Here is a 56580-nt window from a genome sequence, read left to right on the forward strand (position 1 = left end):
AAAAGCCGCCGAGCTGGGCCTGGAAACCGGCTCTAGCTATGCCGCCAACTCCGGCTGCGGTGCCGAATAATGCTTTGCTTTACCCCTACGCCCTCCTACTCTGCAAGAAAGTGGTCCTCATGTCTAGAATTCTGCTCCTAGCTCTACTCCTGCTCACGCAAGTTGCCGCGGCCCAAAACGTGGAGTTTGACAAAGACAATTTCCGGTCCGACAAAGACGGGCTGAAGGAAGCCCAGCGGGAAATCAAAACCGGCGACGAGTGGTACGATATGGACCCGCCCCGCTACGAGCAGGCCCTGCCCCACTACCTACTGGCCCAGAAGTTCAACCCCAACAACGCCCGCCTCAACCTGCGCATCGGCGACTGTTATCTGCACTCGGGCTACAAGCCCCGCGCCCTGCCCTACCTCCAGAAAGCCTACCAGCTCAATGCCGACATTGACCCGCGCATTCATTACCTGCTGGGTCAGGGCCTGCACCTGAATGCGAAGTGGAACGAGGCCATTGCCGAGTACAAAGCCGCTCAGCCTGCCACTGCCGGTAAGAATACCGCCCAGCTCACGGCGGCTATTACCAAGAAAATAAAGGAGTGCGAAAACGGGCAGAAGCTGGAGAAAAACCCTTCCCGCGTCTTTATCGACAACATCGGCGCCGCCATCAACTCGCCTTACGCTGACTATGGCGCCGTCATTTCGGCCGATGAATCCGTGATTCTCTTCACCTCGCGCCGCGACAACTCGACGGGCAAGGAGCGGGACCCCGAAACCGGCGGCTTCTTCGAGGATATCTACCAGAGCACGCGCACGGCCAACGGCTGGTCGGCGGCCCGCAACCTGGGCAAGCCCGTCAACAACGAAGGCCACGACGCCACGGTCGGCCTCGCGCCCGACGGGCAGCGCATGCTGGTGTACGTGGAAGACAACGGCGGCGACCTGCAGGAAGCCGAGCTGCGCGGGGCCGCCTGGAAGAAGCCCGAGAAAATGGGCCCGCGCATCAACAGCAAGTACCACGAATCGTCGGCGGCCTACACGCCCGACGGCCGCAGCCTGTATTTCGTGAGCGACAAACAGGGCGGCCTCGGCAACCGCGACATTTACAAAGTGGAGATTGAGGGACGCGGCCCGGCCGTGAATCTGGGTTCCACCATCAACACGCCCTACGGCGAGGAAGGCGTGTTTCTGCACCCCGACGGCAAAACGATGTACTTCAGCTCGGAAGGCCACAACTCGATGGGCGGCTACGACATCTTTAAGTCGGTGTTCGAAAACGGCAAGTGGAGTCAGCCCGAAAACCTGGGCTGGCCCATCAACACCCCCGACGATGATGTGTTCTTCGTGATTTCGGCCTCGGGCCGCCACGGCTACTATTCCTCCTTCCGCGACGACGGGCTGGGCAGCAAAGACATCTACCAGATTACGTTCCTGGGAGCTGAAAAGCCGCCGGTATTGTCGCAGGAAGACCAGCTGCTGGCTTCCCGCGCCCAGCCGGTGAAAGAAGCGTCGCTGGCGCCACCGGTGCCCATTGCCACGGCCCAGGTAACCATTCTGAAGGGCGTGGTGACCGATGAGGCCAGCAAGCTTCCCCTGGAGGCTACCATCGATGTGGTCGACAACTCGCGCAACGAGCTGATTGCTTCCTTTCGGGCCAATGCCCAATCGGGCCGCTACCTGGTGTCGCTGCCTTCGGGCGTGAACTACGGCATCGTGGTGCGGCAGGAAGGCTACCTGTTTCACTCCGAAAACTTCGACCTGCCCGCCGGTGCGGCTTACTCGGAAGTGGTGAAGGACATTGCCCTGAAGAAGCTGAATGTGGGCGTGAAAGTGGTGCTGAACAATATTTTCTTTGACTTCGACAAGGCCAGCCTCCGCAAGGAAAGCACCGCCGAGCTGGAGCGTCTGCAGAAGCTGCTGGTCGAAACGCCCGCCCTGCGCCTCGAAATTTCGGGCCACACCGATAACGTGGGCAAAGCCGAATACAACAAGGATTTGAGCCAGCGCCGCGCCAAAGCCGTAGTAGACTACCTAGTGGCCAAAGGCGTAGACAAGGGCCGACTGACCTTCGCCGGTTACGGCGACTCGCAACCGGTAGCCACCAATAACACTAAAGGTGGCCGCCAGCTAAACCGCCGCACCGAATTCAAAGTAATTGGCAAATAAACTCGCCAATTGAGGTGCTTCTGGTGCCTGCTACCTTTTCACTATGCCGTTTTCCACCGACAAACTTCCGCCCTTCGAGCCTGCCTTGCGCGTATTGGTGGCCGATGACAACGAGCTGAACCAGCTTGTGGTCTGCCGGGCGCTGGAAGACTGGAACGTGGAAGTGGCCCTGGCCGACAATGGGCGCCAGGCCGTTGAGCTAGCCACGGCCCAGACCTTCGACGCTATTCTGATGGACGTGCAAATGCCGGAAATGGACGGCTACGAGGCTACCCGGCGGCTGCGCAGCTACCCGCCACTGCTCCGGCTGCCCATCATTGGCCTCACGGCTTCCGCCTCGGCCGAAGATCAGGCTTTGGCCTTAGCCGCCGGTATGAATGCCACGCTGGCCAAGCCTTTCGACCCGGCCTTGCTGCACGCCAGCCTGGCTCATTACACCCGTCTTTCGGCGCAAGCCGCCACCCAGCAGCGGGAAACTACTGATCCGGATGCGCCCATCGATGGCCGGATTGAGCCCGACTGGAGCATCCTGGAAGAACTAGCCTCCGGCAACGAAGCTTTTATTGCGCAAATAATTACCACCTTTCTGCAGCAGACGCCCGCGCTCTACCAGGAGCTGGTCCTGTCCTCCACCGATTCCGGCTCAGCTGTTCAGGCCCGGGTGGCCCACAAGCTGAAAGGGCAGGTTGTTTATTTCGGGGTGCCAGCGCTGCAGGTACAGCTCGAACAGCTCGAAAGGCCAGGCACTTCTCTCAGCGCCGCCAGCTCGCAGCAGTTAGTAGACAGTATTGGAAAGCATCTTTCATTGTTATATCCTCAGCTCGAGTCTCGTTTACAGCAGCATTCCTCCTAGAAAGCTGCCTTAAAAGACATATATTCTAGTTCTCCGGTCTTCTTATACCTTTGGCCTTATGCCAGCACCCACCTCCTCCCTGCGTTGTCTCGTTGTCGACGACGATCCGCTATCCGTTCAGATTGTTACGAACTGCATTGCCAATACTCCTTTCCTGACGGCGGTCGGCACTTACGATAACGCCCTGGCCGCGTCCGAGCAGCTGCGTGCCCAGCCCGTCGACCTGCTGTTTCTCGACGTTGAGATGCCGCTCATGTCCGGGCTCGATCTGCTCAGCACCCTGCAGAATCCGCCCCTGGTTATCCTCATTACGAGCAGCAAGGAATACGCCGTTGAAGCTTTCGAGTACGACGTAGTCGATTACTTGGTAAAGCCCATCAGCTACGCACGGTTTCTGAAAGCGGCCCAGAAAGCCCTCGAGCTGTTTGAGGATGCTACCGAATCTACTGCGCCTAGTACCGCCAACGCCGCCAGCACCGACCCCGATTTCACCTTCGTCAAGGTCGATACCAAGCTGGTTAAGGTGCTTTTCAACGATGTTTGCTACGTGGAAGCCCTTGGCGACTATGTCCACATTGTAATGCCCCACAGCAAGCTCATCGTCTACAGCACCATGAAGGCTGTCGAGGAGAAATTTCCCGGCGCCATGTTTGTGCGGGCTCACCGCTCTTTTATCGTCAATCTGAAGCGCGTGCAGGCCATCGAGGATAACACCATTACCATTGATAACAAGCAGATTCCCATCGGCCAGACCTACCTGCGGGAAGTTTTGCAGCGGCTAAACAAGTTTTAGCCCTTGGTATTCGCTCCCGCCGCCTTCTAAAGCGAATCAGTACCCGGTTACTGTGGGATACCTGGCTCCTGCGGCATCCGTATTATGATCAGCCACTTGTTGCCCTCGCAGCCGTTATCGGCGCTTAGAGGTGATAAGTGGCTGTTTCATTGCTGCCTATACATCCACACTAGGCAGCAGTCAACATATTACGCAGGAGCTACACTATTCTTTCTTCTGATACTGCAATATTTTTCCAGTCATACTGCATTATATCAATATTGTTTTGTTTCTTTGTGAGCATACATACACGCCTACTCTTCTGCTCCCCTTCTTCATGAAGAAACTTTCCTTCTTCTTTGTTGCTGCCGTCTTGGGTAGCGTCTTATCTGCCACCGCACAACAAGTCCCTGATCTGCGGACTCAGGCCGTCGAAAATACGCGCAAGCTTGCCCAGCAGATTGCCCTCGACGATGCGCGCACTACTCAAGTAAAACGGGCCACTTACGAACGGCTTGTTCAGGAAAACGACCTCAAGCAGATGTACAGCATCGACCCGGCTATGCTGCAAAGCAAGATGGCCGTGGTAGATAAGGAATATGCCGAAAAGCTCAAAGGCATGCTGACTGAGGCGCAGTATCAGCGGTACGTAGCCCTCACGACTGTCTCAGCACCAGTGCCAGTACCAGCTACTACCGCCGTTGCCGTTGCGCCACCAGCAACTCCCGTAGCGGCTGTGGCAGCCCGGCCAGTATCGGCTCCCAAAGCCCCAGCTAAGAAGGTAGTCGTACCGAAGCCCAAGACTGTTTCTGGCACGCCGGCCAAAAAAGCATTGCCTAAAGCACACGCCAGCACGGCGGTGGGCAGCCGCTCCTAGGCCGATATCCGGGCCCGACGCGCTTGTTCTTCGGCTTTGTTGCTGGCCACATTAGCCCGCAGCATATCCAGCGTCATGCCCCATAAGGCCTCGTATGGGATAATCTCGATTTCGGCATAGGCCTCCCCCGGCTGAGGGGCATCGTGCAGCCGGTTCAGCAAAGGCTGGCCTTTCTTGCTGCAGGCCTCCGGATCGAAGTTTTCCTTTACCGTCAGCACCAACAAGCGAAAAAACAGCTGGCTACGCAGCGTAGCCGACTCTCGTAAGTGGCGTTGCTCGTATTTGCGCAGGCTCTCAAGGCGGGCCAGCAGGTTTTCTACATCCTGGCGCCGCAAGAAGTTTAAGTACTGCAATATCAGAATAGCCACATTATAGCCCTGCTTGTCTCGGCTGTAGTCCGGTACGGTTTGCACAAACTGGTTGAAGTGCCGCAGCGTTAGGGGCGAATTCTCCGGCTGCAAAAAGTAGATATACGCTTTATATAAGTCCCAGCGCTGCCGGGCTGCCGCCCGCTGCTTGCGGAAGTAGGGATTTTTGTGGGCCATTTCCAGCAGTTGCTGCGCTTGGCTATACTGCCCGGCGTGCAAGGCCAGTAGTACGTAGTTTTCCATGAAAAAAAACCAGTTGCCGGAAGAAGGGTGAAAATCCTTCAGATATCCTTCCGACAGCTGTAGACCTTTGCTGGCCTGCTTGCTATGCAGGTAGGCATACGCCGTCATGTAGTTATTGAAACGGCTGTCAAACCGGCGCCGATTAATTTTTCCTTTTGCCCACAGCTTTTCGGTCGTGGTAGTCACTTTGATTATCTCCTCGTAATTACCCGTAAACTCCAGCAGGGTAAGCTGCGTCAGGTACAAGTAGTTGAACGTGATGTAGCTCTGGGCTTTTTCATGCAGCTGCTGCAGTTGCGCCAAGTAGCCCGGCAGTTCGTTCAATAAGGCACGCCTGGCACGCACCGTGTGCGCCTGGGCCATTTTGCTGCTCCAGTATATCTGTCCGGCTTCATCCTCCAACGCCATCAAATGCTGTAGTTGCTTTAGCTGCTTGCTTACGGATCTGTAGCGGGCGGGCTGGCGCAAATCCACATACAGCTTGCTGAGCAGGCGGGTGGCCATTACCGCATACTCCGTAAACTCTCCCTCGATAGCCTGCCGCAGGCACTTGCGCAAGAGCTGCTCGGCCAGCATGTACTCTCCTTCGCGGTACAGAATAGTGACCTGGTGGTATAACCCTATACACTGCAATTCGTATCTTCTCGACACCAAGTGACGCGGATCCGACTGTTCCAGGAAGTACAGATGATTCAGAAGCTTTTGCTGCACCCGCGACTTTAGCTTGCGAAAAGACGTGTTGCTTGTGGTCGAAACCTTTCCGTACAGCGCTTTGGTTAGCTGCAACTGAGTACTATCTGGCTCGTTTTCAAGCAGCCGAATAAGCTTCAGGTCTTTGTTAAATGCCTTTTTAGCGGAAAAATCAAACAACGGTGACTCCTTGACGCGGCGGTCTGTCACAATTTTGGCCAGATTACTGAGTTTTTCCATGTCTAAATCGGCGTTGATACCTTGCACTTAGCATATGCAAGTTGAAAAAAGGAGAATAAAACCTGTCACAAATTGACAAATTATTTCCTTTATTTCTTGGCTCTAACCGTTGCACCTTTGTGATTGGGTAAATCTATCTTGTGGGAGTTCAAAAAGTCACAATTGGAATACATTCACAACGCTTGAGTGCTCACGATATATCACAATGCGCTGCAACAATGATCTAGCGCTTAATCAATAGCTTAAAAATTCAATTTACTATAAATTTAATCAAAGTCACTTTTGTCGAATATCTTTCCTTTACGCAGGCTTATATGTGAAGCAACTTTGTGTCATTCCAACTCCCGAACGACTCAACATCTCAAAGCGCCATGTTAGAACTCATCGCCATTGCTCTGCTTCAGCTCGCCAGCTTCACAAATGCTCCTGAAGCTAACGACACCCGCGCCAACACCGATAAAACGGTTATTGTCGCAACACCTTCTGAAGCCGAACAAGGCGGCGGCGGCTGGGGCGGCGACTAAGCGACTCGCACCTGCGGCCTGTGGCGTTCGGCTTCCTGTAGAATGTTAATTAACTTGCCCGGCACGCGTATCCGAGCAGTAACCTCTTCATGAAGCACCTTGTACTTGGAATTCTGGCTGTGATGAGCGGCGCATTTTGCGCCTGCTCATCCCGCCAGGAAGTAAATAAGTCGGCCATTCGTATTCGCTGGGAGCGGGACCCCGAAAATCTGGATCCTCTGGTACTGCCCAACGAAAACGCGCTTGAAGCTGCCAACCTACTCTATTCCAGTCTCCTGTCTGTCGACCCCAGCAAGCAGCAGTTTACTCCCTGCTTAGCTGAAGCGTTGCCCACGGTAGAGCAAACAGACTCGCTTACTCTGCTTACATACCGCATCCGCCCCGAAGCAGTATGGGATAATGGCCAGCCCGTGCTGGCACAGGATGTGGCATTTACCTTGAAGGTGATGAACTGCCCCGGGCTCCCCACGGAGAGCAATCAGGCGCAGTGGGGCTTTATCCGGGATATCCGCCTGGATTCTACTGATTCCCGTCGCTTCACGCTTGTTTGTTCGGGTCGGTCGCCGGAATACGCATGGTCTTCTGGCGATTATATTATTCTACCAGAATATCCGCTGGATCCTAAGGGCCAACTGCGCCCTTTCTCACTCACCGCGCTACGCGCCGATACTGCCGCAGATCAACATCATGCGGCTATTGGCGCTTTTGTGCGTCGGTACAAGCAGGCACAGCTTGACCACCACCCGGAGCGCCTGCCCGGCTGTGGCCCTTATACCCTAGAAGCCTGGGAAACCAATCGTTTTATTTCCTTTAAGCGCAAGCCCAAGTGGTGGGCCGATCAGCTTCGGTCGGAATTGTTGCCCCTACAGGCTCACCCGGCAAAGCTGAATTACCAGATTATTCCGGATGCGGCCACGGCTGTGTTGGCTCTGCGTCGTGGGGATCTGGAAGTGTATCCGGGAATGCCCGCCAAAGAGTTTCAGCGTCTTCGGCAAGACAAGGACAACGGCGCCACGCTGCAGTTCTACACAGCCGATTCGTATAAAATGATAACGGCTTGCTTTAACATCAGACGCCCGGCTTTACAGGACAAAATGACGCGGCAGGCTCTATCCCATCTGTTCAACGTTCCGGCTTTAATCCAAGCCACTCAGCAGGGCTTGGCCTTTCCCAGCGTCGGGTTGATACGGCCAAACTCGGGCCCAGGCTATAATGATAGCCTGCCCCTACCCACCTATGACCCTAATACGGCCCTTGCCTTGCTGCAAAAAGCGGGTTGGCAACGCCAGACGGATGGCGGATGGCTGCGCCGCGCCGCTACCGGAGCGCCAGAGCGTCTTCGTCTCACGATTAGCTACCGCACCACCGACCCGGCCTTTGAAACCATAGCCCTGCAACTGCGCAGCGCGGCGGCACAGCTGGGCATTCCAGTGCAGCCGCAGCCCCTGGAGTCGTCACTGTTTCGGGAAAAGCTACGCGCCGGCACAGTCGACATGTATCTGTTTACGATTACCGGCAACCCGTTTGTCTACAATTTTGCCCCCATTCTGCACACCAAAAGCATAGGCACGGGTAACCATACCGGATTTGGAACTGCCGCCAGCGACCAGCTGATTGAGGCCATTGCCGCCGAGAAGCAGGAGGCACGTCAGGTGCAGCTGCTGCGCCGCTTCCAACGCCTGTTGCACGACGAAAAGCCGCTAACGGTACTGTTCTTTTTACGCTCCCGCGTGGCGGCTTCTGCTCAGCTTACGAATTTGCAGGTAACTGGGCTGCGGCCAGGCTACATGGCCACGGCTATACAGGCCAAACCAGCCGCGCAGTAGGGCATGAGGCGGTTTCTGTTAGCTCGTCTGGCCCGCGCAGTACCGGCAGCCTGGGGAATAATTTCCATCATTTTTCTGCTCAGCCGGTCGTTATCGGCCACTCAGACCGTTTCGGAAGAGCTGCAAAGCAGCATTGCGGGCCATACCGCCACGCCTAAGCAAATCCGAACTACGGAGCGCCTGATTCGCAGACGCCTAGGCCTTGATTTGCCCCTGTTTTACGTGACGCCGGCCGCGCAGTCTACCTCGGGAGCTTTGGCTTGGCGCTGGCAGTGGCAGGGGTTTCAGAACCAGTACCACCGCTGGCTCCTTGGCGTGTTGCGGGGCGACTTGGGCTACTCTTTTCGGGATGGGCGGCCCGTGACAACCCAGCTCCGGCTGGCCCTGGGCGCGACCCTGCCACTTACGGCCGCTGCTTTTCTGGTTACCAGCGTCTTGGCCCGGTGGCTGACTCTGTTTCTTGCCAACCACCGCGGGCTTCGTACGGCCCTGTTATCGGCCTTGCACGTCCTGCACGCGCTGCCCCTCTTTGTTATTGCCCTGCTGCTGCTGCTGCTGCTGGCCAACCCCGACGCGCTGTCCTGGTTCCCGGCCTATGGTTTAGCTGACTTTGGTGATAACACCTCCTGGAGCATACAGGTATTGCAGTATCTGCACCACTTGGCGCTTCCCTTGTTCAGCTTGGTGTTGGTGAGTCTTCCTTCGTTGGTCGTGCAGCTCGACTATGCTCTTGCCCGCGAGCTGCAAGCCGACTATGTAGTGACTGCCCGTGCCAAGGGTCTTCCCCAGCGGCTGGTTGTCCGCCATCATGCGTTGCGCAATGCCCTTTTGCCCGCCATTACTTATTTAACTGATCTGCTGCCCGCGCTGGTAGCTGGTGCTGTTGTGGTGGAGCTGATTTTTGCGCTGCCGGGCATGGGCCGCCTGCTGGCTGAAGCGGCAGCGGCCCGGGATTTCCCCATTCTGCTGGGGGCGGTACTACTCATTGCCGGAACCCGCTTAGGCGCGCAAATTCTGGCTGACTGGCTCTATTACCAGGCTGACCCACGAATTCGGCTGGAGGTGTGAAGCAGCTAAGCCGATACGTTTCTCTGGTGTGGCTGTTGGTGCTACTGCTGCTAAGTGTATGCGCGGAAATCCTGCCCCTACCCTACGCCCCCGATACACCTGACCTGGACGCCATTGCTGCTGCTCCCTTTTCCGGCGCGCATTGGCTGGGCACCGACTCGGCGGGCCGTGACGTATTGGCCGGGCTGATTTTTGGCGCGCGTACGGCCCTCCTGATTAGTCTGCCGGCTACGATAGTATCAGCCTTGCTGGGCACATTCCTTGGCAGTATAGCTGGCTACTGGGGCAACCAACGTCTACGGCTGTCAGCTGTAGTCATGGTTACTCTGGGTCTCCTGGGGCTAGCGGTAGCGGTACTGAATGCCAGCCTGGGAGTATATCTCAGCATAGGCGCCGTGGCATTCGGCGGGCTGGTAGTGGTGAGGCGAATTTCCGGAAAATTGTCTACCACCCACCCGGTGCCGCTGGACGCCGCGGTGCTGCTGCTGATTGCCCTGTTGACGGCAATTCCCCGCCTCGTGCTGGTGTTGGCTTTAGCCGCTGTTCAGCCCCCTTCTGCGCCTATGCTGCTGATAACCTTGGCCCTGATTTACTGGCCCTCGACGGCGCAGCTGGCCCGGGCCGAAATGCAGCGCATCCGCCAGCTGCCCTACATGGAAGCAGCACGGGCGCTGGGGCTACGCGACTGGCAGCTTATTCTGCGCCATGCACTACCGGCAGTATGGAAGGTCGTAGGGGCGGCGCTGCCGCTCAGCGTAGCAACACTTATCGGGCTGGAAACCACCCTTTCTTTCTTGGGAGTAGGCCTACCGCCCCAAACGGCCAGCTGGGGACGCACGCTAGCCAGTGCCCGGCAGGAGCCCACTGCCTGGTGGCTCATTGTGATGCCCGGCACCGTACTCGTGTGTACGATGCTGGCCCTTCGCCAACTTGCCTTGACTTCAATCAAAAAAGAGAAACGCGGCGAATAGATCTGTCACAAATGAGGCACTATTCGGCGCTTATCCTTTTCATTGTGCAGCAGTACCGTACCAGGCCAACTGCTTATATAGCGGCATTTAAAAAGCAATAGGAGAATTTACTGGCAGGAACAGTAGATAAATTATGCCCTATTCCCTCTGCGTCTTCTCCAATTATCAAGGCTCATTACACTGTCACAATTACGCTTAAATCATCCTTTACAGCAGCTGATTCCTGCCCTAATATTGTCATATAGAAACAGCCAGCCATACCAGTGCACTGCTTCTTACCGACTGTTGGCCGTCTCGCAATGAAGGCTACTCAGTCACAATAGCTGAAATTTTTCCGTCGTAGTCCGGCGCAAAATAATAGAGAATGGGTGCAACCGCTACTCTGCTCGTAGCGGCAAAACCCGAAGGTTGTTGCAATAGGTGTGTAAAAAAACCGCTGGCTTTGCCAACGGTTTTTTTGCGTTTAGGCTCCGTTAAAAGTACTGTTTCTCTAGCTCCTAGCCCTCCGTTTGGCGGGCTAAGAGCGCTATACCATCCTGAAACGTGTGGGGCTGGTAGCCAAGCTGCTGCTGCGCTTTGGTGATGATAAAGCCGGTGCGCAAAGGCCGCCGCGCCGGCTGCGAAAAGCTATTGGCATCAACCCGGCTAATCAGCTCCCGATTCAGCCCAAAGAAGTCGGCTACCTGCAGCGCCATCTGGTAGGGTGTGAGCAATTCACTGCTGCTGATGTGGAAGATGCCCGTAGCGTGCTGCCGGGCCACCAGCCAGCAACCCTGCGCCAGATCTTCCGCCAGCGTAGGCGTCCGGAACTGGTCGTCGACAACCTTAATTGGGGTATTGGCTCGCAGCGAGTCGCGCACCCAGAGCACAATGTTTGTACGGCCGTAGTCGTGGGCGGTGCCATACACCAGCACGGTGCGCACAATGGCCCACGGGGCCGGGCTGGCCTGCACTAGCTTTTCAGCAGCCAGCTTGCTTTCGCCATAAAAATTGACTGGGCTGGGAATGGCATCTTCCGCCAGCGGCCCTTCTTCCCCACTGAAAATAAAATCGGTGCTGACGTGCGTCAGATGAATATCTAGCTGCTCACAGGCTTCCAGCAAGTGCTCCACGGCCGTCACATTGTGCAGCCAGCAGGCTTCCCGATTCAGTTCGCACTCATCCACGTTGGTCATGGCTGCGGTATGAATCAGGTGGGTGGGGCGCTCCGCCCGTAGCACCGCCTGCACCTGGGCACGGTCCGTCACGTCAAGGGGCACGAAACGCACCGCCGGATACAGCTCAGCCAGCTTATTAGCGCCCCGTGACGTGGCAATCAGCTCGACGCCGGGCTGCGTCTGGAGCAGGGCCACCAGCTTCTGCCCCAGCAGCCCGTTGGAGCCGGTAATTAGGATTCGGTTGATCATGACAAGGACAGCAGCTTACTCGTATTTGTAGCCGTAGAGCTCCGTGATTTTTTTCTTTTTCAGCTTCTCGACTTTCATCGTCATTTTGATGTCCGTCGTCGGCCGGTCGCGCATGTCCTTGGGTTGAGCGGCAATTTTATCGATGATGTCCAGGCCGCTGATTACCTGCCCAAACACCGTGTAGCCCCCGTTGAGGTGGGGGGTGCCGTCATGGTTTTGCACGATATAAAACTGGGTGCTGCTGCTGGCTTTCGTGGGATTCACGAAGTCGCCCTGCCGGGCCGCGGCCAGAGCGCCGTATTTGTGCGAGAATTCGGGGCGAATTTCGGCGGGAATGGTTTTGTCGTTGTCCGGTCCCAGGCCGTCGTTAGCCGGATTTGAATCTTTAGAGTTGCCGTCGCCGCCCTGAATCATGAAATTCGGGATGACGCGGTGGAAAGTGGTGCCGTTGTAAAAGCCAGTTCCCGCCAGCTTCAGGAAGTTTTCCTTGTGCAGGGGCGTCGCATCGAATAACAGCACGCGGATGTCACCGAGGGAAGTACTGATGGTAACGACCTGGTCTTTCTTACTTTTTTTGGGCGCTTTGGCCGCGTTGGCCACCGGAGCCAGGAAGCAAATCAACAGCCAGCAGAGCGCCGCAGCGCGGAAAAGGGACTTCATAGCGAAAGGAAAGTGAGGAATGGAAAGGCAAAACTACGTGGTTTCGGATGGCTGGGCTACACCAGCGGCGCCGAGACAACCGGACTAGCGGAATTTTGCGCGCCCAGCCCGGCGAATCTGCGAAATATCCGTATTGTGCGCCAAGCTCGTCTTTAACTTTTCCCTATGCCCGTTTCTTACTCTGCTTCTCCGCCGCCGCACTGGTTTCCCAAGCTGCTTCTGCTGGCGTATATCATTCTGTTCAGCGTCCTGGCCATCAACCCGGCTGAGCGGGGCACCTGGGTGGCCGAAAACGCGCCCATTATGGTCATTGCCGCGGCCCTAACGGTTCTGTACGTGCGCGGCGTGCGGTTTTCCAACCTGGCCTACCTGCTGATGAGCGTGCTGCTGTTCATGCACACTATCGGCGGCCACTACACCTTCGAGAAGGTACCGTTTGCGTGGTTTAATGAGCTGTTTGGCTTCAAGCGCAACATGTATGACCGGGTGGCGCACGTCAGCGTCGGGTTCTACGCCTTCGCCATTCTGGAGCTGATTGACCGGTATCAGGTTATCCGCAACCGGACCGTGGCCTACCTGTTTCCGCTGTGCGTAATTGGTACCGTGGCCATGGCCTATGAAATCCTCGAGTGGGTGTATGCCGAAACGGCGGGCGGCGACGCCGGGGCCGCTTTTCTGGGTAGTCAGGGCGACATCTGGGACGCGCAAAAGGATATGCTAGCCGACACGGGCGGTGCCATCTTCGCCCTGCTGCTCTACTGGCTACGGGAGCGTTTTGCAACTCCGCAGCCTCCGGCTCAGACTATTTAAGCCACAAAAAAGGCCGGAAGCAGTTCCGGCCTTTTTTGTGGCTTAAATTCGCGCACTATCTAGCTCTCAGCACGCTGGCTGCGAATGTCATCGAGAATCTGGCGGCCGCCCCGGCCGAGGATCCGCTCGGCCAGCTCGATGCCCATGGCTTCTACCTGCTGCGCATCCGTGGCCGTCAGGGTTTCTTCCAGATACTGCTCCCCATCGAGGCTGATCAGGCCGCCGTGCAGCTGCACCGCGCCTTCCGTAGTGAAGGTTGCCAGGGCAAAGGAGGGAATGCTGCAGCCGCCTTCCATCGTGCGCAGGAAGGCGCGCTCGGCCAGCAGGCAGGTGTGCGTGGGCTCGTGGTTCAGGCTGCGCTGCAGAAGTTCTTTCAGGGCCGGCTCCAGACTACGGGCGCACTCGATGGCAACGCTGCCCTGCCCGGTGGCGGGCACAAACTGGGTTTCGGGCAGCACATGGCGAATCAGCTGGTCGTACTCCATGCGGTGCACGCCGGCGTAGGCCAGCACCAGGGCGTGGTACTGGCCTTCCTCCAGCTTGCGCAGGCGGGTTTGCAGGTTGCCGCGGGCTTCGGCCGTGGTGGCGTGCGGGTAGTGTCGGCGCAGCATGGCCTTGCGGCGGGTGCTGCTGGTACCCAGAATCAGGTCGGGGCGGCTTAAGTCGAGGTCAGGATCGAAACTGACGATGACGTCGTTAACCTTCTCGCGCTCCATGAAAGCCAGTAGCTCCAGATCCTCGGGAATAGTGCTCTGCACGTCCTTGGCACTGTGCACGGCAATGTCGATGGCGCCGGTGCGCAGACTTTCCTCCAGTTCTTCGGTAAACACGCCCTTGGCCCCGATTTTATCCAGGGAGCGGTCCAGCACTACGTCACCTTTGGTCGTGATGATGACAATTTCGGTGGCCAGCTGGGCTAGCTTCAGACAAGCAGCTACGTGGTGGGCTTGCCAGAGCGCCAGTCGGCTGCCCCGGGTACCAATACGAATAGGTCGGTTGAAATCCATGAACAAGAGAAAAACGGCAATCGGGAAAGGCAGCCAATCAAACCACAAAATTTACTTTTGAATTCCTGTGAATTCGAGCGTCCGGCTGCGCATTATTGATCCGGCAAAGGTACACCCGTCGGCTGCCTCACGGTGGCTATAGCATGATTAGCACCTAATATATCAAATTAGCAAACTGTATTTTCTGCGTTTACAGGCTTTAGGCTGGTATTTTCAGCAGCTCAGCAATCCGCAGAGACGTATCCACGAAGACCATCCGGGGGTTGGCGTTGCGCTCAATGTGGTAGTGCGCGTCGTTGAACTCCTGGCTGAGCGCGTCGGCGTTGGCGCGGTGCACGAAGCGGCTGAAGCCCGAGACGAACTGCTGCTCGGCGGCCGGCAGGTGGGGCACAAACTGCGCGTCGATGCCGAAGAGCAGCACCTTGCGCAGAATGCCGAGGCCAAATTGCAGAAACTCCTTCTGATTTTCGCGGCCCATCTTCTGAAACTCGTCGGTCTTGGCCAGAATCAGGTCGACTTTGTAGCCGTAGCACTGGCGCATCCACTCCACAAAAAAAGTGAAGTAGTCGTTGTCAGCAGCGGCTTCGCGGGACGCTAGGGCCGCGCCGAGGTTGCCTTCCGCGAGCTGGGCAATCTGGCGGGCCTTCACTTCGGGCACCTGGTGCTGGTCGCGCAGAAACGTGGTGATTTCCGTTTCGGAATAGGGCCGCACCACCACGGGCTGCACCCGGCTGATGATGGTGGGCAGCAGCTGCTCGGGCGAGAAGCTTACCAGCAGAAAAATGGTGGCGGGCGGCGGCTCTTCCAGCAGCTTGAGCACGGCATTGGCCGCAGCTGGGTGCATCAGCTCGGGCAGCCAGATAATGACGACTTTGAACTGCGCCTCGAAGGCCTTGAGCGACACGAGCTTCAGCAGCTGCACGCTTTCTTCTTTCGAGATGCTGCCCTGCTTATTGTCGGCCCCGATGTGCTGCATCCAGTCGTTGAGACCCTGGTAGGGGTTTTCGAGCACGAAGCTGCGCCAGTCGGCCGCAAATTTGCTGCTAATGGCATCCTTGTTCACAACCTTGGTGGTGGTGACGGGCAGGATGAAGTTCAGGTCGGGGTGAATCAGCTTGTCGTTTTTCTGACAGGCCGGACACTGCCCGCACGAATCCTGGGCCTCGGGGCCGCGCTGCTCGCAGTTCAGAAAGGTGGCGTAGGCCAGGGCCAGAGCCAGAGCCGCCGAGCCTTCGGCCCCGCGAAACAGCTGGGCGTGGGCCACGTGCTGCCGGTGCACGGTTTGCACCAGCACCCGCTTGACATCAGTCTGGCCGGGTATGTCGGAGAAGCGCATGAATTGGTTAGTTACTCAGGCAGTGGTTCTTTCAGCAGCTTTAGCCTCGCTGCTGCAAGTCTGGAGACTTGCCGTGTGCGGCGGCCGAAGCCTTGGCCGGCTATACCAGCCAAGGCTTCGGCCAGCAAAATTACCGGCCGCTACTCCGCCGCCGGGGCCGGGGCATCTTTGCCCACGACTTTTTCCCAGATCCGGTCTTTGGCCGTCTGCTCAAACACGTGCTGCATGATGGCCTGCTCGGTGGCGTCGTAGTCGAGGTGGCGGCGGGCCATGACGCGCTCGGCTACTTCTGCCACTTTAGGCAGCTTGAAGGTTTCGAAGCCCGCGGCCCCACCCCAGCTGAAGGACGGAATAAAGGTGCGCGGGAAGCCGGCGCCGAAGATGTTGGCCCCGACCCCGACGACCGTGCCCGTGTTGAACATCGTGTTGATGCCGCACTTGCTATGGTCGCCCATCATCAGGCCGCAGAACTGCTGGCCGGTATTCACGAAGCGGCCCGCGCTGTGGCTCCAGATTTTCACCGGGGCGTAGTTGTTTTTCAGGTTTGAGGTGTTCGTGTCAGCCCCCAGGTTGCACCATTCGCCAATCACGGAGTTGCCCAGATAACCGTCGTGGCCCTTATTGGAGTAGCCCAGCAGGATGGAGTTGCCGACCTCACCGCCTACTTTGCTGTGTGGCCCCACGGTGTTGTCGCCGCGCATTTTGGCCCCGGCGTTGATGTGCGAGCCTTCACACAAGGCCAGTGGGCCTTTAATGATAGCGCCTTCGTGCACCTGCGAGTTTTTTCCCAGGTAAATCGGTCCGTCCTCGGCGTTGAGAATAGCCGCCCGAATCTTGACGCCTTCCTCGATAAAGATGTTTTCGGGGGCATACACGATGGTATGCGCATCGCCAATGGGCTGCGAGGTGCGGCCCTTGGTCAGGAGGGTAAAGTCGCGGCGAATTTCCGGCCCGTTCTGCATAAACAGGTGCCATACTTCGCGCAGGGCAATAACAGGCTCGGCTACTTCCCGCGTGTTGGTGAAGCCATCCTGAATCAGCTCGGCAATGCGGGCGGCATCGGCCAGATGGGCAGCCACCAGCAGTTCACCGTCCATCAGGGCCTCGCCGGGCTGCAGGGCCTGCACCTGCTTGGCGAGCAGCTCGTCGGGGCACACCGCACCGTTGATAACCAGAGCCGCACCACCCACCGGACCCGCCGGATACTTGGCCTGCAGGTACTGCTCGGTCAGGTAATGCACGGGCTGCTGCAGGCGGTGCTGCCACTTTTCCGCAATTGTCAGGATGCCGCAGCGCAGGGCCGCTACCGGGCGCGTGAAGGTGAAGGGCAGCAGATTGGGCCGGATGGCAGGGTCGTCGAAGAGCAGAACAGTCATGCGAGGCAGAAAATAAATGGCGGAAAACGGAGGCCGGAATTCGAAGCGGCAAGTTAGGGCCTTGGTCGTAGAACGCCTGCCTGCGGGCACAATTTTGCGGCTTCGTCCTGCCCAGGGGCCAACAAAAAACTCCTTCCGGCGGGGCCGAAAGGAGTTTTGTATAAGCTAGTAAGCAGCAGGCATCCGCTTGCGGCCACCGGCCAGAGCTAAGCTTTCTTCTGGTAGCGGTTGCGGAATTTCTCAACGCGGCCAGCGGTGTCGATAAACACGTTTTTGCCGGTGTAGAAAGGGTGCGAAGCGCTGCTAACTTCCACCTTGATAACGGGGTAAGTCTTGCCGTCCTCCATCGTGATGGTCTCGTTGGAGTTCATCGTCGAGCGGGTGATGAATTTAAAGTCGCTCGACGTGTCCTGGAACACAACTTGGCGATACTCGGGGTGGATGTCTTTTTTCATGGTCGTGATGCCGTTTAAACCTTCTGGCCCTGCCGATTTTGCGGAAGGGACTGCAAAAGTACACGTTAGCTCCGGATTTTAAAAATACCGGCCGTCTTTTCTAGATTTCGCTGTACTACCCGCCGATAGAACTGGAAAATGTTTATTTTTGGTTTCTGCCTGCCCAGTGCTTATTCCGCCCCTGTTGTGCTTCCTATGACCCGTACGGCTACTCTATTCAGTATTTTATGCTTGTTGATAGGGACGCTGGCCTACGGTGCGACTATTACGCTTTTTCAGGCCACGTTTGATGGCAGCAACGTGCGCGTGGAGTGGGAAGTGACCAGCGAAACCGGCGTGCAGACCTACGACCTGTGGCGCAAGGCCAACAACGAGCCTTCGTTCACGCACATGACCACGGTGCAGCCCAGCAGCCAGCGCCGCTACCTCTACCTCGACTCCAACGTGTACCGCGGTACCAATGGCGCGGGCCCCTTCACCTACCGTCTGACGGTGCGTACCTCCGCCGGCGACCAGAACTACACAACCGTCCTGAACACGACGCCCAGCGCCGTGCAGCGCTCCTGGGGCAGTATCAAATCGATGTTCCGCTAGCCGTGCGCAGGTGACATAGTGAGATGGTGCGCTAATCAGACCGGCCCCAAGCCGGTTTTTTTGTGTCCGTATCTTTGGCCGGCGGCTCACGCCAAGACCTTGCAGCTTCACCTTTCACTCTTGCACCGCATGCGAATCTGTTTTGCTACCAACAATGAGCACAAGCTCACCGAAGTCCGGGCCCTGCTGCCGGCCAGCATCGAGCTGGTAAGCCTGCGCGACATTGGCTGCCACGAGGAGCTGCCCGAAACCCAGGACACCCTGGCCGGCAATGCCCGCCAGAAAGCGGAGTACGTGTGGCAGCACTACCAGACCTCCTGCTTCGCCGACGACACCGGGCTGGAAGTGGCCGCGCTGGGCGGGGAGCCGGGCGTGTACTCGGCCCGCTACGCCGGCCCCCAACGCTCGGCCGCCGACAACGTGGCCAAGCTGCTGCGGGAGCTGAACGGCAAAGCTGACCGCCAGGCCGACTTCCGGACGGTTATCGCGCTGGTCCTGCCCGGTGGGGTAGTGCACGAGTTTGCCGGCGCCGTGGCGGGCCAGATAACGCAGGACGTGCGCGGCGTGGATGGCTTCGGCTACGACCCGGTTTTTCAGCCCGAAGGCCATACAGTAACCTTCGCGGAAATGACGCTGGCCGAGAAAAACACGCTGAGTCACCGGGCGCGGGCCGTAGGCAAGCTGGTAGACTTTCTGCAGGCGCTGGACGGCGAAAAAGTAACAAAAGCGTAATTATTCGGGCCTGCTACGGCCGAAAAACGCCGTGGCCCAAGTCATTTTGTTACTTTTGCAGGGTTGGCCCTGTCGGTACGGGCCATTTCCCACCCCCATGCAACATCCTTTTATCGTCGGTATTACGGGCGGCAGCGCCTCGGGCAAAACCACCTTTCTGCGCCGCCTGCTGGCCTCGTTTCCTGAAGAAGATATCTGCCTGATTTCGCAGGACAACTACTACCACCCGCGCGAAAGCCAGCAGATTGATGTAAACGGCGTCACCAATTTCGACCTGCCCGCCTCCATCGACTCGGCGGCTTACGCGGCCGACGTGCTGCAGATCAGCCAGGGCAAGGAAGTGCGCCGCCAGGAGTACACCTTCAACAACCCCAACGTGACGCCCGCCGAGCTGGTCTTCCGGCCCGCTCCCATCGTCGTGGTGGAAGGCATCTTCGTGTTTTACTTCGAGGAAGTAGCCAAGCTGCTTGACCTGAAAGTCTACATCGATGCCCGGGAGCATGTGAAGCTGCAGCGCCGCATCGTGCGCGACCGGGACGAGCGGGGCTACGACCTAGAGGACGTGCTCTACCGCTATACCAACCACGTAGCGCCTACTTACGAGAAGTATATCAAGCCTTTCAAGCAGGACGCCGACATTGTGATTCCCAACAACCGGCACTTCGACCGGGGCCTGGAGGTGCTGGTTTCTTTTCTGCAAACCAAGGTAGCCGCCGCCAAAAAATAGCACTTCGCCGTTGACCATATCAGCCTTGGCTGGCTCCAGAACGGAGCTGGTCAAGGCTTTTTTGGGCTGGTTGCTTTCTTGGGGGCACCAGCCACCGGAAAGTAAGGTTTGAACCTTTAGCTGGGCTGAAAAGAGCTGGGCGCTACGGATTATACTACTGTTTGTTAGCCTTTCGCCCCTTAATCTGCTCGGTTTGCCTTGCCCGCGCTGCCGGGTTTGGCTATATTTGTAGCCATTGCTTTGAGAATGTCGGTCTTTATCTCCCACTTTTTGCCTCGCCTGCGCTTCACGCTGCTCACAGCTACCCTGCTGTTTGTGCTCGCGCTGAACCACCAGGCCGTTGCCACCTTCCGGATTCCGGTGGGCAAGGAAACGCGCGTGGGTGCGGGGCCCAAGGCGGCGCTGGTAAAGCAAAAAGTAACCCTGGAAGCCACTTCCCCCCTGGCGTTGTGGCTGGCTCCGGCCCTTGATATATGGCAGCCCGGCGTTGAGCCGCTGGTGTGGCCCCGGCAGCAGCGGCGCCTGGCCGTTTTGCAGCCCCGGCCCAGTGCCATCCCCGATTTATTCCGTTCCCGGCTGCTGCTGGCAGCTCTGTCGCCGCACGCTCCGTAGCGCAGGCTGGCCCCATTGCGCGGCTCCCGGTAGCCGGCGTGCTTTTGCAAGTGCAGTAGACTCGTGCGTGGCAGCCCAGACTGCCTGATCCGGATTGCTTTTTCCCGAATCCATTTTATTTTCTCTCAATGCGTAATAAAGGACTTATTATCGCGCTTACGGTCGTCGTTACGGCTTTGTGCGCGTACTTTCTCTTCTTCACCTACATCTCACGCGGGGTGCAGCAGGATGCCGTAAGGTATGCCTCCAAGAGCGGTAAGCTCGACGAGCGCCAGCGCCAGCACTACCTCGACTCGGTGTGGCGGGCGCCGGTATTCGGCCCCTATACCTACCGCGACGTGCGCGCCTCAGAGCTGGGCCTCGGCCTTGATTTGAAAGGTGGCATGCACGTAACGCTGGAGGTTTCGCCCGTGGAAATCGTGCGGGCTATGTCGGGCAACTCGAAGGATGTAAACTTCAACAAGGCGCTCGTGCAAGCCCAGGAGCTGCAGAAGACCAACCCCTCGACGCCGTTCACGGCTCTGTTTGCCCAGGCCTACCGCACCATTGCTCCCAACGACCGGCTGGCGCGAATCTTCGCCAACACGACCAACAAGAGCCGTGGTATCGACATCAACTCGACCAACGAGAAGGTAATTGCTGCCATCGACAAGGAAGAGGAAGAAGCCATTGAACGCTCGTTCAACATTCTGCGCACCCGCGTGGATAAGTTCGGGGTAAACCAGCCCAACATCCAGCGGGTGAAAGGCACGGGCCGCATTCAGATTGAGCTACCTGGCGTCGACAACCCCGACCGGGTACGCAAGCTACTCCAGGGCCAGGCCAAGCTCGAGTTCTGGGAAGTATGGCGCACGGATGAGTTCGGCCCCTACTTCAACCAGCTCAACGAAGTGCTGACGGCCAAAGAAGCCACCGACAAGCTGAACGGCACCGCCGCTGCTCCCGCTGCCGCTACCACCACCGACACTACCGCTACGGCCGCTACTACGGCCGCCGGCGACTCTTCTTCGCTGGCCAGCCAGTTGGCTAAAAAGAAGCCTGCCACTGCTGCTGCCGACTCGGCTAACCCGCAGCAGGGCAACGCGCTGGCCAAACTCTTCACCATGCCCGGTGCCCTGGGCTCGAACGTGCGTGATACGGCCCGCGTGAACTCGATGCTGAAAATGCCCGAAGTTCGCGCCGTACTGCCCCCCAACCTGACGTTCCTGTGGGGTGTGAAGCCCGACGTAATCGAAGGCCAGGAATACCTGCAGCTCTACGCTATCCGCAAAGGCCGCGAGGCCGTAGCTCCTCTCGGCGGCGAAGTAGTATCGGATGCCCGCCAGGACTACGACCAGGGTGGTCGTCCGGAGGTATCGATGCAGATGAACCCCTCGGGCGCCAAGAAGTGGCAGCGTTTGACGGCCGCCAACATTGGCCGTCAGGTTGCCATCGTACTCGACGACTACGTGTACTCGGCTCCGGTGGTGCAGGCTGAAATTGCCGGTGGCAACTCCAGCATTTCGGGCAACTTCTCCATTGAAGAAGCCCAGGACTTGGGTAACGTACTGAAAGCCGGTAAGCTGCCCGCTCCTACCCGCATCGTGGAAGAAGCCGTAGTAGGTCCGTCGCTCGGGCAGGAAGCCATCAACCAGGGCTTGTACTCGTCGTTGGCTGGCCTGGTGCTGATTATGGTGTTTATGGCCCTCTACTACGGTAAGGCCGGCCTGGTGGCTGACGCCGCGCTGCTCTTCAACGGCTTCCTGATTCTGGGCGTTCTGGCCCAGTTCGGCACGGCCCTCACCCTGCCCGGTATTGCCGGTCTGGTGCTGACCTTCGGTATGGCTGTTGATGCCAACGTACTGATCTTCGAGCGGATCCGGGAGGAACTCGACCACGGCCTGACCGTGAAAGATGCCATCAACAAGGGCTATGCCCGCGCTTTTTCGGCCATCTTCGACTCCAACGTAACGACGATGCTGATTGCCGTTATCCTGGGCTTCTTCGGTACGGGCCCCGTGCAGAACTTCGCCATTACGCTGGGTATCGGCGTACTGACCTCGTTCCTGTCGGCCGTGTTCGTGTCGCGCATGATTATCGAGTGGCTGACCAAAAACAAGGAAACTACCAGCATTACCTTCAGCACGCCGATTTCACGCCACCTGTTTAAGGGCATGAACTTCGACATCGTGGGCAAGCGCAAGATTGCCTACATCGCCTCGACTGTCTTCATCATCATCGGCTTCGTGCTGATGGCCGTACAGGGTGGTCCTAATCTGGGCGTTGACTTCCGCGGTGGCCGCAGCTACGTGGTTGATTTCAACAAGGCCGAGGTTGCTTCCGACGTGAAAGAGTCGCTGGCTGATGACTTCAAGGGTGCCGGTACCGAGGTAAAAACCTTCGGCGCGGCTAACCGTCTGCGCATCACGACCGGCTACCTGGCCGAGGATGAAAGCACCGCCGCTGACGAGAAAGTGCAGAACGCCTTGCTCGCCGGCCTGAAGCAGTACGGCGCCGACAACCCTCAGATCAAGAGTACCTCGAAAGTAGGCGCTACCATTGCCGACGACATCAAGAAGACTTCGGTGCTGAGCCTGGGCCTAACCCTGCTGGGTATCTTCGTGTACGTGTTGTTCCGCTTCGAAAAGTGGCAGTACTCGATGGCCGCCGTTATTGCCCTCTTCCACGATGCCCTGCTGGTTATTGCCGCTTACCCCATTGCCCGTCTGTTCGGTTTGAACTACGAAATGGACCAAATCTTCGTGGCCGCCGTGCTGACCATCATCGGCTTCTCGATGAACGACACCGTGGTTATCTACGACCGGATCCGGGAATATCTGCGCGAGAACCCCAACCTGACCTTTGCGCAGGTAGTAAACCCCGCCCTGAACAGCACCTTCTCGCGTACCATGATTACGTTTACCACGGTATTCCTGGTAGTAATCGTGCTCTACATCTTCGGTGGTGAGACGCTCCGCTCGTTCTCCTTCGCCATGATTGTGGGTATCATCTTCGGTACGTACTCGTCGCTGTTCATTGCCACGCCGATTATCCTCGACACTTACGGCCGCAAGGAGGCCCGGGAGCGTGGCACGACCACCTCGACGGTTATTTCCGACGCCGACGCGCCCAAGCTGTCGACCACGGTTCAGTAAAGACTATAGATTCCTCCGGAGTTTTCGGGGGAATCGGATTTCGCGCATCATTGAAAAAGCCTGACCTCACCGGTCAGGCTTTTTTTGTTGCCCTGATTCCACTGCTTATCAATCATTTACTACCTTTTATTTTCCTGAGGCAACCATTTGCCGGGAGCTGCCGAGTCGTTGGATATAACCCCCGATGCCGTGCCCCATACCGACCACGACCCCGAGATGCTTACCGCCCTGCTGGCTGGTTGCCGCCGGGCGGAGCGCGACGCGCAGCGGCAGCTGTATGGGCTGTATTACAGCTTTGGCATGAGCATTTGCCTGCGCTACACCCGCACCCGCGACGAAGCTATGGAAGCCGTAAACGACGGGTTTATGAAGGTTTTTCGCGACGTGAGCCGCTTCGACGTGGCCCGGCACGAGGTCAGCGGCTCGTTTCGGGGCTGGCTCAAGCGCATCATGATTCACACGGCCATCGACCATTACCGCGCCCAGGAAAAACACCAGCATCAGCAGGAACTCAGCGAGGCGGTGTATATGGAGGCCGACACCGGCAACCCGGCCCTGGACGACCTTTCTTACGAGGAGCTTCTTCACCTGATTCAGCAGCTTTCCCCCGCCTACCGCACCGTGTTCAACCTCTATGTCATCGATGGCTACACCCACGAGGAGGTGAGCAGCCAGCTGGGCATCTCGGTGGGTGCTTCCAAATCAAACCTGTCAAAGGCGCGCGCCCACCTCAAGTATATTCTTAAAAAAACTAGTCACCATGCGTACGCCGGATATGTCGGATGAAGAACTGGACGCGCTGTTTCAGCGGGGCGCCGAGAACTATCCCGACGAACACAACCTCAGCGCCTGGCTGCAGATGGAGCGGAAGCTGGACGCGGCCGCCGCCGAGCAGCTCGTGCGGCAGCGGGTGCTACGCATGGTTGCGCTGGAAGCGGTGTTGCTGCTAGTGGCCTTGCTGGTGTGGTTCGGCGTTTTTGCCCCTTCCGCGCTTCCGCCCCTGGCTTCCGCTACGCTTACTTCTCCTTCGGCCCGGCAGCTGGAGCAGACTATTGCGGCCCGGCGCCAAACCGCCTTGCCGGCTGCCGCGACTAACCGGCCGACCCCGGCTCGTGAGCCGGCGGCAGCGCCCGTAGCTCCCCTGGTAGCCGCGGACGTAGCCAGCACCAGCATGCCTGCCAGTGCTTCGCTTCCCACGCCAACTACCCAGATACTGCGCTACGAGCATGAAAACCTCACCCGGCCCCGGCGGAAGCAGCTTCTTGCAGCCCTGCCGGTAAACCCAGGCCGCCAACCAGCGGTGGGCTTCCAACACGAGGTGCGCGCCGCTGTCCGCCCGGCTTCGGCGGCCCCTGCCGCTGTACAGGCATCAGAGGCTTCCGGCGGGGCTGTTTCTTCGCAGCACCCCTCCCCAACCCAATTTTCGCTCGGCGTTGTCAACCCTATTTCCCCTACGCTTGAGCATGCGGCCAGTTTACTTCCGGGAAGTGGCCAAGGCATATCAATACGTGAGAATTCTCCTGTACCGCCAGCTTCAGCGGCGGCACCGGCCGAAACGGTAGCTCCCGAAGCAGCTGTTGCAGCAGCTGCGCGGCCAGGTAGTGAGCCCCTACCCGACCGTACTTCGGGAGCCACCCAGCCGGATTCAACGGCTCCGGCCGCTTCCGCAGTAGCCACCAATTCCGCTATAGCCGCTTCGTCGGCGCTGCCGGCTGACTCCAGCAGGGAGAAAGCACCTCGCGCCAGGCCGGCTTACCGCCTCAGCATCGGGGTGCTGTATGCGCCGGAGCTAAGTGCAGTAGGCTGGGCCAACGGCCCGGGCCTGGGTAGCAACCTGGGCGTGCAGCTCGAATACCGCCTCACCGACCGGCTGCGCCTTACTGCCGCCGCCCTTCGCTCGGTGAAACGCTACGCCGCCCGCGGCAGCGACTACCACCCTCCGACCGGCTACTGGACCAACAACCACGATTACACCATCAACCAGGTGGATGCCGTGTGCCGCATCACGGATGTGCCCCTCAACCTGCGCTACGATGCGCTGCGCCGCCCAAATGCCGCCGCCTTTGCTTCCATCGGCCTTTCCACGCTGCTCATGCGCAACGAGCAGTACCGCTACGCCTACGAATACTACGGCAAGCCCGCCGAGCGTACCTGGAGCCTAGCTAAGGGCTCGAATCACTACCTGAGCGTGCTGAACCTGTCGGTGGGCTACGAGCACAGGCTGCCGGGGCGCTGGTCGGTGCAGGGGGAGCCGTTCATGAAGATTCCGCTGGGAGGCGTGGGCTTCGGTAAGGTGAAGCTCAGCAGCGCCGGCGTGTTTTTGGGCCTCAAATATAACCTGCTCCCCACTGCCCCGGACCCGCGCTAAGCCGCTCCGGCACCCGTTTTCCACCTTTTTTCTGTCTGTATGCTACGCCCAGTACTTTTTCTGGTTGGCGGACTGACTATGCTCAGCAGTTGCGCCTACGACAACGCGGAGGAGCTGCTGGAAAAGCAGCCTACGCCCGCGTGTGATGTGGCCGCCACAACCTACAGCGGCACTATTTCCCCCCTTCTGGCCCAGCACTGCCGCACCTGCCACAACTCACGGCTGCCATCGGGCAACGTCAATCTGGACACCTACGCCCAGGTGAAAGTGTACGCCGACAATGGCCTGCTGGTGGGCGTCACGAGCCACGCTGACGGCTTCGACCCCATGCCCCAGGGCCAGCCCAAGCTCTCGGACTGCGACTTGGCCCGCATCCGGAAGTGGGCCGAGGATAAAGCCCCTAACAACTGACTAATTGCTATGAAAACGCTATTTCTGTTTCTACTCAGTATGCTGGTGCTGCCCGGGGCGTGGGCCCAGGGCAAATACTCGACCCGCACCGGGCTGATCAGCTTTTTCTCCGGCACTCCCATCGAGGATATCGAGGCCCGCAGCACCCAGGCCGCCGGCGTGCTGGACGCCACCACCGGCCAGGTTGCTTTCAGCGTGCCCATGAAGTCCTTTGTGTTCAGGCGCACCCTGATGCAGGAGCATTTCAACGAGAACTACGTCGAGTCGGATAAATACCCCAAAGCCACTTTCGCGGGTACCATCGTGGGGTTTCAGCCGGGGCCGCTGGCGGCAGGCGGGGCTCAGAGCGTGCAGGTGGAAGGCGACCTGACCATTCACGGCGTGAAGCGGCGGGTGAAGGTGCCGGGCAGGCTGGAGCGGCAAAACAACCGCCTGCTCATCAAATCCACATTTACAGTGGCCCCGGCCGATTACAACATTGAGATTCCGGCTCTGGTCCGCGACAATATTGCCAAATCGGTGGCCGTCACGGTGAACTTTGCCTGTGAGCCCGCTACGCCACCCCAAACCTCGTTTTCCCGATGAGCCGCTTCCACTGTTTCCTCCTGGCCAGCCTCGGCGCTGTTGCTGGGCTGAGCACTACGCCGACCCAGGCCCAGGACAATCTGCTGCGGGAGCTGGAAACAACCACCGACAGCACCCGCCGCGCCGCGCCGGACTTGGTGCAGGCCACCTTCAAAGGCACGCATATCATCAATGCGCAGTCGGTGGAAACGCCGGGGGAGGGCACGCTGCTGTTCCTGATTCAGCACCGCTTCGGTACGCTCAACAGTGGAGCCTACAATTTCTTCGGCCTCGACCAGGCCGTGCTGCGCCTGAGCTTCGAGTATGGCCTCACCGACCGGCTAACGGCGGGCCTGGGCCGCAGCTCCCAGGACAAAACCTTCGACGGCTTCCTCAAATACAAAGCCCTGCGGCAAAGTACCGGGGCCCACGCCATGCCCGTTTCCGTGACGCTGCTCACCAGTGCGGCCCTTACGGCGCTGCGGTTTCGGGAGCCGGAACGCACGCCGCGCACCCGTCTGGCCTATACCTACCAGGCGCTCATTGCCCGCAAATTTAGCCCGGCGCTGTCGGTACAGCTTATGCCCACGCTTATTCACCGCAACTTCGTGGACACCCGGCGCGACCAGAACGACGTGTACGCCATGGGCGCGGCCTTCCGGCAAAAGCTCACCAAGCGCTTGGCTTTCACGGCCGACTATTTCTACCTGCTGCCCGGCGCCACCGCCGACGATATGCGTAACGCCCTGGGCCTGGGCGTCGACATCGAAACCGGCGGGCATATCTTCCAGCTGCACTTCACCAACGCCCAAGGCATGATGGAGAAGCTCTTCGTGACTCAAACCACCGGCAACTTCTTCGACGGCGACATCTACTTTGGCTTCAACGTGAGCCGGGCCTTCACTGTAAAAAGCCGGTGAAGCCATTCAAAAGACTTCCCCCCTCAGCACTGCCCACACTGTAGGGAACTTGAAATAGAATTTTACTTTCCTTCAGAATTTATGGCGCACAAAAAAGCCCGGCTACTGCTAGCCGGGCTTTTTCTATATCAAGCAGGAAGCCGCTTATACCGTAATGCCTTCGGCTACAACTTCGGTTACTTCGGGCACCATGCGCTTGAGCAGGTTTTCGATGCCGGACTTCAGCGTCACGGTTGCCGAGGGACAGCCCGAGCACGAGCCCTGCAGGTTCACCGTCACCACGCCTTGCTTGTAGGAGCGGAAGGTGATGTTGCCACCATCCTGCTCCACGGCGGGGCGCACGTAGTTTTCGAGCAGGTCGATAACCTTCTGGCTGATCTGCTGGTCCTGCTCCGAGGCGTCGCCGGTTGCGGCGGCGTGCTGGGCGGCCTTCTGCTCAGCGGCGGGGTCGACGGTGAAAATAGGCCCACCGGCTTCCACGTACGACTTGAGGAAGGTGCGCAGCTCGGGGATGAGGTGCGTCCAGGTCAGGTCCGAGGTTTTGGTGATGGTAACAAAGTTGGCGGCAATGAACACGCGGCCTACGTAGTCGAAGTTGAACAACTCCTGGGCCAGCGGCGAGTTGGCAGCCGCTTCCACATTCGGATAATCCACGCTCACCCCTTCGCTTAGCAGCTGGGTGTTGAGCACGAATTTCATGGATTCGGGGTTGGGGCTGGCTTCGGCGTAAATGGAAACCGGCGCAGCAGGAGCAGTGAGTGAATCAGCCATGTTTGAAAGACTTGGAGACGATAGAGAAAACGCACAAATGGCGTTGTTGTAGAGAACAACAGCGGCGGTAAAACCGTGCCACCGGCTATATGTTCCAAAGGTACGCAAGTAGCCGCATTTTTGGTCCGGGCACCCCGGCCCGACTTTGGGCGCCGCGCCACAGGCAATCAGCTACTTGCCGGGCCTTATACCTTATTAGCGCGGGCGCGCAGCACCATATCGGCCAGCACCAGGTTGGTCATGGCATCCACGATGGGCACGGCGCGGGGCAGCACGCAGGGGTCGTGCCGGCCTTTGCCGGCCAGCGTTATTTCCTCACCCTGGTCGTTGATGGTGGTTTGCGGCTGCAGAATAGTGGCTACGGGCTTAAAGGCCACCCGGAAGTAAACATCCTGCCCGTTGCTGATGCCGCCCTGAATACCGCCCGAGTGGTTGGTACGGGTGCGCACGGTGCCCTGCTCGTCGGTGTAGAAAGCGTCGTTGTGCTCCGAGCCAAACAGCAGCGTGCCGGCAAAGCCGGAGCCGTACTCGAAGCCTTTCACGGCGTTGATGCTCAGCATGGCCTTGCCCAGCTCGGCGTGCAGCTTATCAAATACCGGCTCACCGAGGCCAGCCGGCACGCCCAGTACCACGCCCGTCACCAGGCCGCCCACCGTGTCGTGCCGGTCGCGCACCTGCCGGATCAGCTCGGTCATCTGCTCAGCGGTTTCGGGGTGGGGGCAGCGCACCATGTTGCTGTCAATCAGACCCAGGTCGAGCTGCTCGTAGCCCACCGGCACGGCCACGGCCCCTACCTGTGACACATAGCTAAGCGCCCTGATGCCCTGCTGAGCCAGAAACTGCGCCGCCACGGCGCCGGCGGCTACGCGGGCGGCCGTTTCCCGGGCCGAGCTGCGGCCCCCGCCGCGGTAGTCGCGCCGGCCGTACTTCTGGTCGTAGGTGTAGTCGGCGTGCGAGGGGCGGTAGGCGTGCTCGATGTGGGAGTAGTCGTGGCTGGCCTGGTCCTGGTTGCGGATAAACAGGCCGATGGGCGTGCCCGTGGTATGCCCCTCAAATAGGCCCGACAGCACTTCTACCTGGTCGGCCTCGCGGCGCGGCGTCGTCAGCTCCGACTGCCCCGGCCGGCGCCGGTCCAGCGCCGCCTGAATGGTAGCCACATCCACCGCAATGCCCGCCGGGCAGCCATCAATTACAACCCCAATACCGGGGCCGTGCGACTCGCCGAAGGTGGTGATGCGAAACAAGGTACCAAACGTATTCATAGCTAAAAGAATCAGTTCTAGAGCTGCAAAGGAACCGCAAAAACTTGAGTTCAGTGGCCGGGTGGGCCCGTAAGCCACAAATTAATGGAATCGGGCACTACGGCCGAGCTTCCGGGGCCACTGCGGTTAGTGGCGGTGGCCACTGCGCCACCAGCCAAAAACGGCCAGCGCGCCCAGCGCCAGCAGAATATAATTGGCGTAGCGCAGCACTTCGGTATAAGCGTCGCGCTGTTGCAGCGTGTTATCGGCCGACTCCAGCATTTCCTGGTAAAAAGGGTCGTCGCGGCGGGCATTGAAAGCGGTGCTGCTGGCCGCACCTTTCACCTGGGGCCGCACTTCGGGCCGCAACGTGTCGTAGCGGGCCGTGGCGGGGTTGAAGAAAACGAGCGAGAATATGCTGTCGAGGGCCAGCACGCCGGGGCGCCGGACAATGAGCCGGTACTGAAACTGCTTGGTGCCGCCCACGCGGCCGGCCTGGCGCGTAATGCCGGTTTCGGTGTCGGGGCCATACACTTCTATGCCGGCCGACAGCTGCGGTACGGGGGCGGCCAGCGCGGCCAGGTTGCCTTCGCCTTCTACCCGAAAGGAGTAGGTAAAAGCCTGTCCCGTGCGGAAGCTGGTGCGGTTGATGGCCTCGCGCAGGTGGTAGTCGCCCACGGGCACCTGGTCGCGCAGGGGGTGGGGCGGCAGGGGCTTCACGCTGATGGTGCGGGCGACGGTGCGGTAGGTTTTGAACCCTTCCATGCGGTTGTCGAGGCCGGCTTCGGGCTTTTTGGCTACCCGGTACTTCACCATCTGCAGCGGAATTTCCGGAAACGTGAGCGGCTGCGTGTTCAGCGGGTAATACTCGGCTTCGTAGAGGCGGTAGCGCAGGTAGGTTTTACCGCCCGCCACCACGGTTTCGGGCACTATTTCCTGCTCGTTGAAGGGCTCCTCCCAGGCCGTGCGCTGCCGCAGCAGCTGCAGAATCTCGGGCAGCTGCCCCCCGAAGTTATAGAAGCTGAGCAGACCCTGGTCGGCGGGCGTCAGGTAGAAGTACAGGCCGATATGCACGCCTTCCCCGACGAAGACGGTCGTTTTATCGGGTACCAGCGCCAAAAAGGCATTGTCCTGGGGTTCTACGAACTCCTGGGGCTTGGGCTTGCCGAAAAGCTTATCGAGCAGCCCCAGCCCTTGGATGGGCGCCGCCCCGGGGGCCGGGCTGGGCGCGGCGGCGGGCTGAGGCTGCACCTGCAGCTTGCCCCCGGCCGAGCGGATGGTCAGCCCGTTGACGGTCATCGTGAAGGGCTTGAGCTCGAACTCCCCTTCGCCGTAAGCCGCGTAGCGCTGGGTGATGGTCAGCTCCGTGGAGGTCTGCCCGCCGACAATTCGCGTGGTAGTCGTGCTCGACTTGCTGCTTTTCTTGAAGCCTTCGATGTCGGGAAAGGCCGAATACCGCTCCAGAGCCGCCCCGCGCAGCCGAAAGCCAATGGTAAAGTACTCGTTGACCGGAAACGTAGTCCGGCCCAGCACGATGTCGGCCTGGGCTTCCGCTGCCGACTGCGCCCGCAGCGGGGGGCATACGTCCGCCAGCAGCAGTAGCAACAGCACAAAGAATCTACGCAGGGTGGCTGGCATTCAAAGAAAATCAAGGAAAGCAAAGCTACGCAAAAACGCACCCCGTACCGCGCAAATGCCCTTCTGCGCCTACCTGGCCCGGCTATATACTTATTAGCATATAAATAAAATTCCGGACAATAACAATCCAACTTGTCTACGGTGCCGTAAATCAAGCCAAACCTCAACAATATTTCTGGTTGCTCCCGGCAAAAAACGGCTTTCCAGTCGTGCTGGCAGCGCTTTGCCTTTACTTTCCTTTTCACCCTAATCTATTCCTCCCATGTCCAAAATCATCAACTCCAGCGGAGAAGAGGCTGATTTCACCAAGCCCCTGTACGTTCCGATCAAAAGACGCTCGTTCTTCATGTACGCCGGCGCTACGGCGGGTGCTACCGCACTGCTGCTTTCCGGCTGCAACGACGATGACGACGCTGGCGTAACGCCCGAGGGCACTGTGAATGTAGGCTCGGGCAGCGTGGGCGTGCTCAACTATGCCTATGCTCTGGAGCAGCTGGAAGCCGGTTTCTACACCGCCCTGCGGGATGGCACCTACTACAAGGGCCTGATGGCCGGCAGCGCTGAGAAGCAAATTCTGGACGACCTCTACTACCACGAAGTCATTCACCGCGAGTTTTTCAAGGCCGCTCTCACCCGCGACGCGGCTTCGGCCATGATTCGCTCGGATCTGCAGCCTAATTTCGACGGCATCGACTTCAACGCCCGGGTAACGGCCGCCGGTTCGGCCAAGCTGGGCGTGCTGAATGCGGCCAAAGCTTTCGAGGACCTGGGCGTAGCTGCCTACAACGGCGCCGGCCGCTTTATTGCGACCGACACCGCGGGCCTGAACTACCTGGTGGCCGCCGGCAAAATCGTTTCGGTGGAAGCCCGGCACGCGGCCCTGATCCGGGACTTGGTATCGGAAGGCTCGTTTGTAGATTCCGACGTGGTGCGCATCGGCACCGACGGTCTGGAAATCTCTAAGACGCCCGCTGAGGTAGTGGCCACGGCCAACCTGTTTCTGAAAGAGGGCTCCAAGCTCAACGTTTCGGGTCTTGTATAAGGCGCTGTCGCCACTTTCTCCTATCTAAACTTCGCCTTTCGTATGAACTTCTTCCATATCCTCTCCGAAATCGAGAAAACTGACCCCGAGGTTTTCGAACGCTTCGATTCTCGCCGTCAAGTGTTCAAACACCTGACCGGCTTCGGCAAAAAAATGACGGCGGCTACTCTGCCGCTGGCCCTGACGGCCATCTTCAACAAAGCCTACGCTCAGACCACCTCGGCCCCGTCCGTTACCGACGTGCTCCGGTTTGCCCTGAAGCTGGAATACCTGGAAGCCTACTTCTACAACCTGGCCCTGCAGGGCGACGGTACTATCGTAGTGGGTAGCGGCACCGGCAACACGGCCATCACGCCGACTCAGACGACCTTCCGCGCTCTGTTCAGCGCCACCAACCTCTCGTCGCTGACCAAAATCCGGACCGACGAGAACAACCACGTGAACTTCCTGCGGACAGCACTCGCCTCCAATGTCATTCCGGCTCCCGCAGTTTCGGATTTTGACTACACGGGTGGTAAAGGCTCGGGCACTGGTCCTTTCACCGGCGTGTTCACTAACCCCGCTATTTTCCTGGCGGTAGCTCAGTCGTTGGAAGACACCGGCGTGCGAGCCTACAAAGGCGGTGCTCCTTACCTGGCTTCCAACAAAGACGTGCTGACGGCGGCGCTCAATATCCACTCGGTGGAAGCCCGCCACGCCGCCCGCCTGCGCACCATGCGCCGGGCTGGCGCGGCCAACAACGCGGCTTCTGGTGTAGCGGCTAACGCCACAAACACCTCTGCATCGCCCAAGAGCTGGATTTCCGGCCAGGACGGCGGTGGAGCTTCCCCCGCCCAGACGGCCCCAATCTATGCCGCTGGCTCCTTGCCAGCTGGTACGCCCGCAGGCATCACCTTCCCCGCCGAAGACAACGTAGTGCAGGGTCCAAACGGCACTCAGCCGGGTGTAAACCTGCAAACGGCGCTGGCTTCGCTCAACTTCCCGGCCGCTGCCTTCTCGGAGGCCTTCGACGAGCCGCTGGACGTGCCGACCGTGTCAGCTATTGCCAACACGTTCGTGAGAAACGGCGCAACTATCTTCTAGGTCTTTCAGATTCTGACTTAGCAAAAAGGACAGCAGAAATGCTGTCCTTTTTTTTTGTCCGGGGTCTGCGGACCGGGTATGCAACCCGGCGGCGCGTATCCGGCTCCTGTTCTTGGCGCATCCGGGTTTATCGGAGTACCTTTGTCAAAGCTGCTTTCTCGCGAAGGCGGCTGTATCCTTTCCGCTGGCGTATTTTTAGCTAATGTCTGAGTCTGGCTTTTCTTCTTCTTTCCCGGCCCGTACCATGCGGCGCCGCTCTTTTTTTCGCGTAGCCGGTGCTACGGTAGCGGCTTCTACGCTGGTGCTGGCGGGCTGCGGAGACGACCCCAAAATTGAGCCAACCGATACGGGCACTGTTATCAGCATTGGTGACGGCGAAAACGGCCTGCTCAACTACGTGTACCTGCTGGAGCAGCTGGAGGCGACCTTCTATCAGAAGATAGTGGATGCTAAGCCTGCTTTCCTGAGTGCGGCCGAGCTAACGGCCATCACCGACCTGCGCGACCATGAAGTAATTCACCGCGAGTTCTTCAAGCAGCTGCTGGGCGGCAATGCCATCGGAACTTTCGAGTTCAACTTCAGTACCCTTACCCTCACGACCCGCACCGGCGTGCTCGAAGCCGCACGGCTGCTCGAAGACCTGGGCGTGGCAGCCTACAATGGCGCGGCCAAGCTGATTACGACCAAGAACACGCTGGTCTTACTGGGCAAAATTGCTTCGGTAGAAGCGCGTCATGCCGCTTTCATCCACGATCTGCTCGGCATTGATCCTTTCGCCGATGTGGTAGCCGCCACCGGAGCCGATGCCGGCCTGGGCCCCGCGCTGACACCGGCGCAGGTGATTACGGCAGCCGCCCCGTTCTTTTTACCCTACACTATCGACGTTTCCGGGCTGCCACTCGCTTAAGCGGGCTTCTCCCTGACCAGTACTTGCCATGAATATTCTGAAACTACTTGCTGATCTAGCCGCCGTCGACTCTGATTCCTTTGAGCGTATCAGTGGGCGCCGGGTCGTGCTGGCCAGCCTGGGCCAAAACGGCCGCCGCGCCGTAGCTGCCGCCGTGCCGCTGGCCCTGAGCGGCGTGCTCACCAAAGCTTACGGTCGGCGCTCCTCCACGGTACTGGATGCCTTCAGCCTGGCCCTAACGCTAGAATACCTGGAAAGTGACTTCTACACCCAGGCCCTGGCTTCCGGGCTGGTGTTTCCGGGCACGACCAAAACTGTTATCCAGGCCATTGCCAAGCACGAGCAGGACCACGTGACGTTTCTGCAGCGCACCCTCAGGGAGTCGAGCGTGGAGGTGCCTCAAAAGCCGAAGTTTGACTTCACGGGCAGCAAAAACGCCACCCAGCCTGCCCTGTTTGCCGACGTTTTTAGCAACTTCAGCACCTTCTTGAAAGTGGCCCAATTGCTGGAAGATACCGGCGTGCGGGCCTACAAAGGCCAGGTAGAAAACCTGATGACCGACAACGACCTGCTGGAGGCAGCCCTGCGGATTCATGCCGTAGAAGCCCGGCACGCGGCCCATATCCGGGGCATGCGCCGGGCCCTGGGCGCAAACGTGCGCTACTGGGTGAGCCCCCTGGATGAAGATATTACCACCGCGCCCACTGCGCCCGTCTACGCCGATGAGAATGCCGTCAAACAGGCCATTGTCACGACGACGGATATTATCCTTTTCCCCCTCGACACCGCAACCGGCGTCGTGACGACCACCAAGGAGAAAGCCGAGCAGAGCATCAGGGAAGCTTTCGACGAGCCAATGACGGAGACAGTAGCGCGCCGGATAGCTAGCTTGTTTATCTACGCGTAGCTCTTTCTGCTTTCTAGGCAAAAATCAAAGAACGGCTCCGGCCGTTCTTTTTTTGTATTAAGTCAGGGTTAAAAAGCAATGACCAGCTTGTACTATCAAAACTTATTCTTGTATCTTTCAATAAAGTTACCCCGTAACATGCTCCCAGCCGCAGCTTTTTCAGCGGCTCTCGTATACAGTGCCTGCCCCCCTCCCAACCAACCTACCCAACCTACCCAAAACACTCTTGACCGATGCTAGAATACGTTAAAACCATTCTGCTAAAAGTCAGCTTCGACAAAATTCTTTTTGAGAAAGAGCTGCGCAAAGGTTTCCGCATGCTCGTCCCGACGGAGTTAGCCGAGTTGAAAGCCTGGTGCTATCAACAATTCGCTAAAATCTACCGAGGCATTCTAAACCGCGTTTTTGCCTCAGCCGTCTAGCAGCTTTCTATTCCTGCTTATCATCTACAGCATCCGGCTCGTTTGTCACGAACCGGATGTTTCGTTTTAGACCCTCGTAACCCGTGCGCTTTACCGCCGACTGCCGGAACAGTTCCGAAAACAGCTCGTGGGTTATTTCCTGCCAGTCGTTGGCCTTCAGGTGGGGCAGCTGGGCATGGGGTATAAACTGGGGCTCACTGTGGGGCTTGGCAAACCGGTTCCAGGGGCACACGTCCTGGCAGATGTCGCAGCCAAACATCCAGTTGCCAAACTTGCCACCCACTTCCCGCGGAATCTGGTCTTTCAGCTCGATAGTGAAGTAGCTGATGCACTTGCTGCCATCTACCACGTAGGGGTTGGTAATGGCGTCGGTCGGGCAGGCATCCATGCACTTGGTGCAGGTGCCGCAGTAGTCTTTGATGGGGCCGTCGTAGTCCAGCTCCAGGTCTACGATAAGCTCGGCAATGAAGTAGAAGCTGCCCACGCCGGGCGTTATCAGGTTAGAGTTTTTGCCCACCCAGCCCAGGCCGCTTTTCTTAGCCCACACCTTATCCATCACCGGGGCCGAGTCCACGAACACCCGGCCGCCTACCTCCCCTATTTCTGCCTGCATATCGGCCAGCAGCGTCTTGAGCTTGTCCTTGATGACAAAGTGGTAGTCGCGGCCGTAGGCATACTTGCTGATCTTGAGCGTGTCGTCGGGCTGCTGATCCTGCGGAGCCGGGTAATAGTTTAGCAGCAGAGAAATAACCGATTTGGCTCCATCTACGAGCAGACGCGGGTCGAGGCGCTTGTCGAAGTGGTTGGCCATGTAGCTCATCTGCCCGTTCATGTTCCGGTTCAGCCAGTTTTCCAGCCGGGGCGCTTCCTCTTCCAGAAACTCCGCCTTGGAGATGCCGCAGTACATAAAGCCCAGCTCCGCCGCGCGGCGTTTGATGAAAGCAGTGTAGTGGGCAGTGGGGAGCATATTTTCGGGAATGGCTGACTACAAAAATACGGCATTCCTTTTCGTCTGTCATCCTGAGTGCAGCGAAGCGCAATGAACGCCCTTCCTCCTCTACCCCACTACCGGTTCTACCAACGCGAAAAGCCCCTTCCTGCGTTAACAGAAAAGGGCTTTTTCACATTTAATCGAGCCTGACACTCAGGGGAGGAAAGTCCTTTGAAAGCTCAAGATGACAGACGACAACAATGGCGTCCTATTCCTCTGAAGGAGCCCCGAACAAATCCCCGGGCGAGTTGCCGCGCAGGTGCTGGGGCATGAGCTTGCCCAGGTGCTTGTAGGCGGCCTCGGTGGCTTCACGGCCCCGCGAGGTGCGCTTGATATACCCTTCCTGAATCAGGAAGGGCTCGTACACTTCCTCAATGGTTTCGGCTTCCTCGCCGCAGGCCGTGGCAATGGTGCTGATGCCCACGGGCCCACCCTTGAACTTGTCGATGATGGTGTTCAGGATGCGCTTGTCCATATCGTCGAGGCCGCGGGCGTCCACGTCGAGGGCGTTGAGGGCAAACTGGGCAATGTCCACCGTGATGGTGCCAGTACCTTTAATCTGGGCAAAGTCGCGGGTGCGGCGCAGCAGGTTGTTGGCAATGCGTGGGGTACCGCGCGAGCGGCGGGCAATTTCAAAGGCGGCATCCTCGTGAATCGGCGTGGCCAAGATTTCGGCCGAGCGCATTACGATGTCGGTGAGCAGCTTGGCATCGTAGTATTCCAGCCGGGAGCTAATGCCGAAGCGGGCCCGCAGCGGCGAGGTCAGCATGCCGGAGCGCGTGGTAGCCCCGATGAGCGTGAAGGGCGACAGCGAAATCTGCACCGACCGCGCATTCGGGCCCGAGTCGAGCAGAATGTCGATGCGGTAGTCCTCCATGGCCGAGTACAGGTACTCTTCCACCACGGGGTTGAGTCGGTGAATCTCATCAATGAACAGCACGTCGTGCGGGTCCAGATTGGTGAGCAGGCCGGCCAGGTCCGAAGGCTTATCGAGCACGGGGCCCGAGGTCATCTTGATGCCGGCGCCCAACTCGTTGGCAATGATGTGCGACAACGTGGTTTTGCCCAGGCCGGGAGGCCCGTGCAGCAGCACATGGTCGAGGGCCTCGCCGCGCTGCTTGGCGGCCCCCACGAAGATCTGCAGGTTGTCGACTACTTTGGCTTGGCCGGTAAAGTCGGCGAAGCTGAGCGGGCGCAGCGCCTTATCAATCTCTTTTTCGCCGGAGTCCATGTGGTCAGTGCCACCGGTCATGAATGGTTCGCGCATAGCGGGGCTATATTCAGGTATTGCGTTGAATAAAGGTAACGCTTTCGGAGGCGAAAATGCTCCCGATTTTTAGTAAAAAGCCGCATTATTTCTCTTCCTTCTACTATTTAAATTAGCAATCAGCCTATTTCGCCGGGGTAGTGGCCTGTAAGCAAGGCTTTCTTCTCTTCTTTGTGGCCTGATTAGCCCACCGATGACTTTCTCTCTTTCCGATACCTGGCTTGCCCAGCTGCCCGCCGACATCTACGACCAGCTGGCCCACAGCCTTTCTCTGCATGGTATGGTCTGCGCCGAGCTGTTCAGCCGCCCCGATTCGGCGCTGGTGCAGCAGCTGGCCCTGCTGACGCCCATTACGGCAGCCACCGTGGCTGAGCTCAACGCTATCCTGAGCCAGGAGCAGCTGCTGGAGATACTGCGCACCCAGCCCAACCAGGTATACGACCTGCTGCTGCTGGGCCGCCTGGGCCTCGACACGTCTCTGGCCGAGCCGGTACTGCGGTTTGTACGGCAGCAGATGTTTGTCTCCGAAGAGCAGATTCTGGCCATAAAAGCTTACTGCATAGACCTGAGCGAGGCTTTCCTGGCGTCGGTGGAGCAGCACCTGGCCGAAACCGACCGGGCTGTAGCTGGGCAGCTCGGGCAGCACCGCCTGCAGATTGAGGCCGCCTTTTTCACGCATAGCGCGATGGTAGCCGCCCCTGCCGAGCCGCTGCCCTCGGTGGCCACGGTGCGCTTCAACGACCCGCAGCTGCAAATGGTGCGCCTGGCCGTGCTACTCGTGCATAGCCTGCCCACCGATTCGGAACAACCCTTCCTACAGGCCGTGACGCAGTTGCCGGCACTGCAAACCGCTACGCTGGAAGCCATGTCGGAACGGCTGGGCACATTACAGGCCGGGGAGCAGCTCACCCTGACGATGCCCGAGCTGGTGCAGCTCTACCAGGCCATGCAAGTCTGCGGGCTGGTGTTCGTGTCGGATGTGCTGGCCACGCTGGGCCTGGAAGACTTCATGGCCGGGCCACCCGATGAACCCGCTGCCGAAGCCGGCACCCGGGCCCCGATGAGCAGCCGGCAGGCCGTGGGCGAAATGGTAGGCGGCTTCACGGAATGGGTGCAGGCCAACTTCGCCGACGAGCCCGAAATCGAGCAGGCCCGCCAGGAAATAGCCGACCTCACGGACCTCATCTAAGCCAGCATTGCGGGCCTACAGCCGGGTGGTGGCGGGCAGCAGCACCTCTATTTCGAGGTAGAGCCAGTCGTCTTCCCAGGCTTTGTGCACCAGGCGGGCCGAGAGAGCATAGCCGGCATCGAGCAGGCGGGCTACGGTTTCATTGCGCACTTCGGGCAGGTAGCCCAGCCACACGGCTCCTTCGGCCGCGGTAGTCAGCACTTTCACGGCCCAGTCGTCGTACTTGCTGTCGGCCTCGCGGGTGAGCTGCAGCGCCTGGCCCACGTAGAGCTGGGGCTCGTGCTGTTTCAGGTTTTCGCGGTGAGTGGTGCCAGCCACCAGGCATTCCAGCAAAATCAGGTCCTCGGGGGAAGAAACGGGAGCAGTCGTCATGGGGCCAATTTACGGGACTGTGGGCAGGTTTCTACTTTTTCGCCTCATCCCCGAGTGGTATGCACCGTAAAAAGCCGATGCTCCCCCGGATTTTGAGCTGCCTGTCAGCACCCCGGAGCAGGAATAGCGGTTCGCAAAACGGGCCCTCAGCGCCGCCGGAGCATTATTTACCCCTTAAGTACTTCACGTAGCAGAATGTATAGCAAAACCGAAGCGGCCCAGCTGCGCCAGGCTTTCTGGACCACGTTTGGCCAGTACATGGCCCCCGTGCCCTCGGCCGAAGGCGTGCCCACCAACTGGATTAACTACAAAACCGGCCTGAAGCACGTCTATTTCCGGCTGCGGGCCGATGTGCGCCATGCCACCATCAGCATCGATATTACTCACCCCGACGAGGGCATCCGGGAGCTGTTTTTTCAGCAGTTCCGCGAGCTGCAAGTCATGCTGGAAGAAAGTCTGGGCGAGGCCTGGACCTGGGAGCCGCAGTTTGTGGACGAAAACGGGCAGACGCTGAGCCGCATCTACCGGGAGCTCCGGCCCGCCAATATGTTCGACCGGGAAGACTGGCCCAAGCTGATTTCGTTCTTTAAGCCCCGTCTGATGGCCCTGGACGAGTTCTGGAGCGGGGCCCAGTATGCCTTCGACGACTTGCGCTGAGTCTGGAAGCAGGCGTTTAAACTGGTAGTCATGTCGATGGAGCAGCCCGTTCTGCATACTGAAGCAGCGGGGCGGCCTCGTTAAATGTTGTACCGAAATGGGCATCTTAGATTCAGAAGCCAGCTGGTTGGGCCAGATCTAACCTTTTCACCAATACTCTATCGTGTCTCTATGAAAAAGCTTTTGCCAATTCCCGTCCTGTTAGTCCTGGCCGCAGTCAGCTGGGCCTTTTATCCCAAAGCCGCACCCACGCCCGAGTATATGGAGCTGTCGATGCACAGTAGTGCGGGCAAACCCATTCTGGTTATGATTTCGCCGACCGGAGAAGTTACCGAGGAGAAGCTGGTCACCAAGACCAAGGGCGCCTATAAGTATCAGGCGCAGTTGCTGGTAAAGCTCAACGAGCTGCGCGCCCAGGGCTGGACGGTGGTGCAGATGCAAACAACCGAAACCAGCACCCCTGACCTGCAACACCCACTGCTGGGCCCGGACGTGGTGCGTACGGCTACTTATTTGTTGGAACGGCGCTGAGTTGGGTAAGGCGCTTAGCTTACCCAGCGCTGCATCTGCTGCATGATTCGCCACCGGTTATTCTGCCGACGCAAGACATAGCTGGTGCCCGCTCCACACAAGCCTCCGCAGTCGTAACTGATGTCGACGATGACTGTTTGCCGGTCGCGGGGGAAGAGGGGCACACTTATCCAGAAGAAATCAGCGGTATGGTACCGTTCTTCCAAGATTCGCGCCGCTTCCAGTCGGCGGCGGCGACCCAAGCGTCGGTCAAGCGCCCACAAAGTATCGAGGGGCACTACCTCGTAGCCAGGCAGCAACCCCGGCGTAAGGCGCACCTCAGCGGCACCGCGCAGCTGCTGGCGCATAAACACCGTATCGGCGGGCGTTAGCGCGTGCTGAGCCACCAAGTGCACTAGGAGATGCCCCGATAAATTGGGGCTATTGCAAGTAGGGCACCGGGCCGAATGCTGGTCGGGAGCCTGTTCGAACAGAGTGGTGCCCAGATAGAACGTAGTCAATGAGTCGGGGCCATAAGGCCTAGCGGTGCGCTGGGCCAGCAGCTCGCGCACAAACTGGTGAACAAGCGTATCGTAGGCCAGGGGGCGGCGGGCGGCCCAGGTCAATACCCGACTAGCGGGCCAGGCGGGATGGACCGGCCGGTCTTGACTCCACCAGCCTTCCACCGGCCTTGACAGGGGTGTTGAGCAGGCCGCTATTATCGGTAGTAGACCAAGCAGGCAAAATTGCCAGAGATGAATCCGCATAGGACAATAAAAAAGGCCGTTCCAAATGCTGAAACGGCCTTTTAAACTAGTCGAAATATTCTACTTGAACGCCTGAATGCCGGTAATATCGGCACCGGTGATGAGCAGGTGAATGTCGTGGGTGCCTTCGTAGGTAATCACCGACTCCAGGTTCATCATGTGGCGCATGATGGGATACTCGCCCGTGATGCCCATGCCGCCGTGAATCTGGCGAGCTTCGCGGGCTACGTGCAGGGCCATGTCCACGGAGTTGCGCTTGGCCATGCTGATCTGGGCGCTGGTGGCTTTGCCCTCGTTTTTGAGCATGCCCAGGCGCCACACCATCAGCTGGGCCTTGGTGATTTCGGTAATCATTTCGGCCAGCTTTTTCTGCTGCAGCTGAAAGCCGGCAATCGGCTTACCGAACTGCTCCCGCTCCAAAGAGTACTTCAAAGCCGACTCGTAGCAGTCGATGGCCACGCCGATGGCGCCCCAGGCAATGCCGTAGCGGGCCGAGTCGAGGCAGCCGAGGGGGCCGCGCAGTCCTTCCACGTTGGGCAGCAGGTTTTCCTTGGGCACCTTCACGTTGTCGAACACCAGTTCGCCGGTGCAGGAGGCGCGCAGGCTCCACTTATTGTGAATTTCAGGGGTGGTAAAGCCTTCCATGCCGCGCTCCACAATCAGGCCCTTGATGCGGCCCTGCTCGTTTTTGGCCCACACCACGGCCACCTGGCACTCGGGGGAGTTCGAAATCCAGAGCTTGGCGCCGTTCAGCAGGTAGTAGTCGCCTTTGTCCTCGATGCGCGTCACCATGCCGCCGGGGTTCGAGCCGTGGTCGGGCTCAGTAAGGCCGAAGCAGCCGAGCCACTCGCCCGAAGCCAGCTTGGGCAGGTACTTCTTGCGCTGCTCCTCCGAGCCGTAGGCGTAAATAGGGTACATCACCAACGAGCCCTGTACCGAGGCCGTGGAGCGCATGCCGGAGTCGCCGCGCTCAATTTCCTGCATAATCAGGCCGTAGCTGATGTAGTCGAGGCCGCCGCCGCCGTACTCGGTGGGGATGGTGGGGCCAAAAGCGCCCACGTCGCCGAACTTCTTGACGATTTCGGAGGGAAAATGATTGTCTTGGGCCCACTTCTCGATGCTGGGGCTGATTTCCTTTTTGACAAAGTCGCGGATGCTCTGGCGGATGAGCTTGTGCTCCTCGGTGAGCAGGCCGTCGATGTCGTAATAGTCGGTGAAGCCGGCCGCGTTCAGGGAACCGCTCCGGTGTTCGGCTTTGGCTTTGGGCGAGAGGACGTCAGTTTGGGAAGACATAGCTGGGGGTTGGGTGGGAATCAGCCTCAAAGATAGAAGTTTCAGAATGCAGAACAGGCGGCCGGCGGGGTTGGTTCGGCGGGAATGTTGGCCGGAATCAGTTTCTGCCCCCAACGGCTTACCTTGCTGGCAGCCAAGCCACCCCGGCAGAATTTGCGGCTTTTCCCTTCCGAAAGGCGCATTCTGCCGTAGAGGGCCCACTACCCTTCCGTTCTTTCCCACCCTTCTGCCCCATGAGTCACGAAAAAAAGCTAAACGAGCTGGAAGCCACGGCCATCTGCGGCAACGACATTTCCTCGTCCTGCCTGTACGTGTCGGCCCTAGCCATATCCTACGCCGGGCAGTACGCCTGGATTGCCCTGCTCATCGTGGGCGCGGTGCTCTATCTGTTCCGCTCCATCTACGGCGAAGTGGTGGGCGCCCTGCCCCTGAACGGCGGGGCCTACAACGTGCTGCTGAACACGACCAGCAAACGCAACGCGGCCCTGGCCGCCTGCCTGACGATTCTCTCCTACATGGCCACGGCCGTTATTTCGGCTTCCGAGGCCATGCACTATCTGCACACGCTCTGGCACGGGCTGCCCATCATCGGGGCTACGCTGGGGCTGCTGGGCCTGTTTTTGGTGCTCACTATTCTGGGCATTTCGGAGTCGGCGAAGGTGGCGGTGGGCATTTTCCTGGTGCACCTGGTGTCCCTCACGCTACTGGTGGGCAGTGCCATCTGGTTTCTGGCCACGAATGGGCTCGACAATCTGGACCTCAACTTCCGGCTGCCCGTGAAGGGCGGCAGCATCATCAACGCACTGTTCTTCGGCTTCAGCGCGGCCATGCTGGGCATTTCGGGCTTCGAAAGCTCGGCCAATTTTGTGGAGGAGCAGGCCCGGGGCGTGTTTGCCAAAACTCTGCGCAACATGTGGCTTGTGGTCAGCTTCTTCAACCCCGTTATTGCCTTTCTGGCCATAGCCGTCCTGCCGATGGTGGAAGTGGGCCAGCACACCGAAACCCTGCTTTCCCACCTGGGCACCACCACCGGCGGCCGGTGGCTGGGCACGCTCATCTCCGTCGATGCGGTGGCCGTGCTCAGCGGGGCCGTACTGACCTCCTTCGTGGGCGTGAGCGGGCTGATGAAGCGCATGACCCTGGACCGGATTCTGCCCCAGTTCTTCCTGCGGGAAAACAAGGCCGGCAGTAACTACCTCATCCTGATTACCTTTTTCCTGCTCTGCGTGTCGGTGCTGTTCATTACCAACGGGGAACTGGGGCCGCTGTCGGGGGTGTACACCATTTCGTTTCTGGCGGTCATGGCCTTCTTTGCTCTCGGCAATTTCCTGCTGAAGCGCAAGCGGCCTAAGCTGCCCCGGCCGGTGTACGCGGGCATTTTCACCGTTACGCTGGCGCTGTTCGGCATTCTGGTGGCCCTCTACGGCAACATCAAGATTCACCCCGACTACCTGATTGTGTTTCTGCAGTACTTCCTGCCCACCATGGCCCTGGTGTACATCATGCTCAACCGCACCGCTATTCTGAACCTAGGGCTGGCCGCTATTGATTCTCTGACCAAGCACTCCCGGTTTTCGCGCCTGGGTCGGCTGTTTGTGCGCCGCCAGCTGCGGGAGCTGCACAAGCAGGAATTCGTGTTTTTCACCAAGGGCGACAACGTCTCGAACCTGAACAAAGTCATGGCCTACGTGGTCGAAAACGAGTTTACCACCCGCCTGAAAATCGTGACGCTACTCAAGGACGGGGAAAGCTACCCCCAGGAGCTGCTGACCGATATCCGGGTGTTGGACCGCGCCTACGAGCAGATTGAGGTGGATTTCGTGACCATGGAAGGCCATTTTGGCCCCAAGCTGATTGAGGAGCTGTCGGAGAAGTGGAATATTCCCAAGAACTTCATGTTCATCGGCTCCCCCGGCAACCAGTTTCCCTACCACATTTCTGAGCTGGGCGGCGTACGGCTGATTATTTAATGGGTTGGAATGCGGGGAATGTGCTAATGTGGTGAAGTTGTGAACTTGTGTCCTTGCGAGGAACGAAGCAAGGACACGTCCTCTGCTAGTTGCAAACTGCCTTTTACCAGAAAGCCCTTTATCGTTAGTTCGATAAAGGGCTTTTCACATTAGAAAGATCGGCACATTTCAGCGGACGTAGTGCCGCGTCTCTGCTTCAGGCCCAGAATGCTTAGAATGATAAACGATTAGCACATTCCCCACATTCTAACACATTCGCACATTAAAACTTCACGCCAACCGAGGCCAGGAAATTGCGGGGGGCCTGGGGGAAATAGAAGTTGAAATTCTGCTGCTGACCGTCGGCGTTGGGGTAGCCGTAGGTGTAGCCGTTGGCTTCGTATTCGCGGTTGAGCAGGTTGTTCACCAGCAGGCCCAGCTCGATTTCCTTCACGAACGTGGGTCGGATGGTGTAGCGCAGCCGCAGGTCCAGCACCTGGTAGCCCTTCAGGCGCTTGTTATCACTGGCCGTATTGTCGAGGAACTGCTCCCCCACCGTTTTGTAGAGCAGGGCCACGCGCAGGCCCTTCAGCGGCTGGCCTTCCAGCGTGTGCGCCGATACCACCGAGGGCGAGTAGGAAATAGTGGATTCCCGGCCTTCCGAAGCCGTTATCGGCTCGTAGTTGGCGTTGTAAATCGTTTCGCGGAAGTTCAGAATCCGGTTGCGGCTCAGCGTTAGGGTGCTACTCAGGCTGAGCAGGTCGTTGGCCGAGGCAAAGCCCGTCAGCTCGATGCCAGTGCGGAAGCTGCGCGCCACGTTGGTACGCAGGGCACTGCCCACGTCGTTGAGCTGCCCGGTAGCCACCAGCTGGTTGCGGTAGCTCATATAGAAGTAGTTGGCCTCGAAGCGCAGCGCCGTGTGGGGGCCCAGCACGCTGGCCTCGGGCCGGGTAATGCGGTAGCCGGCCTCCAGATCGTGCAGGCGCTCGGCCTTGGGCATTTCCGCGCCAACGGGGCGGTCGGTGAAGTCAGACCGCACCGGCTCGCGCTGGGCCACGGCAAAGCTGGTGTAGAGCTGCTGGCCTTCGCCCAGGGTGAACGTGGCGCCGGCCTTGGGGTTGAAGAAGGTGTAGCGGGCCCGGGTCGTCACGTCCACGTTGCCCTTCACGGCCCCGGCCGCGCCCGGCTTCGACTCTACGCCATCAATAGCGTAGTCGATGTGGCGCACCTGCACGTCGCCGTAGATGCCCAGCCGGGGCAGCACCTGATAGGTGGCGCGGGCGTAGGTATTGTAGTCGGTTTTGGTGGCGTCGTTGAAGTAGTAGCGGTGCCGGTTGGCGCCGTTGGAGGCATACTGGGCCCAGATTACCTCGCCGTAGTGGTCATTCTTGAACTGGTTCCAGGCGCCGCCCAGCGTGGCCTGCAGCTTGTCGTTGGCGCGGGGCTGGTAGTTCAGGGCGAAGGTGCCGCCGTAGAAGTAGTTATCCAGCCACTTCTGGTCAATCAGGTTGGTGCGCTTAATGGTTTCCGTGCCGATAACCACGTCCTGCAGCCCGTAGTTGTCCAGCTTCCGGTCGGCCCGGTAGCTCTCGTAGTACCCAAAGCCCCGCGTCAGGTGCAGGGCCGCGCCCAGGCTCCAGTCGGCGCCCAGGGCCTGCGACAAATGCAGCTGGTAGTGGTTCTGCTGGTAGTTGTCGGTCTGGTTGTCGTAGGTGTAGTAGCTGTAGCGGCGGCCTTCCTGCAGGCCCCGGGCGGCATCGGCCTCCGTCAGCTCCCCGTTGTCGAGGAACTGCTGGAGCAGCTGCCGGTTACCGGTGAGCAGGGGCTCGGGCACGCCGTTCCACGACTGGTAGGTTTTCTCGCGCCCCGAGAAGGTGATGAACTTGAGCAGCGTGTTTTTGCTCTGGTAGCCGGCCGAGAGGTAGTACGACTTCAGATCCGAGGAAGCCCGGTTCATATAGCCTTCCGACACGATGCGCGACAAGCGCCCATCGACCAGGAAATGGCCGCCCAGCAGCCCGGTGCCAAACGACACAGTGTTTTTCCAGGTCTCAAAGGAGCCGTAGGTGTTCTGGGTTTCGGCGTAGGCCTCGGGGCGGCTGTCGAAGGTGGAGATGTTGATGCTGGCCCCGAAGGCCGCGCCCCCGTTCTGGCTGGTACCCACGCCGCGCTGCACCTGCAGGCTGCTCACCGAGGAGGCCAGATCTGGCAGGTTCACCAGAAACGAGCCGTGCGACTCCGCATCGTTCAGCGGCACCCCGTTGATGGTCATGTTGATGCCCGTGTTGCTGGTGCCCCGGATGCGGATGTCGGTGTAGCCCACGCCCGCTCCCGCGTCGGACGTCACCACCACGGAGGGCGTCTGGTCGAGCAGGTAGGGAATGTCCTGGCCGAAATTGCGCTTGGCCAGGTCCTGCTTGCCCAGGTTGGTGTAGGCCGTAGCCGTGCGCTCATTGGCCCGGCTGGCCGTTACGAGGGCTTCGCCGGTCAGCACGGCGCCGCCAGATTGCAGGCCCAGCGTGAGGCGCTGCTCGGCGGGCTGGCCCTGCACTTGCTGCGTCAGGGCCTCGTAACCCAGGAAGGTGATGCGCAGCTCGTGCGCGCCGGCCGGTACGGCGGGCACCGCAAAGCTACCCGCGGCATCTGTGGCGCCCACTACGGCGCCATCGAGCAGCACCGTGGCGCCGGGCAGAACTGTGCCCGAGCGGGCATCCGTTACGGTGCCGGCCACGGGGCCTTGAGCCCACGCCGCTGCGGGCATGAGCAAGACCAGCGCTGAGGCAGCGCCAGCCAAAACCAATACATTTTTCAAGGATGAAAAAAGAAAAAAATGGAACGGGCCCTGCGCCAGGGGTCGGCACAACGGGTTTTCACGCTCGCGGATCGTTTGTTCCCTTCGCCGGCATTACCCGGGCAGGTTCAATGGGTATGATCTCAGCCCCACGGCAGCAAGCCGCTGGTAGGGCACCCCTAAAACTATGCTGCAAAGCTAGAGCGCCCGGCGGGGAGTTCCAAATCGAATACGGTAGAGCTTTACTTTGGCTTGATAATCAACTATATTAGGCTAGCCGCTGGGTATAGGCGAAAAATTACGGCATCCGAAAACATCCACCCGGTACGCTCCGTTACCTTTTCAAAGCCCGTCGGCTCTGCTCTTTCCGTCGCCTTTAGCTTTCTCTCCGCCATGATCAGCCTCGTCTATACGCTCGTGGTTTTTGCCATCCTGGCCTACTTTATCGTGGCCCCGCGCCACCGCTATCAGCAGCCGCCCTACACCGACGGCGACGATGACGGCGGTGAGCCCCTCGACGACGGCCTGCCCGACCTGGATCTGCCCCCGGGCATCTCCCGTCCCATCAACGACTGGGAGCCTGATTACGGCCGCCCGTCGGTGCCCGTCCGGCCCCTGGAAACCATTACACTCTGAGCCGCCAGCTTACCTTCTCAAACAAAGCGGCCTTTTTGCCTTCCGCCCTGGTGCATCGTGGCTGATACCAGTGGCGCGGAAGCGAAAAGGCCGCTTTTGTCTACCCGTAAGTTCTGCTTCTTACAGCGCCAGATGCATGCGCCGGTACGGAATGTCCCCTTTGTAAAAAACGTCTCCTTCCGGCTGCATTCCGAAGCGGTGGTAAAATTCGGTGGCCTCCTGGCGGGCGTCGCACCACAGGCTGCGGGCTCCCAGTTGGCGGGCCTGCTCTATCACCCGGTGTAGCAGCTCCGAGCCGATGCCCTGGCGCTGGTAGGCCGGGTGAGTGGCAAACTTGCGAAACCGGGCGTTGGGCCCTGTTACAAACAGCGAAATAACGGCCACCAGCTCTTCTGCCACAAAGGCGCCGAAGTGCTGGCCTTCCGCGTCATTTTCGACCTGCACGTAGTCGTAGGGCTTGTCGGGCCACAGCACTGAGTGGCGCAGCGGATACGTTTCGGCGGCCTCGATGCGGTGTATTGCCGGCCTAGTCATCAGCCCACGGTTATCGAGTATTCGGCTTGGTATTCCTGGCCGGGCCCGAGGCTGAGAATACCTTCTTTGTCGGCCAGTTCGGTGGGGCCGCCCACGCTGCCGGCAATACCCTGCCAGGGCTCGATGCAGACAAAGGCCGCCCCGGGGCCCTTGGTCCAGAGGCCCAGGTAGGGAAACCCGTCGAAGCGCATACGCACGCTGCGGTCGGAGGTAAAGCTGCGCAGGGTGAGGTGGGTGAAGTCGAAGTGCTTAAACACCAGCGCGTCGTGGGCAAACAGGTCGTAGGTGAGCGGCATTTCGGTTTCCTGGCGCAGCACGGGTGCCGTCTGGCCGTTCAGCAGGCCGCCGTCGAGCAGGTGCCGCTCCAGCGTGACGGGGTGGTCGAAGTGGAAGAAGTAGTCCTCGAACTTCTCCTCCAGCATCAGGGGGCAGCGGAACGCCGGGTGGGCCCCGATGCTGAACAGCAGCTCGGCGGCCGGGGCGGGATTATGCACCTGCCAGCGCACCGTGAGCGTGGCCGCCCGCAGCTGGTAGGTGATGCGCAGCACAAACTCGAACGGGTACTGGGCGCGGCTGGCTTCATCGGCTTGCAGCTCGAAGGTCAGCTCATCGGCGGTTTGCCCGGCCAGCATGAATTCCCGGTCCCGGGCAAAGCCGTGCTGGGGCAACTGGTAGTCCTGGCCCTGGTGCCGGTAGGTATCCTGGGGCAGGCGGCCCACGATGGGAAAGAGCACCGGCGCGTGCCGGGCCCATACAGCGGCTTCGGCGGGCCAGATGTACTCCAGCCCGGGAGCTTCGGGCAAATCCTTGCGCACCAGGCTGCACAGCTCAGCGCCGTGCGTGTTCACCCCAATGCGGCAGTAGTCATTTTCGAGCGAATAGGTCATAGCGGTAAATTGGTTCAGCCAAACCCGGTTCTACGCTTAAACTGCGGTGGGCAGCGGGGCGGGGCGGTTTTTTTCGGCCAGCAGGGCATCCACGTAGAAGCAGGCCTGCTCCAGCCGTTCCTGGGGCGAGCCGCTGATTTCGGCGAAATTGGACATCTGGCTGCTCAGCTCCGTGTGGTAGATGGAATAGAAATACTGCCGGTGGTTGGGGTGCTCCCGCAGCGGGTCGGCTTCCCAGGGAATCTCAATACCCAGCAGCAACACCAGGTCGTAGTGCTGCTGCTGAATCCGGTGCTTCACCCACTCGGGGCACTGCCCGAAAGCGTGTTCAGCCCAGACCTTAATCACCAGCAGATCGGTGTCGCAGAAGAACACGCGGCGGGCCTGGGCGGCAGCCGCTTCCTCGGCCGCCACCTGGCCCCGGGCAATATGCTCCAGGTCTTCCAGGGTGTAGGCCGGGCCGTGCTTTTCCAAATACTCGCGGGCGTATTCCGGGGCCCAGGTCGTCTGGTAATGCTCGGCCAGCTGGCGGCTGAGCGTGGTTTTGCCCGTCGATTCGGGGCCGGTGAGGGCAACGCGCAGCATCAGGCGGAAGTGAGAGGAACGGGAGAAGCAGCCAGCCGGGCGGCCCGGCGCCACTCCACGTAGCCATACACGGCCAGCACCAGGTACACGGCATACAGGCCACTGACTGCATACAAATCCTTGTACCACAGAATCGGCACGTAGATAATATCGACCACAATCCATATCAACCAGTTTTCCAGGCGCTTACGAGTCAGCAGATACTGGGCGCCCATGCTGCCGGCCGTTGTGAAACTGTCCCAGTGCGGCAGGGCGGCATCGGTGTGGTGCTGCAGATAATAGCCGAACCCGAGCGTGAAAGCCGCTATGCCCAGGACCACGGCCACCCACTCCCAGCGGCGGGTGCGGGTAACGACCAGCGCCGACTTACGGGCCCCGCCGTACAGCCACTCGTACCAGCCGTAGACGCCCATCAGGATGAAAAAGACCTGCAGCATACTGTCGGAATACAGCTGAGCGCGGTAGTACACCACGATAAACAAGGCACAGCTGATGATGGCCACCGGGAAATTCCAGATCGACTCGCGGGCGGCCAGCCACACGCAGGCAAAGCCGGTCAGCACGGCCACCCACTCCAGGGGCGTATTGCCGGCGGCTGAGGTCCAGAACTCGTAGAGGGAATGTAGCAAAGAGGAAATGAGTTGGCGGCGGAGGAAAAGAACAGGGCCGGCACTACCGGGGCGGGCCAAAGCTAACCAGACACCCGCTAATTTTACGGGCTCTACCACAATTTTGCTTCTTGCCCCTATGCTCCCCGACATCACCCCCGAAGACCTGCACGCCCGCCTGCAACAGGGCCAGGACCTGCAACTGCTCGACGTGCGGGAGCCCATGGAATACGAGTATTGCCACCTGCCCGACAGCCTGCTTATCCCTTTAGGCGAGATTCCGAAGCGCTGGGAAGAGCTGGCTAACGACCGGACCGTGGTGCTCATCTGCCACCACGGCGTGCGCTCGGCCCAGGCCCTTTCGTTCCTGCAGCACCGCCACGGCCTGAGCAACCTGCTGAACCTGCGCGGCGGCATCCACGCCTGGTCGGTGCGCGTCGACCCCACAGTGCCGGTGTACTAATTTTGGGGAACTAGTGAGATGGTGACATGGTGAGGGCCGTCCACAGTAGCAGCACAGCAAACTCACCTTTTCACCTTTTCACTATCTCACCGTTTGCGCCTGCCCGATCTTCCCATTTGCGCGGCCCTGCCCGAGCTGCTCGCCACGCTGGCTGCTACCAACTGCGCCGTACTGCAGGCCCCGCCCGGCGCGGGCAAAACCACCGTGGTGCCCCTGGCCCTGCTCGACGCCCCCTGGATGCCGCCCACCGGCCGCATCATCGTGCTGGAGCCCCGCCGCCTGGCCGCCCGCGCCGCCGCCGCCCGCATGGCCAGCATCCTGGGCGAGCCGGTGGGCCAGACCGTAGGCTACCGCGTCCGCCTCGAAAGCCGCGTCTCGGCCCAAACCCGCATTGAGGTAGCCACCGAAGTCATTCTGACCCGCATGCTCCAGGACGACCCCGCCCTGGAAGGCGTGGCGGCCGTGCTTTTCGATGAGTTCCACGAGCGGAGCCTGCAAGCCGACCTTGGCCTGGCCCTGGCCCTGGATGCCCAGGCCGTGCTCCGCCCCGACCTGCGCCTGCTCATTATGAGTGCCACGCTGGAAGCCGAGCGGCTCGGGGCTTGGCTGAAAGCGCCGGTAGTGCGCAGCGCGGGCCTACTGCACCCGGTTTCCACCCAGTATCTGTCGCCGGCCCGGGTGGCTGCGGCCGGCAGCCGGCCCAATGAGCGGTTGGCCGACCTCACCCCGGCTTTGGTGCGCGAAGCCCTGCACAAACACGCGGAAGGCGACGTGCTGGTATTCTTGCCCGGCCTGGCCGACCAGCGCCGCACGGCCGAAAAGCTGGCCGGGGCCGTTTCGGCTACTACCGATATTCATGTGCTGCACGGCGAGCTGCCCGCCGAGCAGCAGGATGCCGCCCTGCGTCCGGCCCCGCGAGGGCGCCGCAAGATTGTGCTGGCCACCAGCATTGCCGAAACCAGCCTCACCATCGAGGGCGTGCAGATTGTGGTGGATGGCGGCTACGCCCGCGTGCCGCAGTTCGAGCCCCGCACCGGCCTGACTACGCTGGCCACCGTACCCGTCAGCCAGGCCGCCGCCGACCAGCGCCGGGGCCGGGCCGGCCGCTTGGGGCCCGGCACCTGCTACCGGCTCTGGACCGAAGCCGAACACGCCCTGCGTCCGGCCCACCTGCCCCCCGAAATCCTGACGGCCGACCTCAGCGGCTTAGCCCTGGAGCTGGCCCTCTGGGGCACCCACGACCCCGCCGCCCTGCGCTGGCTCGATGCCCCGCCCGCGGCCGCTTTGGCTCAGGCCCGCGAGCTGCTGGTGCGCCTCGGGGCCCTGAGCAAAGAAGGTCAGCCAACGCCGCACGGCCGGGCCCTGGCCGGACTGGGCCTGATTCCGCGCCTGGGCCACCTCGTGATTCGGGGCAAGGAAGTGGGGCACGGCGCCACCGCCTGCGCCCTGGCGGCCTTGCTCACCGAGCGCGACATCCTGCGCCTGCCCGACGGCACCCCGGCCCCACCCGACCTGCGCCTGCGGGTGGAAGCCCTCAGCACCGGCCGGGCCCCGCTGCCGGGCCTCGTGCCCGATGCCGGTGCCGTGCGCCGGGTGCGCGAAGCGGCGGCCGTGCTGCGCAACCGTGCCCACATCCGCGACACCGCCCTCGAGCCCGACGCGGCCGGCCTGCTGGCGGCCCTGGCCTATCCCGACCGGCTGGCCCAGCGCGAAACGCCCGAGCGGGTGCGCCTCATCACCGGGCAGCGGGCCGCCTTACCGGCCGAGTATTTCAGCCAGGGTACCCCATTTTTCGCCATTGCCCACCTCGACGGCCCACCCCACGCCCCTCGGGCTGCCCTGGCCGCCCCCGTCGACCGGGAAGAGTTGGAGCAGCACTTTGCCCCGCTGATTGAGGCCCTGGAGGAAGTCCGCTGGGATGCCGCGGCCGGCCGCGTGGTGGCCCGCCGAATCCGGCGGCTAGGCGCCGTTACGCTCTCCGAAAGCCAGCTGAGCCAGCCAAGCTCCGAGGCCGTGGCCGCGGCGCTGCTGGAGGGTTTGCGCCTGGGTGGCGTAGCCCGTTTGCCGTGGTCCGAGGAGGCCCGGCAGGTGCGCGAGCGGCTGGCGTTTGCCCACCACCTGGCCCCGGCCGAGTGGCCCGATGTGTCGGACGAGGCCCTGCTGGAAGACTTGCCCGAGTGGCTAGGACCCTATCTGGATGGGGTGCGCACGATGGCCGAGGTAAACCGCCTGCCCTTGGGCGAGGCCTTACTGAACTGGCTACCCGGAGGCTGGACCCAGCAGCAGGAGCTGAACCGGCTGGCCCCTGCCCACTGTACGGTGCCCAGCGGCTCCCACATCACCCTCGACTACGCTAATCCCGAAGCTCCGGTGCTGGCCGTGCGCCTGCAGGAAGTATTCGGCCTGCTCGACACGCCCACGGTCGGCAACGGCAAAGTGCCACTCACCCTGCACCTGTTGTCGCCGGCGCGGCGGCCGGTGCAGGTCACGCGCGACCTGCGCAGCTTCTGGACCACCGGCTACTTCGAGGTGCGCAAGGATTTGCGGGGCCGCTACCCCAAGCACCACTGGCCCGACAACCCGCTGGAAGCCCCCGCCACCCGCGGCACCAAGAAGCGCCCGGGGTAGTTTTGAGGTTAGCTTACGAACCCTCCGAACGATGCAGAGACGCATATTTGCGTCTCTTCGGCCGCGCCATTCTAACGAGTGTCGTTCAACGGCCAGATGCAAGGGTACGTCTCTACATCGTTCCCGTATTTCGGCTGGTCTGCATACCGGCAAGCCGAAAACGTTTTTAGCACATCTCCCAGATGCTGCCTTCGGGCTACCTTCGCTGTAGGTTCTCGGTAGCTTCTCGGAAGCCGGCCTGAAAATCCTGGCCCATCCGTGCCAGGAAATTGTATATAACCATGTTCAGCAGGTATTCTAAACTCTTTACTGAGTATTTACCCGGCCGGCTTTTCTAACGTTTTAGCTGTCCGCCGATGCTGGCCGACCGGCTGAATTATGCCCATTCTCAAAGCTTAACATACACTTACCCAACTTTTCCTCGTAGCTTTACCCGGCAATAAGCGGTACCTAATCATCTTATTGCCATGGCCAACGCGCTGCCCAAAATTGCCTTCGAGGCCCTTACCTACGACGACGTCCTGCTGCTACCTGCCTACTCGGAGGTATTGCCCCGCGACGCGGACACCAGCTCCCAGCTTACCCGCAACATCCGCCTGAAGCTGCCGTTCGTCTCGGCCGCCATGGATACCGTTACGGAAGCGGAAATGGCCATTGCCCTGGCCCAGGAAGGCGGCATCGGCATCATCCACAAGAACATGAGCATCAAGGCCCAGGCCGAGCTGGTGCGCCGCGTGAAACGCTCGGAGAGCGGGATGATTCTGGACCCGTTCACGCTGGAAGAAAACGCCTCCCTCGGCGACGCCAAGCGCCTGATGCGCGACAACAAGATTGGCGGCATCCCAATCGTGGACGGCCAGCGCCGCCTCAAGGGTATCCTGACCAACCGCGACCTGCGCTTCGAGAAGGACATGGACCGCCCCGTCTCGGAGGTCATGACCAAGGATAAGCTCGTCACGGCCAATGCCGGCACCGAGCTGGCCCACGCCGAAGAGATTCTGCAAGACTCGAAAGTAGAAAAGCTGCCCGTAGTAGACACCGAAGGCCGCCTGGTGGGCCTGATTACCTACCGCGACATTCGCAAGCGCCGCCGCAGCCCCAATGCCTGCAAGGATGAATTCGGCCGTCTGCGCGTGGGCGCTGCCGTGGGCGTCACCCCCGACCTGCTGGACCGCGTAGCCGCCCTGGTGGAGGCCGGTGTGGACGTGGTGAGCGTGGATACGGCCCATGGCCACAGCAAAGGCGTGCTCGATGCCGTGCGCAGCATCAAGGCCCGCTTTCCGAAACTGGAAGTAATTGCCGGCAACGTGGCCACGGCCGCCGGGGCCCGCGCCCTGGCCGATGCCGGGGCCGATGCCGTGAAAGTCGGCGTAGGCCCCGGCTCTATCTGCACCACCCGTATTATTGCCGGTATCGGCGTGCCCCAGCTGTCGGCCGTGATGGAAGCCGCTAAGGGCCTGGAAGGCACCGGAGTGCCCCTCATTGCTGACGGCGGCGTGAAGTTCAGCGGCGACGCGGTGAAGGCCCTGGCCGGCGGTGCTTCCTCTATTATGGTGGGCTCCTTGCTGGCTGGTACTGAGGAGGCCCCGGGTGAAGTAACGCTCTACGAGGGCCGCAAATACAAGTCGTACCGCGGCATGGGTTCGGTAGAAGCCATGGAAGACGGCTCCAAGGACCGCTACTTCCAGGACGCCGAAGACGACGTGAAGAAGCTGGTGCCCGAGGGCATCGTGGGCCGGGTGCCGTTCAAGGGCGCGGCCAGCGAAGTGCTGTATCAGCTGGCGGGCGGTTTGCGGGCCGGCATGGGCTACTGCGGCGCGGCCAGCATCGAAGAGCTGCAGCAGGCCCAGATGGTGCGCATCACCGGGGCCGGCCTGCGCGAGAGTCATCCCCACGACGTGCAGATAACCCGGGAAGCGCCCAACTACAGCAGCCGCTAACCTTTCCGGTCCGTTTTTGTATAAGGAAGCCAACTGTCCGGACGAACAGTTGGCTTCTTTTTTTGCATTTTCGCAGGCGAAATTCCGGCCGCTGAAAAGCCGGTAGGCCGATTTGTTAATCCGGCTGTATCTTGCGGGTACATTGCGGGCGCCGTTTGCCCGGCGGCGCCGTTCGTATTTTATTCCTATTCATGCCCTTCCGACAGAAGCTGAAAGCTATTGTATTGCCCTTCACCGTGCTGAGCTGGTTGATACTGCTTATCAGTACCCTGTTGCAAGCCAGTCCGGAGGCCGCCGCCCGCGTGGGGCTGCCCCCCGAGTGGGTAACGCTGCTGGCCCAGGCCGCCTTCGTAGCCGGCGTGTTTATCTACCAGCGCAGCCAGCCCGACCCGTTGCGGGGCACCGATTTCGTGGGTTTGCTGCGGCGCCTGGTGCTCGGGCCCGGCGTGCTGGCAACCGTGTGCGTAGCTCTGCACTTGGCCGAGCGGCTGATTCAGTACGAGCACCCCACCACCGACCGACTGCTGTTTGCCGGTATCTATACCATTAATCTGGCGCTGTTCGTCATTTTCCTGGCCTACACCAACTATTCCTGGCGCTCCTTGGTCCTGTTCCGGTCTACGGCCCGCCTGCGCCGCGACTGGCTCTGGTTTGAAGTGCTGCTGGGCACCACCCTGCTGTTTCGCCTGTTTGCCTGGACGCCACCCATGCCGGTAGCCTACTTTATTATGGGCGGGCTGGCCGTGTTTGGCGTGTACCTGAGCGGCAACCAGAAGTGGGTGGCCTACCTGAACCGGCGCCA

Annotated in this window: 54 protein-coding genes and 1 riboswitch (2 of these 55 only partly in view); of the genes, 34 read left to right on the plus strand and 20 right to left on the minus strand. The window is 60.0% G+C overall.

Features of this window, described 5'->3' with window-relative positions; genetic code table 11:
• The 5 genes from LGH70_RS00445 to LGH70_RS00465 form a co-directional block, all read left to right on the plus strand.
• A protein-coding gene (locus LGH70_RS00445) for a tetratricopeptide repeat protein (RefSeq protein ID WP_226181638.1) crosses the window boundary here: on the plus strand, positions 1-70 show its end. 995 nt of this gene lie to the left of the window's left edge; only the last 70 of its 1065 coding nucleotides appear in the window; its start codon lies off the left edge, out of view; the stop codon is at positions 68-70.
• A 49-nt stretch (positions 71-119) separates the two neighbouring features.
• On the plus strand, positions 120-2156 hold the full coding sequence (locus LGH70_RS00450) for an OmpA family protein (protein ID WP_226181640.1): 2037 nt from the start codon (positions 120-122) through the stop codon (positions 2154-2156).
• A gap of 43 nt (positions 2157-2199) precedes the next feature.
• Complete coding sequence (locus LGH70_RS00455) at positions 2200-3009, plus strand: response regulator (RefSeq protein ID WP_226181642.1); 810 nt, start codon at positions 2200-2202, stop codon at positions 3007-3009.
• Between the two features lie 58 nt (positions 3010-3067).
• The gene (locus LGH70_RS00460) at positions 3068-3802 is read left to right on the plus strand and encodes a LytR/AlgR family response regulator transcription factor (protein ID WP_226181644.1); all 735 of its coding nucleotides are present in this window, start codon (positions 3068-3070) and stop codon (positions 3800-3802) included.
• Between the two features lie 316 nt (positions 3803-4118).
• Positions 4119-4658, plus strand: coding sequence for a hypothetical protein (locus LGH70_RS00465; protein ID WP_226181646.1), 540 nt, complete (start codon positions 4119-4121; stop codon positions 4656-4658).
• Here the strand turns inward: LGH70_RS00465 and LGH70_RS00470 are convergent.
• Positions 4655-6199 carry a hypothetical protein gene (locus LGH70_RS00470; protein ID WP_226181648.1) on the minus strand — a complete coding sequence of 515 codons (1545 nt, stop codon included), beginning with the start codon at positions 6197-6199 and terminating at the stop codon, positions 4655-4657. The genes LGH70_RS00465 and LGH70_RS00470 overlap by 4 nt on opposite strands.
• Positions 6200-6570: 371 nt before the next feature.
• On the opposite strand from LGH70_RS00470, the gene LGH70_RS00475 reads away from it, so the two are divergent.
• The 4 genes from LGH70_RS00475 (at position 6571) to LGH70_RS00490 (ending at position 10588) form a co-directional block, all read left to right on the plus strand.
• Positions 6571-6723 (plus strand): hypothetical protein, encoded by a 153-nt coding sequence (locus LGH70_RS00475; protein WP_226181650.1) that lies wholly within the window; start codon positions 6571-6573, stop codon positions 6721-6723.
• An 89-nt stretch (positions 6724-6812) separates the two neighbouring features.
• The gene (locus LGH70_RS00480) at positions 6813-8549 is read left to right on the plus strand and encodes an ABC transporter substrate-binding protein (protein WP_226181652.1); all 1737 of its coding nucleotides are present in this window, start codon (positions 6813-6815) and stop codon (positions 8547-8549) included.
• A gap of 3 nt (positions 8550-8552) precedes the next feature.
• Complete coding sequence (locus LGH70_RS00485) at positions 8553-9617, plus strand: ABC transporter permease (protein WP_226181654.1); 1065 nt, start codon at positions 8553-8555, stop codon at positions 9615-9617.
• Between the two features lie 440 nt (positions 9618-10057).
• Positions 10058-10588, plus strand: a complete 531-nt coding sequence (locus LGH70_RS00490) for an ABC transporter permease (RefSeq protein ID WP_226181656.1) — start codon at positions 10058-10060, stop codon at positions 10586-10588.
• A 497-nt stretch (positions 10589-11085) separates the two neighbouring features.
• Here LGH70_RS00490 and LGH70_RS00495 read toward each other — a convergent pair whose 3' ends face one another.
• Both LGH70_RS00495 and LGH70_RS00500 read right to left on the minus strand, forming a co-directional pair.
• A complete protein-coding gene (locus LGH70_RS00495) occupies positions 11086-11994 on the minus strand; it encodes an SDR family oxidoreductase (protein WP_226181658.1) in 909 nt (302 codons plus the stop codon).
• A gap of 15 nt (positions 11995-12009) precedes the next feature.
• Positions 12010-12654: a peptidylprolyl isomerase gene (locus LGH70_RS00500; protein WP_226181659.1), complete on the minus strand. Its 645-nt coding sequence runs from the start codon at positions 12652-12654 to the stop codon at positions 12010-12012.
• Between the two features lie 165 nt (positions 12655-12819).
• Here LGH70_RS00500 and LGH70_RS00505 point away from each other — a divergent pair, with 165 nt between their 5' ends.
• On the plus strand, positions 12820-13464 hold the full coding sequence (locus LGH70_RS00505) for a DUF2238 domain-containing protein (protein WP_226181660.1): 645 nt from the start codon (positions 12820-12822) through the stop codon (positions 13462-13464).
• A gap of 59 nt (positions 13465-13523) precedes the next feature.
• Here LGH70_RS00505 and hemC read toward each other — a convergent pair whose 3' ends face one another.
• From hemC to LGH70_RS00525, 4 genes are all read right to left on the minus strand, one after another.
• Complete coding sequence (hemC, locus tag LGH70_RS00510) at positions 13524-14471, minus strand: hydroxymethylbilane synthase (protein ID WP_226181661.1); 948 nt, start codon at positions 14469-14471, stop codon at positions 13524-13526.
• 199 nt (positions 14472-14670) lie between these two features.
• On the minus strand, positions 14671-15807 hold the full coding sequence (locus LGH70_RS00515; protein ID WP_226181662.1) for a DNA polymerase III subunit: 1137 nt from the start codon (positions 15805-15807) through the stop codon (positions 14671-14673).
• A gap of 140 nt (positions 15808-15947) precedes the next feature.
• On the minus strand, positions 15948-17183 hold the full coding sequence (locus tag LGH70_RS00520; RefSeq protein WP_226181663.1) for a GlmU family protein: 1236 nt from the start codon (positions 17181-17183) through the stop codon (positions 15948-15950).
• A 206-nt stretch (positions 17184-17389) separates the two neighbouring features.
• Positions 17390-17638 (minus strand): type B 50S ribosomal protein L31, encoded by a 249-nt coding sequence (locus LGH70_RS00525; protein ID WP_226172573.1) that lies wholly within the window; start codon positions 17636-17638, stop codon positions 17390-17392.
• A gap of 234 nt (positions 17639-17872) precedes the next feature.
• Here LGH70_RS00525 and LGH70_RS00530 point away from each other — a divergent pair, with 234 nt between their 5' ends.
• From LGH70_RS00530 to LGH70_RS00575, 10 genes are all read left to right on the plus strand, one after another.
• Positions 17873-18232 (plus strand): hypothetical protein, encoded by a 360-nt coding sequence (locus LGH70_RS00530; protein ID WP_226181664.1) that lies wholly within the window; start codon positions 17873-17875, stop codon positions 18230-18232.
• Between the two features lie 129 nt (positions 18233-18361).
• Positions 18362-18964 carry a non-canonical purine NTP diphosphatase gene (locus LGH70_RS00535; RefSeq protein WP_226181665.1) on the plus strand — a complete coding sequence of 201 codons (603 nt, stop codon included), beginning with the start codon at positions 18362-18364 and terminating at the stop codon, positions 18962-18964.
• Positions 18965-19061: 97 nt separating this feature from the next.
• Complete coding sequence (locus tag LGH70_RS00540; protein ID WP_226181667.1) at positions 19062-19691, plus strand: uridine kinase family protein; 630 nt, start codon at positions 19062-19064, stop codon at positions 19689-19691.
• Between the two features lie 246 nt (positions 19692-19937).
• Complete coding sequence (locus LGH70_RS00545; protein WP_226181669.1) at positions 19938-20303, plus strand: hypothetical protein; 366 nt, start codon at positions 19938-19940, stop codon at positions 20301-20303.
• 128 nt (positions 20304-20431) lie between these two features.
• A complete protein-coding gene (gene secDF / locus LGH70_RS00550) occupies positions 20432-23437 on the plus strand; it encodes a protein translocase subunit SecDF (RefSeq protein ID WP_226181671.1) in 3006 nt (1001 codons plus the stop codon).
• A gap of 147 nt (positions 23438-23584) precedes the next feature.
• The gene (locus LGH70_RS00555) at positions 23585-24223 is read left to right on the plus strand and encodes an RNA polymerase sigma factor (protein WP_226181673.1); all 639 of its coding nucleotides are present in this window, start codon (positions 23585-23587) and stop codon (positions 24221-24223) included.
• Entirely contained in the window at positions 24198-25805 is a 1608-nt protein-coding gene (locus LGH70_RS00560) for a porin family protein (RefSeq protein ID WP_226181675.1), read from the plus strand. Before LGH70_RS00555 ends, LGH70_RS00560 begins: the two co-directional genes overlap by 26 nt.
• 39 nt (positions 25806-25844) lie before the next feature.
• Positions 25845-26216: a hypothetical protein gene (locus tag LGH70_RS00565; RefSeq protein ID WP_226181676.1), complete on the plus strand. Its 372-nt coding sequence runs from the start codon at positions 25845-25847 to the stop codon at positions 26214-26216.
• Positions 26217-26225: 9 nt separating this feature from the next.
• On the plus strand, positions 26226-26801 hold the full coding sequence (locus LGH70_RS00570) for a YceI family protein (protein ID WP_226181677.1): 576 nt from the start codon (positions 26226-26228) through the stop codon (positions 26799-26801).
• Complete coding sequence (locus LGH70_RS00575) at positions 26798-27700, plus strand: DUF5777 family beta-barrel protein (protein ID WP_226181678.1); 903 nt, start codon at positions 26798-26800, stop codon at positions 27698-27700. The genes LGH70_RS00570 and LGH70_RS00575 overlap by 4 nt, the downstream gene beginning before the upstream one ends.
• Positions 27701-27844: 144 nt before the next feature.
• Here LGH70_RS00575 and LGH70_RS00580 read toward each other — a convergent pair whose 3' ends face one another.
• The 3 genes from LGH70_RS00580 to LGH70_RS00590 all read right to left on the minus strand — a co-directional run bounded on the left by LGH70_RS00580 (position 27845) and on the right by LGH70_RS00590 (position 31350).
• Positions 27845-28471 (minus strand): NifU family protein, encoded by a 627-nt coding sequence (locus tag LGH70_RS00580; protein ID WP_226181679.1) that lies wholly within the window; start codon positions 28469-28471, stop codon positions 27845-27847.
• Between the two features lie 185 nt (positions 28472-28656).
• A complete protein-coding gene (gene aroC / locus LGH70_RS00585; RefSeq protein ID WP_226181680.1) occupies positions 28657-29733 on the minus strand; it encodes a chorismate synthase in 1077 nt (358 codons plus the stop codon).
• A gap of 126 nt (positions 29734-29859) precedes the next feature.
• A complete protein-coding gene (locus LGH70_RS00590) occupies positions 29860-31350 on the minus strand; it encodes a BatD family protein (RefSeq protein ID WP_226181681.1) in 1491 nt (496 codons plus the stop codon).
• 262 nt (positions 31351-31612) lie between these two features.
• On the opposite strand from LGH70_RS00590, the gene LGH70_RS00595 reads away from it, so the two are divergent.
• The 5 genes from LGH70_RS00595 to LGH70_RS00615 all read left to right on the plus strand — a co-directional run bounded on the left by LGH70_RS00595 (position 31613) and on the right by LGH70_RS00615 (position 35711).
• A complete protein-coding gene (locus tag LGH70_RS00595) occupies positions 31613-32392 on the plus strand; it encodes a ferritin-like domain-containing protein (RefSeq protein ID WP_226181682.1) in 780 nt (259 codons plus the stop codon).
• 42 nt (positions 32393-32434) lie between these two features.
• Positions 32435-33475 (plus strand): ferritin-like domain-containing protein, encoded by a 1041-nt coding sequence (locus LGH70_RS00600; RefSeq protein WP_226181683.1) that lies wholly within the window; start codon positions 32435-32437, stop codon positions 33473-33475.
• 244 nt (positions 33476-33719) lie between these two features.
• Positions 33720-34382, plus strand: coding sequence for a ferritin-like domain-containing protein (locus LGH70_RS00605; RefSeq protein ID WP_226181684.1), 663 nt, complete (start codon positions 33720-33722; stop codon positions 34380-34382).
• A 28-nt stretch (positions 34383-34410) separates the two neighbouring features.
• Entirely contained in the window at positions 34411-35289 is an 879-nt protein-coding gene (locus LGH70_RS00610) for a ferritin-like domain-containing protein (RefSeq protein WP_226181686.1), read from the plus strand.
• Positions 35290-35522: 233 nt separating this feature from the next.
• The gene (locus tag LGH70_RS00615; RefSeq protein ID WP_100337410.1) at positions 35523-35711 is read left to right on the plus strand and encodes a hypothetical protein; all 189 of its coding nucleotides are present in this window, start codon (positions 35523-35525) and stop codon (positions 35709-35711) included.
• 7 nt (positions 35712-35718) lie between these two features.
• On the opposite strand, the gene queG is transcribed toward LGH70_RS00615, so the two are convergent.
• Both queG and ruvB read right to left on the minus strand, forming a co-directional pair.
• The gene (gene queG / locus LGH70_RS00620) at positions 35719-36678 is read right to left on the minus strand and encodes a tRNA epoxyqueuosine(34) reductase QueG (protein WP_226181688.1); all 960 of its coding nucleotides are present in this window, start codon (positions 36676-36678) and stop codon (positions 35719-35721) included.
• A 232-nt stretch (positions 36679-36910) separates the two neighbouring features.
• A complete protein-coding gene (ruvB, locus tag LGH70_RS00625; protein ID WP_100337407.1) occupies positions 36911-37969 on the minus strand; it encodes a Holliday junction branch migration DNA helicase RuvB in 1059 nt (352 codons plus the stop codon).
• A 193-nt stretch (positions 37970-38162) separates the two neighbouring features.
• Between ruvB and LGH70_RS00630 the strand changes: the two genes are divergently transcribed.
• Positions 38163-39158, plus strand: coding sequence for a hypothetical protein (locus tag LGH70_RS00630; RefSeq protein ID WP_226181690.1), 996 nt, complete (start codon positions 38163-38165; stop codon positions 39156-39158).
• A gap of 15 nt (positions 39159-39173) precedes the next feature.
• Here the strand turns inward: LGH70_RS00630 and LGH70_RS00635 are convergent, their stop codons facing one another.
• Positions 39174-39530, minus strand: coding sequence for an HIRAN domain-containing protein (locus LGH70_RS00635; RefSeq protein ID WP_226181692.1), 357 nt, complete (start codon positions 39528-39530; stop codon positions 39174-39176).
• 195 nt (positions 39531-39725) lie between these two features.
• On the opposite strand from LGH70_RS00635, the gene LGH70_RS00640 reads away from it, so the two are divergent.
• The gene (locus LGH70_RS00640) at positions 39726-40187 is read left to right on the plus strand and encodes a DUF4268 domain-containing protein (protein WP_226181694.1); all 462 of its coding nucleotides are present in this window, start codon (positions 39726-39728) and stop codon (positions 40185-40187) included.
• A 171-nt stretch (positions 40188-40358) separates the two neighbouring features.
• A complete protein-coding gene (locus tag LGH70_RS00645) occupies positions 40359-40718 on the plus strand; it encodes a hypothetical protein (RefSeq protein ID WP_226181696.1) in 360 nt (119 codons plus the stop codon).
• A 14-nt stretch (positions 40719-40732) separates the two neighbouring features.
• Here LGH70_RS00645 and LGH70_RS00650 read toward each other — a convergent pair whose 3' ends face one another.
• Both LGH70_RS00650 and LGH70_RS00655 read right to left on the minus strand, forming a co-directional pair.
• Complete coding sequence (locus tag LGH70_RS00650) at positions 40733-41323, minus strand: hypothetical protein (protein ID WP_226181698.1); 591 nt, start codon at positions 41321-41323, stop codon at positions 40733-40735.
• A 201-nt stretch (positions 41324-41524) separates the two neighbouring features.
• A complete protein-coding gene (locus LGH70_RS00655; RefSeq protein ID WP_226181700.1) occupies positions 41525-42757 on the minus strand; it encodes an acyl-CoA dehydrogenase family protein in 1233 nt (410 codons plus the stop codon).
• A 233-nt stretch (positions 42758-42990) separates the two neighbouring features.
• On the opposite strand from LGH70_RS00655, the gene LGH70_RS00660 reads away from it, so the two are divergent.
• Positions 42991-44727, plus strand: coding sequence for an APC family permease (locus LGH70_RS00660; protein WP_226181702.1), 1737 nt, complete (start codon positions 42991-42993; stop codon positions 44725-44727).
• A gap of 262 nt (positions 44728-44989) precedes the next feature.
• Here the strand turns inward: LGH70_RS00660 and LGH70_RS00665 are convergent, their stop codons facing one another.
• Positions 44990-47467, minus strand: a complete 2478-nt coding sequence (locus LGH70_RS00665; RefSeq protein ID WP_226181704.1) for a TonB-dependent receptor — start codon at positions 47465-47467, stop codon at positions 44990-44992.
• 112 nt (positions 47468-47579) lie between these two features.
• A riboswitch (TPP riboswitch) is annotated at positions 47580-47688 on the minus strand.
• Positions 47689-47890: 202 nt separating this feature from the next.
• Between LGH70_RS00665 and LGH70_RS00670 the strand changes: the two genes are divergently transcribed.
• Positions 47891-48133 carry a hypothetical protein gene (locus LGH70_RS00670; protein ID WP_226181706.1) on the plus strand — a complete coding sequence of 81 codons (243 nt, stop codon included), beginning with the start codon at positions 47891-47893 and terminating at the stop codon, positions 48131-48133.
• A 120-nt stretch (positions 48134-48253) separates the two neighbouring features.
• On the opposite strand, the gene LGH70_RS00675 is transcribed toward LGH70_RS00670, so the two are convergent.
• Genes LGH70_RS00675 through pnuC form a run of 4 tightly spaced genes read right to left on the minus strand, consistent with a single transcriptional unit; the run spans position 48254 to position 50768 of the window.
• Complete coding sequence (locus LGH70_RS00675; protein ID WP_226181708.1) at positions 48254-48667, minus strand: GNAT family N-acetyltransferase; 414 nt, start codon at positions 48665-48667, stop codon at positions 48254-48256.
• A complete protein-coding gene (locus tag LGH70_RS00680; protein ID WP_226181711.1) occupies positions 48667-49554 on the minus strand; it encodes an aldose 1-epimerase family protein in 888 nt (295 codons plus the stop codon). Before LGH70_RS00680 ends, LGH70_RS00675 begins: the two co-directional genes overlap by 1 nt.
• Before the next feature lie 36 nt (positions 49555-49590).
• Complete coding sequence (locus LGH70_RS00685) at positions 49591-50139, minus strand: AAA family ATPase (protein ID WP_226181713.1); 549 nt, start codon at positions 50137-50139, stop codon at positions 49591-49593.
• Entirely contained in the window at positions 50139-50768 is a 630-nt protein-coding gene (pnuC, locus tag LGH70_RS00690) for a nicotinamide riboside transporter PnuC (protein WP_226181715.1), read from the minus strand. The genes LGH70_RS00685 and pnuC overlap by 1 nt, the downstream gene beginning before the upstream one ends.
• A 118-nt stretch (positions 50769-50886) precedes the next feature.
• Here pnuC and LGH70_RS00695 point away from each other — a divergent pair, with 118 nt between their 5' ends.
• The 4 genes from LGH70_RS00695 to LGH70_RS00710 form a co-directional block, all read left to right on the plus strand.
• On the plus strand, positions 50887-51210 hold the full coding sequence (locus LGH70_RS00695) for a rhodanese-like domain-containing protein (protein WP_226181717.1): 324 nt from the start codon (positions 50887-50889) through the stop codon (positions 51208-51210).
• A gap of 93 nt (positions 51211-51303) precedes the next feature.
• Positions 51304-53838 carry an ATP-dependent helicase HrpB gene (gene hrpB / locus LGH70_RS00700; protein WP_226181719.1) on the plus strand — a complete coding sequence of 845 codons (2535 nt, stop codon included), beginning with the start codon at positions 51304-51306 and terminating at the stop codon, positions 53836-53838.
• Positions 53839-54305: 467 nt separating this feature from the next.
• Positions 54306-55778: an IMP dehydrogenase gene (guaB, locus tag LGH70_RS00705; protein WP_226181721.1), complete on the plus strand. Its 1473-nt coding sequence runs from the start codon at positions 54306-54308 to the stop codon at positions 55776-55778.
• 191 nt (positions 55779-55969) lie between these two features.
• On the plus strand, positions 55970-56580 hold the start of the coding sequence (locus LGH70_RS00710) for a GAF domain-containing SpoIIE family protein phosphatase (protein WP_226181723.1). Its footprint extends 1486 nt past the window's final position; only the first 611 of its 2097 coding nucleotides appear in the window; the start codon lies at positions 55970-55972; the stop codon falls past the right edge of the window.

The sequence above is a fragment of the Hymenobacter nitidus genome, assembly GCF_020447315.1.
Classification (GTDB): Bacteria; Bacteroidota; Bacteroidia; order Cytophagales; family Hymenobacteraceae; genus Hymenobacter; species Hymenobacter nitidus.

Excerpts from the sequence above, each read along its gene's own strand:
- hemC (WP_226181661.1), bottom strand. The coding sequence starts at position 14,471 with ATGGATTTCAACCGACCTATTCGTATTGGTACCCGGGGCAGCCGACTG.
- LGH70_RS00590 (WP_226181681.1), bottom strand. The coding sequence starts at position 31,350 with ATGCCAGCCACCCTGCGTAGATTCTTTGTGCTGTTGCTACTGCTGCTG.
- LGH70_RS00660 (WP_226181702.1), top strand. The coding sequence starts at position 42,991 with ATGAGTCACGAAAAAAAGCTAAACGAGCTGGAAGCCACGGCCATCTGC.
- queG (WP_226181688.1), bottom strand. The coding sequence starts at position 36,678 with ATGCTCCCCACTGCCCACTACACTGCTTTCATCAAACGCCGCGCGGCG.
- LGH70_RS00495 (WP_226181658.1), bottom strand. The coding sequence starts at position 11,994 with ATGATCAACCGAATCCTAATTACCGGCTCCAACGGGCTGCTGGGGCAG.
- LGH70_RS00520 (WP_226181663.1), bottom strand. The coding sequence starts at position 17,183 with ATGACTGTTCTGCTCTTCGACGACCCTGCCATCCGGCCCAATCTGCTG.
- LGH70_RS00560 (WP_226181675.1), top strand. The coding sequence starts at position 24,198 with ATGCGTACGCCGGATATGTCGGATGAAGAACTGGACGCGCTGTTTCAG.
- guaB (WP_226181721.1), top strand. The coding sequence starts at position 54,306 with ATGGCCAACGCGCTGCCCAAAATTGCCTTCGAGGCCCTTACCTACGAC.
- LGH70_RS00630 (WP_226181690.1), top strand. The coding sequence starts at position 38,163 with ATGACTTTCTCTCTTTCCGATACCTGGCTTGCCCAGCTGCCCGCCGAC.
- LGH70_RS00485 (WP_226181654.1), top strand. The coding sequence starts at position 8,553 with ATGAGGCGGTTTCTGTTAGCTCGTCTGGCCCGCGCAGTACCGGCAGCC.
- aroC (WP_226181680.1), bottom strand. The coding sequence starts at position 29,733 with ATGAATACGTTTGGTACCTTGTTTCGCATCACCACCTTCGGCGAGTCG.
- LGH70_RS00505 (WP_226181660.1), top strand. The coding sequence starts at position 12,820 with ATGCCCGTTTCTTACTCTGCTTCTCCGCCGCCGCACTGGTTTCCCAAG.
- LGH70_RS00615 (WP_100337410.1), top strand. The coding sequence starts at position 35,523 with ATGCTAGAATACGTTAAAACCATTCTGCTAAAAGTCAGCTTCGACAAA.
- LGH70_RS00595 (WP_226181682.1), top strand. The coding sequence starts at position 31,613 with ATGTCCAAAATCATCAACTCCAGCGGAGAAGAGGCTGATTTCACCAAG.
- LGH70_RS00570 (WP_226181677.1), top strand. The coding sequence starts at position 26,226 with ATGAAAACGCTATTTCTGTTTCTACTCAGTATGCTGGTGCTGCCCGGG.
- LGH70_RS00680 (WP_226181711.1), bottom strand. The coding sequence starts at position 49,554 with ATGACCTATTCGCTCGAAAATGACTACTGCCGCATTGGGGTGAACACG.
- LGH70_RS00575 (WP_226181678.1), top strand. The coding sequence starts at position 26,798 with ATGAGCCGCTTCCACTGTTTCCTCCTGGCCAGCCTCGGCGCTGTTGCT.
- LGH70_RS00645 (WP_226181696.1), top strand. The coding sequence starts at position 40,359 with ATGAAAAAGCTTTTGCCAATTCCCGTCCTGTTAGTCCTGGCCGCAGTC.
- LGH70_RS00655 (WP_226181700.1), bottom strand. The coding sequence starts at position 42,757 with ATGTCTTCCCAAACTGACGTCCTCTCGCCCAAAGCCAAAGCCGAACAC.
- ruvB (WP_100337407.1), bottom strand. The coding sequence starts at position 37,969 with ATGCGCGAACCATTCATGACCGGTGGCACTGACCACATGGACTCCGGC.
- LGH70_RS00640 (WP_226181694.1), top strand. The coding sequence starts at position 39,726 with ATGTATAGCAAAACCGAAGCGGCCCAGCTGCGCCAGGCTTTCTGGACC.
- LGH70_RS00525 (WP_226172573.1), bottom strand. The coding sequence starts at position 17,638 with ATGAAAAAAGACATCCACCCCGAGTATCGCCAAGTTGTGTTCCAGGAC.
- LGH70_RS00675 (WP_226181708.1), bottom strand. The coding sequence starts at position 48,667 with ATGACTAGGCCGGCAATACACCGCATCGAGGCCGCCGAAACGTATCCG.
- LGH70_RS00580 (WP_226181679.1), bottom strand. The coding sequence starts at position 28,471 with ATGGCTGATTCACTCACTGCTCCTGCTGCGCCGGTTTCCATTTACGCC.
- LGH70_RS00565 (WP_226181676.1), top strand. The coding sequence starts at position 25,845 with ATGCTACGCCCAGTACTTTTTCTGGTTGGCGGACTGACTATGCTCAGC.
- LGH70_RS00605 (WP_226181684.1), top strand. The coding sequence starts at position 33,720 with ATGCGGCGCCGCTCTTTTTTTCGCGTAGCCGGTGCTACGGTAGCGGCT.
- LGH70_RS00695 (WP_226181717.1), top strand. The coding sequence starts at position 50,887 with ATGCTCCCCGACATCACCCCCGAAGACCTGCACGCCCGCCTGCAACAG.
- LGH70_RS00470 (WP_226181648.1), bottom strand. The coding sequence starts at position 6,199 with ATGGAAAAACTCAGTAATCTGGCCAAAATTGTGACAGACCGCCGCGTC.
- LGH70_RS00635 (WP_226181692.1), bottom strand. The coding sequence starts at position 39,530 with ATGACGACTGCTCCCGTTTCTTCCCCCGAGGACCTGATTTTGCTGGAA.
- LGH70_RS00665 (WP_226181704.1), bottom strand. The coding sequence starts at position 47,467 with ATGCCCGCAGCGGCGTGGGCTCAAGGCCCCGTGGCCGGCACCGTAACG.
- LGH70_RS00540 (WP_226181667.1), top strand. The coding sequence starts at position 19,062 with ATGCAACATCCTTTTATCGTCGGTATTACGGGCGGCAGCGCCTCGGGC.
- LGH70_RS00515 (WP_226181662.1), bottom strand. The coding sequence starts at position 15,807 with ATGCGCTTCTCCGACATACCCGGCCAGACTGATGTCAAGCGGGTGCTG.
- LGH70_RS00475 (WP_226181650.1), top strand. The coding sequence starts at position 6,571 with ATGTTAGAACTCATCGCCATTGCTCTGCTTCAGCTCGCCAGCTTCACA.
- LGH70_RS00685 (WP_226181713.1), bottom strand. The coding sequence starts at position 50,139 with ATGCTGCGCGTTGCCCTCACCGGCCCCGAATCGACGGGCAAAACCACG.
- LGH70_RS00460 (WP_226181644.1), top strand. The coding sequence starts at position 3,068 with ATGCCAGCACCCACCTCCTCCCTGCGTTGTCTCGTTGTCGACGACGAT.
- LGH70_RS00480 (WP_226181652.1), top strand. The coding sequence starts at position 6,813 with ATGAAGCACCTTGTACTTGGAATTCTGGCTGTGATGAGCGGCGCATTT.
- LGH70_RS00450 (WP_226181640.1), top strand. The coding sequence starts at position 120 with ATGTCTAGAATTCTGCTCCTAGCTCTACTCCTGCTCACGCAAGTTGCC.
- LGH70_RS00465 (WP_226181646.1), top strand. The coding sequence starts at position 4,119 with ATGAAGAAACTTTCCTTCTTCTTTGTTGCTGCCGTCTTGGGTAGCGTC.
- LGH70_RS00500 (WP_226181659.1), bottom strand. The coding sequence starts at position 12,654 with ATGAAGTCCCTTTTCCGCGCTGCGGCGCTCTGCTGGCTGTTGATTTGC.
- LGH70_RS00535 (WP_226181665.1), top strand. The coding sequence starts at position 18,362 with ATGCGAATCTGTTTTGCTACCAACAATGAGCACAAGCTCACCGAAGTC.
- LGH70_RS00600 (WP_226181683.1), top strand. The coding sequence starts at position 32,435 with ATGAACTTCTTCCATATCCTCTCCGAAATCGAGAAAACTGACCCCGAG.
- LGH70_RS00670 (WP_226181706.1), top strand. The coding sequence starts at position 47,891 with ATGATCAGCCTCGTCTATACGCTCGTGGTTTTTGCCATCCTGGCCTAC.
- LGH70_RS00610 (WP_226181686.1), top strand. The coding sequence starts at position 34,411 with ATGAATATTCTGAAACTACTTGCTGATCTAGCCGCCGTCGACTCTGAT.
- LGH70_RS00545 (WP_226181669.1), top strand. The coding sequence starts at position 19,938 with ATGTCGGTCTTTATCTCCCACTTTTTGCCTCGCCTGCGCTTCACGCTG.
- secDF (WP_226181671.1), top strand. The coding sequence starts at position 20,432 with ATGCGTAATAAAGGACTTATTATCGCGCTTACGGTCGTCGTTACGGCT.
- LGH70_RS00455 (WP_226181642.1), top strand. The coding sequence starts at position 2,200 with ATGCCGTTTTCCACCGACAAACTTCCGCCCTTCGAGCCTGCCTTGCGC.